This window comes from Pseudoalteromonas sp. 2CM28B, assembly GCF_023161935.1.
The window spans coordinates 57,672-115,342 of sequence record NZ_JALNTH010000015.1; the positions used below are offsets into that span (position 1 = coordinate 57,672).

The following is a 57,671-nucleotide window of genomic DNA, read 5'->3' on the forward strand; positions in this document are numbered from 1 at the left end:
GTAAAAATTCCCGTACCTGACAACATCGATTTAGAGCACGCCATACTGATGCGTAACTTGGATGAAAACCAAGACACCCGCAACCCTTTCAAACAAGCTGTTTCATAATAGAGAGTTAAATTATGGCTTTATTAATAAACAGCAAATGCATTAACTGTGATATGTGTGACCCCGAGTGCCCAAATGAAGCCATTTATATGGGCGCCAAAATCTACCAAATAGACCCTACAAAATGCACTGAATGTGTGGGCCACTACGACAAGCCGACCTGCGTGAGCGTATGCCCGATTGACTGCATAAAGCCCGACCCTAATCATCGTGAGAGCTTAGATGAACTGGCTGAGAAATATGTCAAATTGACGGGGTAGTTTGTTGATTGCTTTTTTATGTTTCATCGGGTTACGAAGCTAAAGTTGCGACACTGTCGCAACAATTAAACTGCTCGCATATTGCGTATTGTTATCGATAAAAACCTCCTCAGATATTTTATAATTAAAACTCAAAAACCCACGACCTTTGCTGTATGATAAGCCAATAATTTATATTGATATTCTTGCAAAGAGAGACCACATGGACGCTGCATCAAAAAAGCCTGCTACAAAAAAAGCTGCAAAAAAAACACAAGTCGGGTTTGAAGAATCCCTTTGGGATGCCGCCAATAAACTGCGTGGCAGTGTTGAATCAGCCGAATATAAGCACATTGTTTTAAGCTTAATCTTTCTTAAATTTATTAGTGATAAGTTTGAAGGGCGTAAAAAAGCCATTATTGCCGAGTACGGCGACGAATACATCGACATGGTCGACTTTTACGCGATGGATAACGTGTTTTATCTCCCAGAAGATGCACGCTGGTCGTACATTCAAGCCAACGCCAAGCAAGGCGATATTGCTGTTAAAATAGATACCGCACTACACGCGGTTGAAAAAAACAATAAATCACTCGCCGGCGCATTGCCCGATAACTACTTTTCACGCTTAGGCCTTGATGCCAGTAAGCTTTCAGCGCTTATCGATACCATTAATAATATCGACACCATTGCCAACCAAAACGAAAAAACAGAAGAAGACTTAGTTGGCCGTGTTTACGAATACTTTTTAGGTAAATTTGCCGCATCTGAAGGCAAAGGCGGGGGCGAGTTCTATACGCCTAAGTCAATTGTTACCCTAATAGCCGATATGATAGAGCCATTCGAAGGCAAAATTTACGACCCCTGTTGTGGCTCGGGCGGTATGTTTGTGCAATCGCTTAAATTTATTAATAGCCATAACGGCAACCAAAAAAATGTGTCTATTTACGGGCAAGAGTACACTAACACCACTTATAAACTGGCTAAAATGAACCTTGCCGTGCGTGGTATTTCGGGCAACTTAGGCGATATAGCGGGCGATACCTTTTTTAAAGACCAACATCCTGACCTAAAAGCCGATTACATAATGGCAAACCCACCGTTTAACCAAAAACAGTGGCGCGCCGATAACGAACTCGTTGACGATGCCCGTTGGGCAGGTTATCCAACACCGCCTACTGGTAATGCCAACTATGCGTGGATCATGCATATGATCTCAAAGCTGAGCGAGCACGGCACCGCAGGCTTTGTACTGGCTAATGGCTCAATGAGCTCTAACACCAGTGGCGAGGGCGATATTCGCCAAAAAATAATCGAAAACGATTTAATCGATTGTATGATAGCTCTACCAGGGCAACTGTTTTACACCACGCAAATCCCGGTGTGTTTATGGTTTATAAGTAAAGACAAACGCGGTAATAACGAAAAAGGCCTACTAAAACGCCGCGACCGCCAAGGCGAAACGCTATTTATAGACGCCCGCGAAATGGGCTCTATGGTTAACCGTACACTAAAAGAGCTAACCAACGACGACATAGCAAAAATAACCGAAACCTACCACCTTTGGCGCGGCGAAGAGCTAACTACTGATACAGAGCAAGAGTATGTAGATGTTGCCGGTTACTGTAAATCAGCCACCCTTGCTGATATTAAAGCTAACGACTTCGTACTGACCCCAGGGCGCTATGTCGGTGCTGCCGATATTGCAGACGACGGCATTCCGTTTGAGACTAAAATGACTGAGCTTAGCCAAACGCTTTACAGCCAAATGAGCCAAAGTGATGAGCTTGATAAAGCCATTCGTAGAAATTTGGAGGCGTTGGGTTATGGGGAGTAAAGTTAAATTAGGGAGTCTACTTTCTCTATTGACGGATTATCATGCGAACGGTGCATACAAAAAACTTAAAGAAAATGTAGAGTTGTTCGATGAACCCGATTATGCCGTAATGATAAGGACTACAAATTTCGAACAGAATAACTTTGACTCTAATCTAAAATATATTTCTGAACATGCTTATAACTTTCTAGAAAAATCAAAAGTTGAGGCGGGCGATATTATAATGAATAAAATAGCTAACGCAGGTAGTAGCTATTTGATGCCTGATCTTAATTGTCCTGTCTCACTTGCGATGAATCTATTTTTGCTAAGAATTGACGATGATAAAGCTAATTCTACTTTTGTATATTTGTATTTAAAACTCAATGAAGACTATGTGAAAAGTTTTGCAAATGGCTCAGTAACTAAAACCATTACAAAAGAAGCTGTAAGAAATCTAGAGATAGAGCTACCCGAAAGGTCAATGCAAGATTATATTGTTAAAGTGTATATGGATTATGTTAATAAATTGACCCTGAACCAAAAAACCAACCAAACCCTTGAACAGATGGCGCAGGCGTTATTCAAAAGCTGGTTTGTTGATTTTGATCCGGTATTCGACAACCTGCTTGCCAGTGTTGATTTTAACTTAGAAAACCTTGAAACTAGTCTGCCTGACGAGTTAAAACAAAAAGCACAGCGCCGCTTAGCGGCACTGGACAGTTTAAAAAATGCGGCCGAAATAAAAACCTCACTCATTGCGCTCGCTCACGAGTTACAAGCACAGTTACCTACAAAAGAAGCAACAAAAGACGCAACACAATCAGCAGTGCAAGTATCAGAAAAAGCCGCTGAAACACCCGTTAAAGCAAACTTTAACGCCAACCCTACAATATTAGCGCAACACGCAAACACCCACGCCCACTTCCCCAATGAGTTCGAGCACAACGAACAACTAGGCTGGATACCAAAGGGTTGGGAAGTGGAGTCAATTTATGAATCAATTGATATAGTATACGGTGCTCCGTTCAAATCTAAGCAATTCAACAATGATGCTATAGGGTATCCTATTATTCGTATTCGAGATTTAAAAACAGGGTCTCCACAAAATTGGAGTGATGAACTACATCCAAAGCGGACGCTAATAAAAGCAGGGGACATTGTTGTTGGAATGGATGCAGAATTTAGAGCGACAGTCTGGTCAGGAGAAGATGGTTTTTTAAACCAGCGCTTATTTTTAGCTAAAGGAAGAAAAAAATATATTAGTAATTTATTCATTAAATACTCATTAGCTCCACTTTTAGCATTTCAAGAACATACTCAAGTTGGTACAACTGTTGCGCACTTGGGTAAAAAAGAAATTGATCGTTTCGAAATTCTAATGCCTTCAAATTCGATTCTTAAGCAATCTTCTGATTTTTTTGAAGATATTAAAGATAAAATTGTTCAGAATTATAAGTCTACGACTCAGCTAACAAAACTCCGTGACACGCTACTACCCAAGCTCATCTCTGGCGAATTACAAATACCCGATGTAATCACAGATGAAGAAGTAGTCGATTAATAACCTTAGCTGAGCGTTTAAAGGCAAAATAACAAGAATAAGGATGTTTGATGAAATTTACTGAAGCCAAATTAGAACAAGCGGTGGTTGAGCTATTAGCCGAGCAAGGCTACCCACATTTATTAGGTGGTGAGCTCACTCGCAATAATAGCGAGGTATTAATTAAAGACGACCTCCGTGCTTTTTTAACCAAGCGCTACGCTAAAAATAACATTACCACGGGTGAAGTAGACTCAATAATTGCAAAGCTCGAAAAGCTGCCTGCCAGTGATTTATACGAGAGCAATAAAACCTTTTGTAAGTGGCTAAGTGATGGCTTTTTGCTTACACGCGAGCGAGGCAGGGTTGCAGGTAGCGCAGCGCAAAAAGATTTATATGTTCAGCTGCTAGATTACGATAACGTTGAGCAAGGCATTAAAAGTAGCCTAATAGCAGGTAGTGCTATGGCTACTTTAGATAAAGTAAGTGAAGCCAGCGTTACTTATCTGCAAGACGACAATATTTACCGGTTTGTTACCCAGTTAGAAATAGAAAGCCCCACCAGTTACGACAACATTGAACTGCGTATTCCCGATGGCATTTTATATGTAAATGGCTTGCCATTGGTGGTGTTTGAATTTAAAAGCGCAATACGCGAGCAAGCCCCTATTTTTGAAGCGTATGAGCAGTTAACGGTACGCTACAGGCGCGCTATTCCGCAGTTATTTGTGTTTAATACCTTGTGCGTTATAAGCGATGGCGTAAACAATAAAATGGGTAACTTATTTGCGCCGTATCAGTTTTTTTACTCGTGGGGAAAAGTAACGGGGCAAGAGCTAACCGCGCAAGAGGGAATTAACTCGTTACATACCTTATTGCAGGGCTTGTTTGATAAAGCGCGTTTGCGCGATGTAATGCGCAACTTTGTGTTTTTCCCGGATTCTGATAATAAAAACGCAGGCAAAAAAGAGATAAAAATTGTGCCGCGTTACCCGCAATATTATGCGGCTAATAAACTGTTCGAAAATATAAAACGCCACTTAAAGCCACAAGGCGATGGTAAAGGCGGTACGTATTTTGGCGCAACGGGTTGCGGTAAAAGTTACACCATGCAATTTTTAACACGCTTGTTGATGAAAAGCGTTGAGCTTAAAAGCCCCACCATTATTTTAATTACCGACCGAACCGATTTAGACGACCAGCTTTCGCAGCAGTTTGGTAATGCAAAAACTTACATTGGCGACGATACGGTAAAAACAGTGACCAGCCGTACTCACTTACGTGAGTTACTAGAAGGCCGTAATAGTGGCGGGGTATTTTTAACCACCATTCATAAATTTACCGAAGACACCCAGTTATTAACCGACCGCACTAACGTTATTTGTATTTCTGATGAGGCGCATCGTAGCCAAGTAAATCTAGATCAAAAAATTACCATTACCGAAAAGGGTGTAAAAAAGACCTTTGGTTTTGCTAAATACCTGCACGATTCACTGCCAAACGCTACCTATGTTGGTTTTACCGGCACCCCAGTAGACGCCACGCTTGATGTGTTTGGTGAAGTGGTTGACTCGTACACCATGACTGAGTCGGTTAAAGATGAAATAACCGTACGCATTGTGTACGAAGGCCGCGCCGCCAAGGTGTGTTTAAACAATAGCAAGCTGGCAGAAATTGAGGCTTACTACAAAGAATGCGCCGATGCAGGCAGTAACGAGCTGCAAATAGAAGACAGTAAAAAAGCCACCGCTAACATGAATAGCATTTTAGGCGATCCTGACCGCATACGTGTATTAGCAAGGGACTTTGTTGAACATTACGAAAAACGCGTTGAGGAAGGTTCTACCATTGCAGGAAAGGCGATGTTTGTGTGTAGCTCGCGTGGCATTGCCTATCAGCTGTATCAAGAGTTAGAAGAATTACGCCCACAGTGGTTTGATGTAGTAGATACCGAAGACGCGCAAAAACTATCAGATACCGAGCGAAAGCGCGCTATTAGCGAGGGCCGTATTGCAGCCCCGTCTGAAAAAGTAAAAATGGTAATGACCCGTGGTAAAGATGACGTTGAACGCTTATATAATTTACTTGGCAGTAAAGACGAACGTAAAGAGCTTGATAAGCTATTTAAAAACAAAAACTCAAACTTTAAAATAGCCATAGTGGTCGATATGTGGCTAACCGGTTTTGATGTGCCATTTTTAGATACCATGTACATAGATAAGCCATTGCAAAAGCACAGCTTAATACAAACTATTTCGCGGGTTAACCGCCAGTTTGAAGGCAAAGATAAAGGCTTAGTGGTTGACTACATTGGTATTAAGTCTGAAATGAATAAAGCGTTAGCGCAGTATTCAAAAACTGACGAAACCAACTTTGAAGACATTACCGCCTCGGTTATTGAGGTAAAAAACCACTTGGCGTTACTTGCCGAGTTATTTCATAAATTTGACAGCAGCCCCTACTTTACAGGCGAAGCTGTTGCCCAGCTAAACTGTTTAAACCACGCCGCCGAGTTTGCAATGATCACCGAAAAACGCCAAAAGCGTTTTATGGATTTAGTTAAGCGTTTAAAAGCCGCTTACGATGTATGTTGCGGCAGTGAAAAAATAAACGAAAACGAGCGTAACCACATTCACTTTTATCTCGCTATCCGCTCTATTATTTACAAGCTTACCAAAGGCGAAGCGCCCGATACCGCGCAAATGAACGCCAAAGTACGTGAAATGATAAGCGAGGCCCTACAAAGCGACGGCGTAAAAGAAGTATTTAAACTCGGTAATGAAGACGGCGGCGAAATTGATATTTTTAATGACGACTACATCGCTAAAATAGAAAAAATAAAACTCCCCAACACCAAAATAAAAATACTGCAACAAATGCTAGCCAAAGCCATAGGCGAGCTTAAAAAAGTAAACCAAACCCAAGGTATCGACTTTACTAAACGCTTTGAATCGCTGGTACAGCGCTACAACGAACGAAAAGACGAATCGATTTATTTTAGTGATGTACTTGATGAGTTTTCTGACAGTATGGTTGATATGATTTACAGCGTACGCGACGAAATGAACGCCGGCGACGAGCTAGGCATTGATATTGAAGAAAAAGGCTTTTACGACGCCTTAAAAATGCTCGCCATTAAATACGACTTTGACTACCCCGAAGATAAGCTAATAGAGCTTGCTCAAGCAGTAAAAGTAATCGTAGATGACAAAGTAAAATTTGTTGATTGGAACCACCGCGAAGACATTAAATCATCGCTCAAAGTCGAGCTGATTTTAATACTCGCTAAATTTAAATACCCACCAATCAGCCGCGATGAAGTATACAAAGAAATATTTGAACAAGCGCAAAATGTAAAAGCGAATAAAGAGGTGTAAAACAGTCGATGATTAGTTTGTTTTGCTGATGATTGTTGAACATTAGTAACGTTTTTGTTGCGAGTATAAGTTTTAGAATTGAAAGGATGATGACAGGTTGGATAAGGTTATTTTTTATCTGGCAATTTTTTAACTACAAGGAGATGACATGGCGGTTGAAGTTGCAAGTTGTACTTTAGCTCAGTTGTACAGTAAGAAAAGTATTGTCAGTGCTAATGGAACTGAAATTCATGGTAAGTTAGCCATACCTGAATATCAGCGACCTTATCGCTGGGGGGAAGTGCAAATAAAAAAACTGCTTAGTGATTATCAGCTGTTTTTAAGTGATTTGGCACAAAGTGACACTGCTTATGGGTATTACTTAGGCAGCGTGATTTTGCATCAGTCAGCAGAGAATGGACAGTTAAATATTATTGATGGTCAGCAACGCTTAACCACTTTAGCATTGATTGCCTATGTGAAAAGTTTGGCTAATCAGCAAAATGAACTAGATGTATTTGAACTTAACCTAAGCTACGACTCACCAGAATCGCAACAACAAATCATTAAAAACCTTGCTTGGTTACAGCAATTCCTGAAAAGCAGTAATGCTAGCCAAATAGCTACATTTGATGCAAATAAAATCAATTTGACGCTTGTTGTTACGCGCTCAGAAGATGATGCTTATCGTTTTTTTGAAACTCAGAATACCGGTGGGGTAAGGTTAAGTGGTCCAGACATAATTAAAGCGCATCATCTTAGGGCTATTGCACGGAAAAATCAAAATGAGTTTGCCGCTAAGTGGGAAGCGTTGGGCGATTTAAACCCAGTTGTTGCCTTACTAATTAAAGGTCGCTACTGGCAAAAATTGTTTAACCGAAGTGTTCCTTCTCACCGTCAACCACATTTAGTTAGAAGCGCTGTAGTACATGAACTTGGCGAAAGCACCGGTAAAGGTGATGATATTGCTTTTGGTCGATTTGAACGAATTTACTTAGCTGATGGTGGCCAAATAGACAAACAAGCGCAACAAGGTTATGAGCTAAGGCAGCCGTTAAATATCGGTATAAATACCATTCATTATTTAAGCTATTTTGAGCAATTAAGAAGCAAGTACTTAACCAGTGTTATTAAGAATAATCAGGTAACTGCAAATAATACCGTGCAAGTAGGGAGCCCCCTTGCACGCTTTTTCCATTTTTATCAAAACCTGATCTGCCAACTCGACGGTTGTAGTTACGTTAAAGGATTATACGACACCGCATTGCTTATTTACATTAGCCAATTTGGCGAACAGCAACTGGATGTAGCCGCGAAAAAACTGTTTCGAGTTATCTACTCACTAAGAGTAAGCAACCAAAAAGCAGTGAGAGAAAACTCCATATCAGCGTTTGTTCGCGATAATCCAGTTCTTGACTGGATTACAGCTAGTTACACACCAAACATGTGTTTTGATTATTTAGATCGTTTTAGTTTTAAAACTGATCCTGCCAATTTAGCGGTTGATAAAAACAGCGTTAAAAAACGCTTTATATTTAAGGTATGTGAATATTTTGGAATAAAAGTTATTACTAGCCTTGCTGCACAAGAGCTTGCTGATACTTATACCGCAAAGATAGATGATTATATTTTAGTATTAAGCAATGACACGCTTAACCAAGAAACTGTGGCTATGAATTGGGTAAGCAAGCGTAAAATGGATGGTGTGCTACATGGATAACTCATTTAGTAATGTTGTTAATAAAGAATACACTAAAGACAAGGTATGCCAAATGACACAAGATCGCGTTGAAACGCAGGTGCTGACATTAAATTACATTCAAACGAATGAATATCAATTTAGTATACCGAGTTATCAACGCCCTTATGTTTGGCCTGATGAGGCTGTATTAAAACTCTTTAAAGATATTAATGATGCACGAGTGGCTAAAGAAGCTAATTACTTTATTGGTACAGTGCTTACTGCAATTGAGCAAGATGAAGATGGTAATAGCTTTTATGAGCTAATTGATGGTCAGCAACGCACCACCACGTTAATACTTATTGCGCTTGCTTTTAAAATGGCAAAAGTTGATTCCGCCATTGCAGGTATTGCGGCATTTAAAAAGCAGCCGAGACTGCAATTTACTATTCGTGATCAAGTTCAACAATTGTTAGGTAGTTTGGCTGGTCTTGATGATTACGTATTCCCTGGGCTAGAAGCCATCGGTGAAAACCCATATTTAAAGCGCATATATGCAGCGTTACAAGTATTAGAACAACAAGTAAAAGCCCTTAAGCACGAAGATCGCATTTTATTAGGCGATTACATATTTAATCATGTGCAATGGGTAAATAATATTGTGCCTCAGCAAATGGACTTGAATCGCTTATTCGCCACCATGAATACTGCCGGGATACAGCTTGAGCAGGCTGATATATTAAAATCAAAACTGCTTAAACAAGTTTCTACAGATAAGCCTTTATTCGATGCCATGTGGTTAGCATGCGAACATATGGAAAATTACTTTGAACGTAATGTACGTAAAGTTTTTCCTAACGCAAAGTGGAATGATATTAAAGCAGAGCATTTAGCTTTCTTTGACGAAATGTTATTTGTAAAAAATGCTAGCAGCACTACGCAAAAACAGGGCTTAACTATTATGCAACTAGCAGAGCAATTAAAAGCAAGTACAGAGACTAGTTGCAAAGAAGATGAAGGCTGCAAACCTGACAATGAGCAGGACGCTGGCACCTACGATTTAGAAAAAGAAACCGTATATTGTCGTCCCATTATTAGTTTCCCATTATTACTTATCCACGCTTACCGCATTTATTTGGCTAACCGTGCTGTAGAGTTAGGTGAAGACACTAATGATGTTATTCCTCGTGTACATGCTGATAAGCTACTAGAAACCTTTGAGCCATTAACAAACGCCAGTGAAGACAAAGTTAAAGAGTTTATTAAAACGTTGTGGCAAGTGCGTTATCAATTTGATCGTTGGGTAGTTAAATGGGTTGAACGTGATGATAATGATGACGAACAATTACGTTTAACCTACCTGACACGAAGCGAATCAAGTGGCAAGTGGTACATTAATCGTAGCCAAAAAGAGTTAAACGAACTAGTTATGCTGCAAAGCGTACGTAACTTTACCGGTGAACGCAGTGCACAGTATTGGATCACACCATTTATTGCAGGCTTGATAAAAGGTAATATTACTGAAGATGCGCAAGCTATAGCGCTGCTTGAAAAAATTGATAACGATTTATCAATGGCTAGTGAGTCTGAAACTCAAAAAATAGCCAGTTTCAAGCAAGCTAAACAACAGCAACCAGAAGTAGATTCTTGGCAAGCAAAAGTTGGTTATTTTGCCCAAGCGAGAGGAACCAGTTTTGAACATTATTGGTTTCAAAAACTAGAATATGTTTTGTGGAAAAAAGAGCCAGATAGGCAGCTAGAGCAGTTTAAAAAGTATCGTATAACAGCTAAAAATTCTGTTGAGCACGTATATCCACAGCGTGAAGAGCATCAAAATGTGTTGGAGCGAGACTTTTTAGATGCATTTGGTAATTTAGTTTTATTAAGCCCTGGTGAAAATTCGTCATACAGCAACCAGGCGGTTAAGAAAAAATGGGTTGATTTTGAAGCCAAACCGCAATATGACTCTTTAAAGTTAAAAGCCATGTTTAAACTGTTGAAAGAGCAAAATGATTGGCAAAAGGAGCAAATAAAACAACACCAGAAAGAAATGTTAACAGCGTTAGCAGAGCATTATGGTTACACGGAATAATTATGCGATTAAAGCTTGTAGAGCAAGTGAATTTGACCACTGCCATGAGAGTTAAGCGTTAAGTGCTTTGCCAAAGCAAATAGAAGCCCCGATTTGGGTAATAAATCTTTTTTAAGCAGCTATTTTAGGCTAACTGCGTGGAATTCTAATGGGTGTAATTTGTTAGGTTGAATCAGCATCTTAATTTTTTGTGGAAGATAAAAAGCCATGATGTTCTATCTCACCTTTATATATTGAGTAAGGCATAATGAATTCACACCGCCATTTATTAATTTTAGAGCTTGTGCCAATAGCACCAAGCTCTATCTCGACTCAACAGCTACAGCGAAAACTGCTTGAACGCGGCTTTGATATTTCAACTCGTATGCTCCAACGTGACCTGCAATCACTTTACGACCAGGGTTGCTTTGGCCTTGAAAAAGATACCCGCAGTAAACCGTATGGTTGGTCTATTAATGCACAGTGGCGAGGTGGTAGCGCTAAAATTATGAGCTGCGAAGTAGCTGAGCATTATTTGTTACTAGAGCAGTTACTACCGCAATCTATACCGAGCGATGTTAAACGCTCAGTTCATATTAGAGCAGAACAAGCGCTTAAACGGTTTAATGGCCATGTGCCTGACTGGCTTTCAACTCTGCCTAAACCGTCGTTAAAAGTGAATATTGATAGCAAATTAGTTGCGCAAATTGAGCATGCGATTAAGCATAAACGTGCTGTGAGCGCTGAGCTTTATAGAGTGCTGTACAATGAGGCGCACTGGTTAAAGTTTGCTGAATTAAGCTTTTATAACTTAGTTGAGCAAGGTGGCGTGTTGATGGCGCAGTTTTTGGTGGGGTCGCTTCACGATAAATGCTATCAAATGCCGGTTTATCGCATTCGCAATGTTCATATCCTGCAAAAAACACGACGTGAGCCAAGTGCTGAGCAGTTAAAGTCGTTACGCAGTGCGATTAATAAAGGTATGAAGCAAGAAGCGATTGAGTTAATTGTAAAAGTACCCAGCCACTCTGCTGTTAATCAAGGGTTTATTGAGCTTGGTGAGCTGACTGATAAGCAACATATTGATGAAAAAAATGTATTATTTACCTATCAAACTATTGATACCGAGCAATTAACCGATGAGCTATTTAAATGTGCTCATTGGCTGGAAGTTATTAAACCTGAGCGCATTAGAAAAAGAATTACCACAAAGCTTAAAGCGGCTGCTGGTAACTATCAATAACGCTAATTAATTTGAGTGCGTCAATTTTTGACGCACCTATTTGTTATGCTCCTTTAAAAGTTAAGGAGTGGTTATGTTTCAATTAATTCAGCAAAATGATGGCTTATCGATTGGTGTATTTGGCATTGGTGGGTGTGGCTGTAATACGCTTAACAGTATTTTTGAACAACGCGAGTCTGAGCAGGCGCACTTGTACAGCGTTAATACCGACAAAGTAGTGCTTGAGCATACACAGAGTGATGAAGCAGTACTGATAGGTGCAGAGCTCACTCATGGGTATGGTGCAGGGGCAGATCCCAAAGTTGGGCTGCAAGCGGCAGAAGAGAGTAAAGAGCAGCTTTTAACGCTTATTAATGGCTGCGATATAATTCTGTGTGCAACAGGGTTGGGTGGCGGTACTGGGACTGGCGCTAGCCCGTATATTGCAGAGCTTGCTAGTGAGCAAGGTAAGCCCATTATATTTGTTGCTACACTGCCATTTAGTAGTGAAGGACAGTTTAGAAATAATATAGCGCAAGCAGGTTTAAATGAGCTTAAAGAGCATGCTAATGCGGTTATTACGCTCCCTAACGATCAACTTATTGAAGTGCTTGGTAACGATATAGGATTATTTGATGCGTTTAAACACTCAAACCAAATACTCCACTCACTGATAAAATCACTCATCGATATGCTTTGTTTTCAAGGGCTTATAAATGTTGATTTAAACGATTTTGCGAAAATTATGGATTGCCAGGGTGATGCTGTACTTGGCGTGGGCAAGTGTAATGAAGAAAACGAGCTTACTACTGCATTGGATAGTGCACTCAATAACCCGTTAGTTAATCAAGTTGATATGTCATCAAGTACGGGTGTAATAATACAAGTAAATTGCAAAGATGAAATTTCACTCGGTAGTTATAACCTCATTACCGATACAGTGCGCCAGCGGGTCAGCCCAAACGCGTTAGTTATTTGTGGTGTTTCTAAAATTGAAAATTTAGCAATGAATTATGAACTGTTGATCATCGCAACCGGTGCAAGCGCTAAGATAATTGTTGAACCTTTCGATAATGCGCCTAGTAGCGAAACCGAACAATCGCCAGCTGCAAGAGCTAAACCTCAAGCTTCTGATATTTTTGACATACCAGCGTTTATACGTAATCAAGCTCCAGCTCCTTGTGGAAAATAACTATGTTAGGGCCTGTTGACCTTTCAGGATTAAAATTTGTTCAATCTAGGGGCCATTTAATCGCGGCGCGAGGTTTGTAACCTAGTGGGCTCGATAACTGCTCCTGCGTTATTCTACTGGCTTACATCCATGTAAGAATAAGTAAAAACCGAGCAAAGCTTTCGCGTCCTGCTCACGTCCCTTACCTACATCCATGTAGGCAACAAAGAGTAAACGACCCCTAGGCAGAAACCCTTCGGGCAGCGCCTGTTTGGCATTTATGCTACGTTATCGCCTATTTATGGGGAACAACCACACTACATAGGCTCTGTCTTGCCTAATTACCAAACAGACTGCTGCAAATTCAACCTCGAAAGATAAACAGGCCCTAGTTACTGCTTTGAGAGTCTGAATACATTTTTCAGTGAGATAACCCTATGAATGTATATTTAGATGACGAGAGGGAAACACCAACCGGTTGGTTAAGAGCCTATTGGCCTAGTGAAGTGATTAAACTTTTGAAGACTGGTAAAGTAAAGCTGCTTAGCCTTGACCATGATTTAGGGAATGATAATAAAGGCACTGGCTATGACGTTTTACTTTGGATTGAGCAGGCAGTGTTTATTGATGGCTTTGTACCGCCAACAATAGCCGTTCACTCAGCCAATAGCTCAGCACGAATTAAAATGGAACGCGCAATTACACAAATTAATTTACTGGCTAAAAATCAAAAGGGTTCTAAACGCTGTGATGGCGAGTGGTGAGCTTTGCAAGTAAACAGGAATATTTTTATGAATACGTTATACATTACAGGAGCTGGTGTGAGTGCTGCTAGTGGTATTCCCACCTTTCGTGGTGAGGATGGCTTTTGGACCATTGGCAGTAAAAATTATACACCCATGCAAATGGCAACCCGTGCCATGTATAAAAATAATCCGCGAGAATTTTTAGCTTGGTATTATCATCGCTTTGCTACCTATCGTAATCATGGCCCTAACGAGGTGCATCATTGGCTTAGCGACAAAAACCTAATTACCCAAAATATTGACGGGCTAGACGGCAAATCCGGTAATAAAAATTATATTGCTATTCATGGGCGGCTTGATCAAATGACCTTATTTCATAAAAATGGTCTGGTAAAACCGCAAACAGCACCTTGGGATAAGGTCGATGAAAATCGTTTAAATGACTCATTACTTGAGCTGTTTAACATTGAAAATAATAATCCTAAGGTCAATCGCTCGTTTAAACCCTATGTGCTGCTATTTGATGAATATTACACGGAACTTTACCGTATTACTGAAGCACAACAGCGAATGATTAATGCCGATAAAATGGTGTTTATGGGTACTTCGTTTAGCGTGAACATTACTCAAATGGCGCTGGATATTGCGCGTAATTATGCTATTCCAATTGAAATTGTTGACCCTGATCCAGTTCACGTTATGCATACAAACGTAAGCTATAAAAAAATGACTGCATTGGAGTACATACAGCAACAAGGTTAGTTAGGTAAATAACCTGAACTCTGGATAATAAATCTATCTCAAGCAGCTATTTACAGCGCTAACTACGTTGAATTTACTTGCAATAGGCGAGCTATTGACGCGTAATTTCGCCTTGTTTTCACTGGAAATCTCTGGCTAGAGAAAATAAATATAAATATCAATTTTGATTCAATACGTTAGTAAATCTCTTAACCAAAGTTCAGGTTAAATAGGTTATGTATTGCTGCTGGTATACATAACCTATTATGCGTTATTAATAATCAGTACAACTTACATTATGTTATTGTTGGTATTTAATTCACGCTGGTACTCGTTATTTTAGGTACTTAAATACATTATTAAGAAGACGGTAGCAATGTTAAGTATTTCTCTTGGGCCTTTGGTTATTTCCATTTCTCAGTTAATTATTTTTTTAGGGTTAGGCATTTTTTGGGGGCTTACCTATTTATTAACGCGTCAACATCCATTACAAAAAGCGATTTTAGATACGGTTTTTAAAGCAATTGTGGTGGGCTTTTTAGTCTCGCGTTTAGCGTTTGTGTTTACTATGTGGGATGCTTATCAAGGTAATTGGTGGCAGCTTTTTAATATTAGCGACGGTGGTTTTATTGGTTATTATGGTTGGCTCAGCGGCATAGTGGTTTTAGCGTTTTATGCCCGTGGTAAAAAAGCGGTAATGAAACACTACGCTATTGCTGGGTTTGTTGGTTTTTGTTCAATGATCATTCCTAACTTTGCGCTGTCTATTTACCAAACGGGTGTGCAGTTACCGCAGTCGGTTGTGCATAATATGCAAGGGCAGCAAGTTAACTTACAAAACTTTAAAGGTAAGCCGGTGGTGATTAACTTTTGGGCGTCGTGGTGTCCGCCGTGTCGAAAAGAAATGCCGGTGCTACAAGCGGCTCAAAAAAATAATCCAAATATTACGGTGGCATTTGTAAACCAAGGTGAAGACTTACACACGGTAAAAGCGTTCCTTGATGAACAGCAACTCGACCTAAATCATGTGTTTTTTGATCAAAGTAGTAATGTGAGTCGCGAATCAGGTGCTGCGGGCTTACCAACTACTTTGTTTTATAATAGCCAAGGTGAGTTAGTCACCAGTCATATGGGAGAGCTTTCTCATGCGAGTTTAGGCTATTATATTCAAGCTATTAGTGATAATAAATAACGGTGTATTGCTGTTTAATCGCGTCATTCCTTTTTATGCCCTTTTAAAAAGCAGCTAAATAGCAATTTTGCTGCTTAACTTCCTACCTTTATTTGAGTTGATTATTTTTTGATAAGGTATTCAGTTACTTATCAGTTTGCATTAACAAACTATTAAGCTTGGTTATGTAAAATACAGCTACTTTTTTCGTACCATCTTTAGCTAGTACGATCATCTTTAAGTATTAACTGTATTTTAAATGGAACTGTTAAAACTATGACCGCTCATCGGATAACCCACGCTGTACATCACTCTCTTCCACTTTTTATTAAATCAACGCTGTGCATCTCTATTTTATCTGTGATTAATCATGCATATGCTGATGAAGCAGAAGATAAAACATTAAAAAGCAAAGATATGGAAGTCATTGAGGTGCGTGGTATTCGTTCCAGTATGGCGGCTAATTTAGATATAAAGCGTTTATCGAGCTCTGTGGTTGATGCCATAACAGCAGAAGATATTGGTAAGTTTCCTGATAAAAATGTCGCAGATTCATTACAACGCGTACCAGGGGTAGTGATTGACCGTGACGGAGGCGAGGGCTCATCGGTAAGTATTAGGGGGTTATCATCTGAGCTAACCTTTTCTCAGCTAAATGGTAATTTTATTGCGTCATCACCAGGTGAGCCATCTCGTTCGTTTGATTATGCATTACTGCCCTCAGCCATGATTGAAAGCGTGGAAGTGTATAAATCACCAGAGGCACGTTTAGATGAAGGTGGCGTGGGCGGCACGGTATTAATGCATAGTCGTAAGCCGCTAAGTATGGATGCAAACTCAGGGGTGATTAATATTGAAAGCACTTATGCCGATGTGACTGAAGAGTCTGAGCCCCAAGTAACCGCACTTTATTCTTGGAAGAATGAGGCTGATACTTTTGGTGTGTTGTTTGGTTACACCTCACAAAAACGCACTAACCGAACTCTCTCAGGAGGCACAGATGCAAACGTATGGCGCTTTGCCGGTGATAACCCGATAGATACCAATGGCGAGCTGGTTGATAATAATAATCAGTGGGGCTCAATAAGTGATGCTCAGGGTAATAGTTATGACGATGTTTGGTTTCCTCAAGTGGTTCGTGGCTCAATTGTAAACGAATTACGTGAGCGAGAAGGGGTGCAATTTAGCACGCAGTGGCGCCCAACCAGCCGTGTTGAAATTGGCTTTAACTATTTTGGATTTTCACTTGATAAAAATAGAACTGAGTCGGTGATTGATATACCTGAATGGTCTTTAAATCCTGACTTTTTAACCGATGTAAGTTTGGATGAGTCGGGCACTATTATCAATGGGATGCAATTTGATGCAGCTGCGAGTGGTGCAGAGAATGATATGCAACTGCCGTGGATGCGAGGCTCTTATGTGCGTGAAGAGTCGACCTCAGACACCTTTGATTTTAATTTAACCTATGAAGGCGATTATTTTAAAGCCCGTTTTGTGGCGGGCAATACGCGCTCTGAAGGCGGGCCAAAGGAGAGTTGGGAAGCGGCGTATAAAAGTTCAAACGCCGGTGAAAATGAAAGCCGTATAGAAAATGCATCGCAAACAGCGGGTTGGCAAATTAATGAAAACGATATTAGTTTAAATATAGACCCTAATACGCTAGCTAACTTACTAAATGGTGTGGGCGGTGGGCGCGATCCAGGCTCGTCAAATTCAAGCTTTGTGCGCAGTGAACTCGAAGAAGATTACTATCAAGCTGACTTTGATATTTATACCGATTGGGGAATTTTAAGAACAATTAAAACAGGGGTTAAGTATCGAGAAGCTACACTGCATCGCGAAACCGGTAATACCTTCTTTTTAGATCCTAACTTTGATATTGCTGCAGCAGAAGCCAGCGAGGGGGGGATCACACGTTTTGACAGTTATCAGTGGAACAACGGTATGCCACTAGCACAAGACGTGTTTATTAACGAAGGTAACATTGCGGGTGGTTTTAATATAAACCAAATGCCTGGTATTGATTGGCAAAAATACCGCGATATTGTGACCAGTCATTATGTGCCGTATACACGCAAAGAAGATAACTTTATTTATGATATTGAAGAGCAAATAGCGGCGTTTTATCTGCAAGGTGACTTTGAGTTTAATAGCGTGCGAGGTAATTTAGGGGTGCGGGTGGTGCGCACTAAAACCATGACATCATCAACCGACCTATATACTTATTTATTAGATCATACCAATGATGACAGCGGCGAGCCGGTAACCGGAGATGATCGATTTGTTGAAGACTATCAACTTATTACTCAAGAGAGTACCGATACTCAAATTCTTCCTAGCTTTAATATTGCATGGGATATAAGTGATGATGTAGTGGTACGAGGCGCGGTTGCTAAAGTGATGTCACGACCTGATTATGCCGATTTAGGCGCACAACAACGCATTACGTTTGTCTCAGATGAGTGGGCAGACGATAGAGCTGAGTTTAATGAAATCCCGGGTTTTAGTGGCAGTGGCGGTAATAAAAACTTAAAGCCATTTGAGTCGGTGCAAGCTGATTTATCTATTGAATATTATTACAGCGAAGGCTCTGCCATTGGTTTAGCATTGTTTCATAAAACTGTTGATAATTTTGTTGTTCCCTTAGTTATTGACGTACAACAAGATTTTGCTGGTAAAGAGGGCATAGTTGAGGCAGGAAATATTACTGTATCGCCATATAGCACAGTAGGTAATGGCACTGATGCCGTATCTAAAGGGGCGGAAGTATTTATACAGCATGCCTTTGATAGTGGTTTTGGTTTTTATGCAAACTACACTTATAACAAAACCAATAAAGCCGATGTAAGTGTTAATGGTAAAGAGTTTGGCCAATCACCATTAATAGGCAGTGCTAAGTATCAATACAATACCTCGATATATTATGAGGGAGATGCCTTTAATGTTCGTGCTTCTTATAATAAACGCGGTGAAACCGTGTTGGGTTTAAACAGCGGCTTAAATGTATACCAAGACCCATACGAGCAAGTTGATGTAAATGCTTCGATTAATTTATTAGAGGATTTGAGTTTGACCGCTGCAGTTATTAATTTAACTAAATCTGAGTCGGTAAAGCGCCTAGGTAATGATACAGAGTCTCGGTTATTAAACTCAAGCTATTCGGGAAGACGTTATTATGCGGGCATAAACTACCGTTTTTAAGCTGAGTGTGTTGAGTTTGGGTAAACAAGCTGCTTTGTTGCTGTTTTAGCTTTTTCTTGTAAGTTATTACTTTATAATGAGCGTTATAAAAATTATAGAATTAATAATAACAGAATTGAAATGAGTGATTTAACGGCAATAGCCAACTTATCTATTTTATTAGTTGAGCCTTCTGAAGTTCAGTAAAAGCTAATAAAAAATCACTGGCTCAGTGCGGTGTTACACAAATTGAAACGGCCAGCACTCAAGAAAACGCGCTGGCTGCTTTATCAAATTATCACCCTGATTTAGTCATTAGCAGCCTGTATTTAAGTGATGGCACAGCTGATTCTTTATTACAGGCAATACGCAGTAATAGTAATACCGAGCAACAAGTGGAACTAGAGCACTTTGATGTGACGCTTCTTAGAGTGCTTGTGGTTGATGACAGCCGTTTTGCGCGAAAACATATAATACGTGTCTTGGCGGGGATGGGAATTCTAGCACCGGTAGAGGCCGAAGACGCTAAACAAGCGATTGAAATGTTAAACAGCCAATCATTTGATTTAATTGTTACAGACTACAATATGCCAGAAATGGATGGTAAAGAATTAGCTGAAACGGTAAGGCAATCGAATGCATACTCGCCTATTCCAATTCTGATGGTGAGCTTAGAAGCTAACGATACCCATTTAGCTAATATTGCTCAAGCGGGTGTGGATACAATATGTGACAAACCGTTTGAGCCTGCTACGGTGCGCGATTTACTCTTTAAAATCATGAGCTAAAACATAACTATAAAAGCACTTTTTAACTAAAGTGCTTTTAAGTAACGCAATGAAAAATTGAGCAGCTTGGCGGCCGGCAAGGGCTTACTTAAATAAAATCCCTGAGCAATATCGCAGTTTAGCTCGTTGAGTAAATCTAGCTGCTCTTTGGTTTCTACCCCCTCAGCCACTACTTTTATTTCTAGGCTGTGTGACATAGCTATGGCCGCTTTCACTAAATTACAGTCTGCCTTGTTATCTGTTATGCCAGTAATAAAGCTGCGGTCAATTTTTAGCACATCAAAAGGGTATTCTCGTAAGTAACTTAATGATGAATAGCCTGTGCCAAAGTCGTCCATTGACAGCTTTATGCCCAGCTCATCAATTTGCAATAAGGCATCATGAATTGACGCTTGGCTATTCATCAGCACCCCTTCGGTAATTTCCAGCTCTAAACATTCATTATTAATACTATTTTTATGCAGAGTGTGTTTAATTATATTGACCAGTTCCGGGTCTCTGAATTGGCGCGGTGATAAATTAATCGCCATGGTATAGTTTTGCTTGTTAATTGATTGCCATTCATTTAAAAAGCGTAAGGCTTGTTGAAGAACAAATACACCAATAGGCGCAATTAAGCCGGTTTGCTCTGCAATTGGGATAAACTCATCTGGGGTGATTTCCCCTAACACTATATTATGCCAACGAAGCAAAGCTTCAGCGCCAACGATAGTGTTTGTTTTTACATCTATTTGTGGTTGGTAATAAAGCTCAAATTCATTACGCTCTAGTGCACCATGCATTTGCTCTTCTATTTCAAAGCGGCGACGCATGGCGACGTTCATTTGTGGGGTGAAAAAAGAGAACGTGTTTCGCCCCATGGTTTTTGCTTGGTACATAGCGGTGTCGGCATTTCGTAACAACACCGAGGCGCAGGTGCCATCCTTAGGGGAAATAGCAATACCAATACTTAATGTCAGTATTAAGTCTCTACCTACAAGTTTAAATGGTTTCTTAAATGCTTGAAGTAACCGCTCAGCAATCGCTAAAGCATCGCTTTCATCATTTAAATTGGATATTAAAACAATAAACTCATCGCCGCCCAATCGGCCTATTGTGTCATTTTTTTTAAGTGTTTGCTGTAATCTTGCTGCTGCCGCAATTAATAATTTATCCCCCACTTCATGGCCTAAAGAGTCATTTACTTTTTTAAAGTCATCAAGATCTAAAAAGAACACGGCGGCTTTTTCGTGGCTCTTTTGTGCTTCCAGTAATATTTGTGATAAGCGGTCTAGAGATAAAAAGCGATTAGGCAAATCGGTTAAACTATCAAAGTGGGCCTGATGGCGAATTAGTTCAGCGGAGCGGTGTAGTTCGCTAATATCACGAATAATCACCATAATTTGGTTTGTTTTGGGCAATAAACGCAATCTCGCTTCGTAATAAATTACGCCTTCAGGCATGCTTAATTCGTATTCAAAACTGACCATACTGTCTTGTGCTATCGTTTTTTCTATATGAACCTGAAACTTTTGCGCTATTTTTTCAGGTAATACATCCACCATTTTTTTACCAATAAACTGGTTAGGTGAAATATATAAATCGTTTTCATTGTTTGCATGGTAGTCAGTAATAGTGCTATTTTGCTCTAGTACAAAAAATAAATCAGGAATTGCCTCAAATAAAGTTTTGAGCATGGTGGCATTAAATACGGCTTCTGCTTGTGCTTTGTGAACCTCAGACAGATCAATATCAATACAGTACATTTGTTTGGTATTGTACTGATTGGTAAACATAACATGGCTTGAAAATACGGCTACCTCATTGCCATTTTTATGTCTGAGTATGAGTTCTGATGCGGGAATTTCAATATCATACTTAATCCAATTACTATGCGCTTTAATAACGGGCTCTCGCATTGGTGCGGGTATAATTAAATTTTCGAGTTTTTTGCCAATGGCTTCTTGGTGTGTATACCCATAAAGCAATTCACTGCCTTTGTTCCAATAAATAACACGTCTTTGCTCATCGTAACCTTGTACTGAGATAGAATCGACAGCATCAAAAAGCTGGTGCAATGGGTCATTTGTAACATATTGATGAGTCGGTATATTATTAGTTTTATTGGGAGCCATTAAATAGGTTCCAGTTATTGAATTACTTTATTTATATAATAGACATAAAATTGTGATTTAGCATGGTAAGCGGCGTTTCAATAAGTGATTTTTTATTGATTGAATAGATAGTGATTTGAATAAAACACAGGTAAGCACTTTTATAGTAAAGGCCAATAAACATTGGCCTTTACATTTTATTATTAGTTGGTGGGCATTAAATAGATTTCGCGTACGCTATTACGCTGATTAGCTTCAATGGCAAACAATACGGCGTCGGCCACGTCTTGAGGGTCGAGCTTATCTGGTTTTGCTTCATCAAAAAATGGGGTGTTTACCATTCCAGGGGCTATGGTGGTACATCGGCCATGCCAAGGTTTCATTTCTTCTGCAAGGTTTTGACCAAAGCCATGGGCAAACCATTTAGTGGCACCATAAATAGAGCCGTCAATGGGTCTTCGCCCTGCTGCAGAGCTGGTTAAAATAAAATGTCCTTGGTTTTCACGTAAATGAGGCAAAGTGAGTTTAGCAGTCCAAAGCAATGCTTTAATATTAAGGTCAACCATGGCTGACCACTCATTGGGGTCGCCATTCTCTGTACCTGGTGATGATACACCCATGCCTGCGTTAGCGAATGCTACGTCTAATCGGCCAAATTTTTCAACGCCTTTACTCACTACATTCTCAAGCTCGCTAAACTGAGTGGCATCGGCTGAAACGCTAAATGCATTTTCATGGCCTAACTCGTCAACTAGTTTATTGAGTTTATCTTCGCTGCGCGCGGTTAAGATCACTTTGTGGCCATTATTAACTAATGTTTTTGCACTCGCTTCACCTATGCCACTAGAGGCACCTGTAATTAGAACTACTTTTTCTTTCGCCATGATTATTTCTCCTATGTTTACATATTCAAAATGATAAGAACGGTTTAACTAATACGTGCTATTAACTGTACCAGTTCTGGTTTAACTGTACTTGAATGCAGGTCACTTTTCGAATGAATTATTTGGATGATGTTAGATGAGTGGCTTTAATGGGTTTTTGCAAAGGTGGAGTGTTCGTTTTTGTTATACTTTTTATAAAAAAGCGCACCTAAAAGTGCGCTATACGTTTATTGTGTTATGTCAAAGCTAACTGAAAGGTCCTCAGTTTGCGGTACACTAATTTGCTTAAGTTGATAAACAGTGAAATCAGTATCTTCTAGCTCTGCATCGTCTATATGTGCGGTGCACGTATAGCCAAGTTGGTAGTCTCCCGGTGTAATGAAAGCAAGCTCAAACTCATATTGGTTATCGTCTTGGTCAAATACAACATTTGCGGTCGCAAGTGGAGCATCTTCTGGGGTTTGCTCATCTATTTCGTATATATCTTTAGGTACTTGAGCATCTGATGAATATAAATATACGGCGTGTCCAAACGTTGAATCTGCAGCAGCAGTGGCGATATTGTCTGTTTCACAGTTATTAATAAGCGCTTGGCTTACTGTGCCTTCAATTTCTTGTGATTCAGAAAGATTTTGTAATCGTACGCCTCTAGGTTTTAAAAAGATCTCCTCATTATTTTGGGGATCGACCAGCGATTTTTTTAGGTCAAATTCTAAAACAAAGTCGTTATCAGTTTGGTTAAGTGTAAAGCCATCGAGTTGTATTTCGCCTACACCATCATTCCCTTTTCTTTTTACCACGAGCGGAGCAATGCTGTCGTCTTCGTATACTACGTGAGATGTAAAGCTAAGGTTATTAGTATCGCCATTTATAACCTGAGCGCGGATCCACGAGTATTCGCCTGCTGGCACTTCTTGATCGTCAAGCAGTTCAAAAACATCGTCCCCGGTGTAATCGAGCAAATTAACCATTTGTGGTTGAGATGCGTCAGCTTCACTTCGGGTTTCAAAACTAAATTCTTCATCGCCTTGCGTTTTAATCGTGATTGAATCAAACACGACGTTAACCGCTTTTAAACCACTAACCGGCGCATCTGACACACCAAGGCTAAAGGTTGACTTGTCGCTAGATTGTGGCGGTGTTGTGTCATTGTCATCACTTGAAGAGCCACACCCGGCTAATGCAAAAAGAACGGCGCTGCTGACTAATGTTGATTTAAAATTCATGATTTACTCCTTTAGTTTATAAAGCGGATCGTAGAAGATCTAAGCTGAATTTAGATTGAACAGGTTTTTAGAATAGTTACTTGAAATTAATCTTTATTTTACTTTGCGTATTTTTGAACAAAAGTATGTACGCCATAGGTTAACTAGTTTGTGAGCACTAAGGTTTTAAGTGTGAAAATTTAAGCGAAAAAAAGAAAAACCTTGCCCAATTAATTTGCTGATATAGGCACACCTTCTACTTATTTTAATGCTATCGCTTTAAAATTTTTACTATATACTCCTGCCACTTCTTTTGAAGTGTATAGATTTAATTCTTGCTGATAATCAGCCCATTTTTTTGGAATACGTATGAAAGATAAACTTATTGTGTTTTGGCAAAGCCATTCAGAAACCATCATCACTTTGGGTTACAAAGTGGTGTTAGCCTTGGCTATTTTAGTTACGAGTGCACTTATTGCGCGCTCGGTTAAAAAAGCGATTAAAAACTCTAAGTCGCCATTAAAAAAGGTAGACGAAACACTTATGCCGCTGTTATCGAGCATTGCGGGGTATTTAGTTTACATAATTGCAGGGCTGTTTATTTTAGATATTTTTGGTGTTAATACGGCAAGCTTAATAGCGCTAATGGGCGCGGCGGGTTTAGCCATAGGTTTGGCGCTTAAAAACACCTTAAGTAATATTGCCGCTGGCATTATGCTATTAATACTTAGGCCATTTAAAATAGGCGATTTTGTAGATGCAAGCGGCACGCTTGGCACAGTAAAAGAAATAAACTTATTTACGACCATTTTTAAAACCACCGACGGCCTTTATATCGCATCGCCTAACGGTAAAGTATGGGGCGGCAACATTAAAAACTTTACCCGTAACGGTAAAAGGCGTATGGATATAGTGGTGGGAATTTCGTACGCCGACTCTATTGATGTAGGCTTAAATGTACTTAAAGAACTCGCCGAATCAGAAAGCCGACTACTCGCAGAGCCTGCACCTAAAGTAATGGTTACCTCAATAGGCGAAAGCGCAGTAAATATACAATTACGTGCTTGGGCTGTAAATGGCGATTACTGGCAAACCGTGTGGGATTTAAATAAACGCGTTAAAGAGGCCATAGAAGGCGCGGGGCTGAGTATTCCGTTTCCGCAGCGAACGCTGCATATATCTGAGTCGATGGCATCGGCACTAACGGTTAATACCAATCCGCAATAATACTTAATCATTTTGCGGGGCTAAACGTGTCGCTACCTGCGTTAAAAAATTCTCATTTAGAATAACTAAATAACGAATTTTTTGCCTAGTTATCAACACGTTTTTCCAGCCTCAAAATAGATCACTTAATTAAGCGAATTGGTATAAAAAACGTTTAAACTCTATTAGCATAAGCATAAATAAAAATAGCGAGCCTTGGCTCGCTATTTTTGTATTAACCTTTGTGTTGGTTGATGTATTAACCTTCTAATTGAAAGTCGTACACTGAGCCTAAATTAAGCAGTTGGGTTAACTCATCAAGCGCTTGATAACTTTCGGTTAATAACGCTGGATCGGCAAAGTCGTTAGCACCGAGTTTATCGCGGTAATGGCGCGTAGCCCAATCACATAATTGGGTGTACTTTTGCTCATTTAAAATAACCTCTGGATTTACCGCTGCTAATTCTTGACTATTAAGCGCCACACGTAAACGCAAACAAGCAGGTCCGCCGCCATTTTGCATGCTTTGGCGTAAATCAAAAAACTGTACTTGATTTATGGGGTTATCGGCAATAATCATTTCTTCAATATACGCTTTTACAGCAGGATTACGCTGGCATTCTTGTGGCGCTACTAATAGCATTGAGCCATCATCTAGGCTTACTAATTGGCTATTAAATAAGTAACTGCTTACTGCATCGCTAATACTTACTTTATCGGTAGGTACTTCAATTATGTATAGCTGTTTGTTACCTACATAAGCTTCGCGAATATCGTCTAATGCTTGCGTTTGATTTAAAAACGCCTGCTGATGGCATAATAAAACATTGGCGTTACCCACCGCGATTACATCATTATGGAACACCCCTTGGTCAATCACATCAGGGTTTTGTTGTAATAGTATTTGGCTCGATTCTTTTAAATTATGTAATCGGCAAATGGCTTCTGAGGCCTCTAATGTTTGCCTTGCAGGAAACTTAACCGGTTTTGGTAGTTGGCTGTTAAAGGCACTTGCGCCAAATACAAACATTTCTAGGCCTTGCTCGCCGTGGCTGTCGCAAAGTCGGGTGTGGTTAGCGGCCCCTTCGTCGCCAAAAAAGCCCTGATCGGGTAAATGTGTATGGTGTGCAAAGTAGCTATCGTTATTAAACATGGCTTTTAGTAAGCGGGTAGTGGTAGCTGGCTCTAGCGAGCGATGGAACTTATTGTTTAAATTAGCTGAAGTAAAATGCACTTTGCCATCGAGGGTATCTGGCGAAGGTGACACAGTGGCGGCATTGGCAGTCCACATTGCAGAGGCCGAATAACACGCGCGCAATAAAATAGGGTCGGCTTTAAATGCTTTTTGAATAACTTGCGAGTCGTTGCCAGTAAAACCTAGGCGACGTAGTACGTTTAAATCGGGGCGTGCGTGGGGTGCAAACACACCTTGTGTTAAGCCTTTGTCGTGCATGGCTTTCATTTTTTCAAGGCCCTGTAACACAGCTTCTTGTGGGTTTGAAATACTCGCCGCATTGTTTAACGAGGCAACGTTACCATACGATAAACCCGCATAGTTGTGAGTAGGGCCAACTAAGCCATCAAAACTTACTTCTAAGGCGTGCATACACGTTCCAATTATATTGTTTTTAGTTACTTAACAATACAACGCAATGGCTGTGCTTGCAAAGTATATAAATACCAAATCTATTGGCTGTAAACTCGCTCTTTGTCGCACGTAGTATGGGTATTACTCGGATCGTTTACCTGCCATACGCTAATGTCTAAACGCCAGAGTAGGTAGAGGGTGTGGTATAGGTTAGCCATGGTATTTTCCTTGAAAGTTTCACTGAACACATTGTTACTGTGGAAGAATTATGCCAACTGTTAAGTAAATATTTTATGAATATAAATCAGGTATTTATTAAACAACTAAAAAATAACTTTTAAACGCTTAGCACCACTTTGGGGCTAAAAGGCCTAAAAGTTGCACCAAAATGCCACGCAGCAGGTGCGTGGCTTGGGTTTTTACGCTGTAATTAGCGACCTACCTTACCTTTTACTAGCGGGTCGAACGACAGCACACTAAATTTTCCTTGGCTGGCATTTTTACCGTTATTTAATACTGGCGAGCGATGTAGCTCATTTACGGTAAAGTATATTTTATGATCAGCGCCATAACTAAAGCCATCTGGCCAGCTTAAGCGCTCGTCTTTAAATAATACTTGGTAGTTACCACTTGGCTTTACTACGCCAATTGCGCCATTGGTTATGTCGGTAACATACACATTGCCGCCGCCATCAACAATAATGCCATCTGACATGGGTTTAGAGCCGTAACGCGTTACTTTACTCTCAAGGGCGCTTGCGCTCAGGCTTTTATTGTTAATATCGCTTGTGGCAATACGGTAAACCGACGTGCCAGACATAGAGCCAAAGTAAAGCCACTGTTCGCTTGGGTCGAGTGTGATTGGGTTTACGCCTAAACGAGCTGGTTGACCGCCTAGTTTCATGGTGCGCCCTTCAATGACCATGTCGATGTTTTCGGCTGTGGTGTATGAGCTATTTTGTAATACTCTGCGCGCCTCACCAGTTTTTAAATTTACGATAATAATAGCGGCTTGGCTGCCTTGTGCGGTGTCGGCAATGTATACAACACCGTGTTTATTATCGATGACTAAATCGTTTAAAAACGAGGTGTCGGTAATGGTGGGTTTAGCTAAGTAAATTATTTTATATAGTTGCTCTTTATTGGTATCCCAACCGACTAAACGCCCAGCATGATCAGGGCCTGATGTATCAAGCATCCATAATACGCCATCGGCTGATACATTTATGCCAAGTACATCGTAAAACCCTTTGCCGTTTTTATACGCGTATGCCCATTCTTCATTAGGGTAGGGTTTGGTGGTGCCATCACTTAATAGCTCCATAATTTTTTGTTTTTGGCCGTAAAAACCATGTACCGATAAAAACTTACGACCCGATGGCGTAATAGCAATGTTACCCGGTGGGTGTTGCGTGCCAAATGTGGCGACTGTTTTTAAATCAGCATTTTGATTAGCGGTATTAGCAAACACACTGCTGGTTAAAAACGCTGCACTGCAGGCTGCAATTAAAAGTAATTTTTTAATCTTGATCATGTTTAAAAGCCTTCTAAAACAAGTTTACCGCGTGAGGTGTGCGATTCTAAAATTTGATGCGCTTTATATAAATTAGCGGCGTTTATTGGGCCTAAATTTTGCCCAAGTGTGGTTTTAAGCGTACCTGAGTCTATCAGCTCACTAATTTCATTAAGTAAGGTGTGCTGCGCTGTTATATCGGGTGTAGTAAATAGCGAGCGGGTAAACATAAATTCCCAATGAACCGATATAGATTTAGGTTTAAATTTTAAAATATCGAACGATGTAGGGTCATCTATTAGCGCAAATTTACCTTGGGGCTTAATGCACTCCACTATTTGGTCTTGGTATTGGTCGGTATGAGTTAATCCAATAACGTAATCAAACTCAGCTAAACCGAGCTCTTTGCGCTGCTCGTTTAAGTTTTTAGAATGATCGAGCACGTGATCGGCGCCTAACTCTTTAAGCCAGGTTACGCTTTGCTCGCGTGATGCAGTACCAACCACATTTAGCCCAGTAAGTTGCTTGGCAAGCTGTACTAAAATAGAACCAACGCCACCTGCGGCGCCAATAACTAAAATAGATTGCTGAGTATTTTGCTTATTTTTAGGCACTTGCAGGCGGTCAAACAGCATTTCGTAGGCGGTAATACTGGTTAGCGGCAGTGCTGCGGCTTGTGCGTCGGTTAATGTTTTAGGCGCACGCCCTACAATGCGCTCGTCAACTAATTGAAATTGCGCATTACTGCCTTGGCGCGATAAATCGCCGGCGTAAAATACACGATCCCCCACATTAAATAACGATACTGACTCGCCAACGGCTTTTACAATGCCTACGCCGTCCCAACCTAATACTTTGTAGCCTTGTTCCGGCGCTACATTTGCACGTATTTTTGTATCTACTGGGTTTATTGAAATAGCATTTACTTCAATAAGTAGGTCGTGCCCGGTAGCGGTTGGGGTATCAAGCTCAATTTCTTGTATAGAGCTTGTTGTAAGCGTTTTAGTGTTTTTGCTGTATCCAAATGCTTTCATGTGCGTTCCTGATGATTTTAACTAAGTACTTTTAACTTAATAAGTACTATAGCTCAGTTGAAAAATAGAAAAAGACATGAAAAACTAAAGCACTTTCAAATTTTAATTGAAAATATGCGATCATTTAACGATATTCAAACTTTTATAGATGTAGCTAGTTGCGCCAGTATTTCTGAAGCCGCACGGCAAAACGCGCAAACCCCAGCGGCGGTAAGTGCAGCTATTAAGCGCCTAGAAAAAGATTTAGGAAACGTACTGTTTATTCGCTCAACCCGCAGCTTACGCTTAAGTGTGGCAGGAGAGCAGTTTTTAACTTATGCCAAAGATTCACTGTCGCTTATTCAACAAGGGGTAGCCGCAGTGCAAACTGCAGTAGGCGAAGTAACAGGGACACTACAGGTATCGGCCCCGTGTGATTTAGGGCGAAATAAACTAAGTGAATGGCTTAATGAGTTTTTAGCGCAATACCCGAATGTAAAACTTAAACTGCACTTAAGTGACGAAGTAAGCGACATTTATAGCCAATCAATTGATATTGCACTGCGCTTTGGTGTACCAAAAGATTCGCAGTTAATTGCAGCGCCACTATTTTTAAATAATGCGCGTATTTTAGTGGCCTCTGCTGAATATGTAGCAAAAAATGGATTGCTTACACACCCCCTTAACTTAACGCAGCACACTACCATTACCTTTATGCGTTTTGGTGAAGTGTTTAAAGAGTGGCGTTTTTATAAAAATGGCGCAGTACAAAAAGTACATCTAAATTGCCAACATATAGTAAACGATGGTGAAATGGTGAGGCGCTGGGCGCTAGAGGGCAAAGGCATTGCGTATAAATCGTACTTGGATGTCATTGATAATTTAGCAAGCGGGGAGCTCGTTCATTTATGCCCACAGTGGCAAAGCGATCCGCTACCGCTTTATATGATGTACGCCGACCGACGCCAAATGACCCCGGTGATCACCGCATTTAGGGCGTTTATTCAACAAAAAATAACCGCGTTAGTTGGCTAACTCATCGTCGCTTTTAGTATTTAAATCGTTTACTACTAAATCAAGCAGCTGCATAAGCTGTTTGGCTTGCGTAGGGTCTACACTTTCAAACTTACATAATATATTTTTTGGAATATCAGCGGCTTCGTTTTTAAGGGCTTGCCCACGATGGGTAAGCTGAATTAGGCGCTTGCGCTTGTCGTGCTCGTCTTTAATAACGGCTAACAGAGACTTTTCGGTCATTTTTTTGAGTATTTGGGTCATAGCGCCGCCATCAATAGCGGTTTTATCTATTAGCTGCGCTATGGTTATTTTGTCTTGCTCCCACAGCGCCATCATTACTACATATTGCGGATACGTTAAGTTAAGTGCAGCCAAAGGTTCACGGTAAGCGCGTGCAATGCTATTTGATGCCATATATAACCTATGACACAGCTGATTTTTTAACTTTAATTGCTCAAACGACATACCTAACTCCTAAATACCTTAAATTCAAAAAACATTTTAATTTGCATGCAAAGTATTTGCAATCTCTAATTACTTGCTCTATTATTTTGTATGCAAATTAAATTGATTGATAAACTTTGGAGTTCACTATGAATGTATTACAAAACGTTGCCTACACGGCAAAAGCAACTGCAACCGGTGGCCGTGAAGGTGTAGCTAAATCTGACGATGGCCGTTTAGATGTAAAACTATCAACCCCAAAAGGGCTAGGTGGTGACGACGGACAAGGCACAAACCCAGAGCAATTATTTGCAGCAGGTTATGCTGCCTGTTTTATTGGTGCACTTAAGTTTGTAGCGGGTAGCGAAAAAATTGCCCTGCCAAGTGATACTTACATTAACTCTGAAGTGTCTATTGGTGCGATTGATGCCGGTTTTGGTATTGCTGTAAAATTGGCTGTATCATTAGGTGATATGGACAAAGCAGCGGCACAAGCCTTGGTAGAGAAAGCACATCAAGTATGTCCATATTCAAATGCAACTCGCGGCAATATTGAAGTAGAGTTGTCGGTTATTTAATTAACCCCTTTATATTGTTTATAAAAACACGCCATGAGTGATCATTGCGTGTTTTTTATTGGGCACATCTCTAAAAAGCCAAACTTGAGTTGACGCGGAAAATAGATAACTTTACCTGTATATATGAAATTTCATATTTTCACTACTCCATATGTCTTTCTTTTCATATATTGTTGTATGCAAAACAAGACTACACTGTATGAATAAACTAAATCCTCTGCATTTTTTTAAATGTATCGCTGATGACACCCGCTTAAAGACAATACTGCTTATTGCGCATGAAGATGAGTTATGTGTATGTGAATTAGTGGCGGCACTTGATGTAAGCCAGCCTAAATTTCACGGCATTTAGCTGTATTACGTCAATGCGGTTTGCTTGCTGATCGTAAGCAAAATCAATGGGTGTTCTATAGCTTAAATAAATCACTACCTGATTGGGCGAAAGATGTAATTACAAAAACATTACATGCCACCCCTACATTTTATGAGTATCAATTACAGCGTTTAAATGTGATGGGCAAGCGTCCCTGAACTCTGATTAAGAGATTTACTAACACATTGAATCAATAAAAGATATTTGTGTTTATTTATCTCTAGCTAGAGATTTTTAGTGAAAACAAGGCGAAATTACGTGTCAATAGTCGCCTATTGCAAGTAAATTCAACGCAGTTAGCGCTGAAAGTAGCTGCTTGAGATGGATTTATTATCCGGAGTTCAGGTTAGCTAGCATAACAACGACAACAAGAATGAGTTCAATAGACATCTTCAACGCTGGCGAGAGTGTTTTATCTTCTTGTAACTGAATTTTAGTTTGCTCAACTATTTTAGTGATATTTATGCTGTTTAAATTCATTAAAGCTAGAGCGATAGGGTAATCGCTCTAGCTTGGCATACTGGCAGGATCAGCAAATAGCTAAAAATGATCCTTAGAAAATAGTTTGTCTTAATGAAGAGTTACATTTTTTGTAGCTTTAATATAGTCTTTGAGGGCTGAAAATACGACTGGTGATTTAATTAACGCCTCAATTTATACCTATATTACTGCAGAGTAAGCGCTACATAATAAAATAATACGACTAAGTGCCATGCTAGAATGGCGAGCGTATTGCGAGTATTATGCAAAGAAGCAATGTTTAGCATTATTTATTCCACATAAGGGGAAATTAATGGCAGCAGTAATATTTTTTGGAACTAAAAATGACCAGTAATAATCAAGCTACAAATAAGCGTAAAAAAAATAATCCGCTTATCGAAATAGTCTTTAATATCATCATCCCTTCAGTCATTTTAATGAAGTTTTCTGGCCCTGAATATTTAGGCAGTGTGGCTGGTTTAATTGTCGCGCTTATATTCCCCATTAGCTATGGGATTTATGATTTTATAAAAGCGGGCTCATTAAACTTCATCTCGCTTTTAGGCTTTTTAAGTACTTTGCTTACCGGTGGTATTGCCTTGTTTGAGCTAAACGTTGAGTGGTTAGCTATAAAAGAAGCAGCTATTCCGGCAATCATTGGTTTTACCGTGTTGATGTCGGGTTTTTTTGGTAAACCCCTGCTAGCCAAACTTTTATTAAACTCACTTTTATTTAAGCTAGATACTATTTACGATGCCTTAGATGCACGAGGCAATACACAAAGCTTTAAACAAAAGATTACTAATGCTAATTACTTATTAGCGCTTACCTTTGTGTTTTCATCTACGATGAATTACATCCTTGCTAAATGGATTGTTACCAGCCCTGCAGGCTCCGTTGAATTTAACGAACAGCTTGGCGAAATGACGTTACTGAGTTATCCGGTAATTGCTATTCCGTCTATGCTCATGCTCATTGGTATTTTTGTTTATGTAATTAAAGTACTAACTAAATTAACCGGTATGAAGTTTGAAGACATGGTTAATGCTGAATAGGGTTATCCATAATCTATAATAAAAAGCCGTTGTTAAATAATAACACCACTCGTTTAAGAACGAGTGGTGTTTTTTCATTTATATCTAACCGGATATTTTTGTGTCTTTGCCAGCACCGCTCGCGGATAAGCTTTTCGCTTTCTTTTCTCCGGTAATATTAGCCGTTTACCGTTTTCACGTAGTTCTTTTAGCTTTTTAGGGATTGTCCCTGGGCTTCGACCTGAACACCATAGAAACTCGTCTTGTATGAGGTATAATGCGTTAAAAACTGATGCGTAATGGCTCAACTTTATGGGCTTTAGCCATCTCTGCCATTTCAAGTGCGCGTGTTGATTGGCAAAGTGCCTGTAAACAGTATGAGCAAATAGCACCCCTTAATAAGACTCAATTAAGAGACTTTGTTGATGCGCATTTTATAACAACGCTTTTATTAACCATGAAAGGGACTGCAAATACCACCAGTGTAAAAGGCTACATAAACTCACTGTGGAGCGGCCTGAGCAGCGTTTTTTTGTTGATTATAATTATAAGGTATCTAAGCCGTCTGCTATTTTAAGTGCAGCGGCAAGTACCCCGCTTTTTGTTAATTTAGCCTCGCAACAGCAAGCTGAACTGGTTGCAAACGTATTGAGCGAGCAGTTTTTAAAAGTAGGTGGTATTGTAACAACGGTTGTTGATACTCCACAGCAATGGGACAGCCCGAATGGCTGGGCTCCATTACAATGGTTTGCGGTAAAAGGCTTGCGTAATTATGGTATTGATCAATTAGCTACACGCATAATGAAAAATTGGCTAACAATGGTAGAACAAGATTTTATTGAAAATAAATGCTTGTTGGAGAAATATAACGTATGCACACCGCAACAAAAAGCCAGCGAGCGGGGGTGAATATCAAGTACAACAAGGATTTGGTTGGACTAACGGTGTTACATCACGCTTTTATACCCTTTTATAGGGTAACTAAACTCATTGGCTCATACCAAAGAAGCATTGTGTTTTGTAGTTAATTTAGGTAATGTGGCGATTGTTGTAAATTTAATGTTTCAAGGGTTGGTTATATGTTTAAAAAAAGCTCGGCTTTTATTAAGACAACGCTTCAATCGTCTTTCCATTCTCAAAACTACACAGTTATTTTAAGAACACTTCAAGCCATTTTTGGTGATATAAAAATGGACAGTACTATCCCACATATTGATCAGCGTGGTGCTTATGACATTTTTCTAATTGATGGGTCTAAAAATGATTGGCAGGACTTGATCCCAGCAGATTTAATTTGTTTGGCTAAACAGCATAAAGTTGTGCTTTTTAATGTAGAACTAGAGCAAGTATGTGAAAAAAACTTATTAATCAATCATTTTAATGGGGTATTTTATAAATCGGCAGCAGCAGAAGATATATTTAAAGGCTTAGTAAGAATTTCTACTGGTGAGCTTTGGTTTACTCGTAAAGTAATCTCTAAGGCCTTTAATGATATTCTAAGTGTCGCCTCTTCGTTTAGCTCCTTAAGCGAAGACATCACATTAAATGAAGCTGACTATAAACATTTAACTAAACGAGAAAAGTCGGTTATTCATTTAATAGCACAAGGAGCGAGTAATAATAAAATAGCGGACAAACTAAACATTAGCGACCACACTGTTAAAACTCACCTTTATAGCGCATTTAAAAAAACTAATTCGCGTAATAGAGTTGAATTGGCCAATTGGGCGCAAAGATATATTTCAGTATTATTACCCGTTGAGAGCTAATCGTTATTTGTGTTTGGGTAGTGTTTAGAAATCTGTGTCATTTCAGTAATATTAAGAAAACAGGAGTGACACATGACTCAATCTTTCGACTTCAACAAAGCATTAGCTGAACTTCAATCTGGTAAAGGGTTAACTGGTGAAGATGGTGTTTTAACACCGCTAATTAAACAATTAACTGAAGCTGCACTCAGAGCAGAGCTAGAGCAGCATCTAGAAGCTGAACTGCAACCAAACCGTAAGAACGGCACTAGCAAAAAAACCGTTAAATCATCTGTAGGTCAATTTGAACTTGAAACACCAAGAGACCGCGCTGGCTCCTTTGAACCGCAACTCGTTAAGAAAAACCAAACTAAGTTAACGCCAGAAATTGACCAAAAAGTCCTATCTATGTTTGCGTTAGGCATGAGCTATCGTGATATTCGCAGTCACATTCAAGAAATGTATGGCATTGAAGTATCAGAAGCCACAATAACCGCTGTGACTGACCAGCTAATACCAGAGCTTAAAGCGTGGCAATCTCGCAGTCTTGATGCGTTGTATCCATTTATCTGGCTTGACGCTATTCACTATAAAATCAAGGAAAATGGTCGCTACGTTAGCAAAGCGGTTTATACTGTGCTGGGTATTAATATTGAAGGCCGTAAAGAATTACTTGGCCTCTACGTATCAGAAAGCGAAGGTGCTAACTACTGGTTATCAGTGCTGACCGATTTACATAATCGTGGCGTATCCGATATTTTAATCGCCTGTGTTGATGGACTAAAAGGTTTCTCTGAAGCCATTGGCACTATCTATCCTGAAACAGAGGTTCAACAGTGCGTTATTCATCAAATTCGTAACTCGATGAAGTACGTAGCCTCTAAGCACCAAAAAGCCTTTATGGCTGACTTAAAACCCGTTTATCGTGCAGCAACTAAAGATGCCGCAGAAGCAGCACTGGATGAGCTAGACGATAAATGGGGCAAGCTATATCCCATTGTTATCGACTCTTGGCGTCGTAAATGGACGAACCTGTCGGTTTACTTCAAGTACCCAGATTACGTGCGAAAAGCCATTTACACCACCAATGCTATCGAGGCGGTTCACCGCCAGTTTAGGAAATTGACCAAGACTAAAGGCGCATTCCCGAATGAAAATAGCTTGATGAAATTATTGTATGCAGGCATATTGAACGCCTCGAAGAAATGGACAATGCCAATCCACAGTTGGAACCTGACATTGTCGCAATTAGCCATTCACTTCGAAGGTAGGTTAGATGGCGTGCTAGATATTTAGCAATTTAGGCTGACACAGAATTCTGAACGCCCTCTGTTCGGCCACATCAATGACGTTGTGGCCATCTACAAGAGTACGTTAAGTTGCCTGTTTAGCCCATAAGCCTTTATCAATACCTTTGGTGATAAGATCTGTAAGCGCTTTTTCTATTGCTTGCGTTACGCAAATGCTCATTGGTTCATTATCACTAAAGCCCGCCTCAGCTTCCGCCAGACGTTTATAGCTAACATACCTAAAAAAACCTGCTCGCATTTCTTGGCTCAATACTTTTTTGCTGGTGGCTACTGATAACAATACCTGGCCAGTTCTTACATCTACGGCACGTAAATAGATTGATATTGCATCTTCACGATATAGCTCTGATGCGCCAATACCAAAATATTCCATTCCTAAGCCACCCGTTTTTACATTAGTGTCGTAACTAATTATACCGCCTTCTAAAATGATTTTCGCAGTGGTTAACGGCGGTAGCTCGCCTTGATTAGGGTTAGTCGCTTGTGCCGCTCTAATAATTTTTCGCTCAGTCAAAATATTTTGCAAACCCTCACGTTCAACCGGCGTAAACCAGTCAGACTCATGTAATGCTTGCACTAGAATAGAGTTTGCACCTTGAGTGACTGCCGTTGAAAAAGAGCTAACATTAGTCTGTGGTTTATATTGACCGGTTTGATCGCGAAATGAATAAACCGAGACTGGAATGCTGCCCGCAGGTTTAGGTAAGCTTTTTAAATCAGAAAAAACATCTGTTGGCTCTAACGTTACCGCACTTTGTTTTGACGGAGGGATTAAATTACCCATAGTAGAGCAACCACTAAGAGAAAGAGCGATTGTTATTATTATTAATTTATACATTATCCAAACCTCGGTACTTCGATAACCACAACCGAGTCATCAATTACATTTGTTATTCTAACCGTGATAGTGTCGGTTGTACTGGTGATCACTTCTATTTGATAATCACCGCTCATAAAAATGGAGTCTTGATTAAAAATACTGTCTTCAATATTTTCCCCAAAAGCCATGTCGGTGATTTCTCTCACCATTCGATTTAAGTATGTCCGCTCTAATGAATCTTTAAACTGGTCTGCATACCCTTTTTCGACAACCGGCGCTTTATGTTTATTTTGTGCTTGTGCCTTACTAAGCAACATATTGGCATTGAGAGGGTTGCCACCAAAACTCGGGTTAATAGGGGTATAAATAATTTCAGTTGCGCAGACTGAAAAGCTTAAAGTTGTTATTATTGTTAATGCTATTTTTTTCATTGTTACCATCCATTTAATGCCATATCAGGACTCGCTGTTTGCATATTCGATCGCGCCATGGCGTCCATTACAGAGTGCACTGCTTGCTCTACTCGCTCGTCCAAAGGCTCTAACTTTCGTCCCAAATGGGTTGCATAAATAATCTTATGATTCATTATCAAAACTAATTTAGTACCAGCACGGGGTATAACTGTTTCTTTTATTTCTACATTAAAGCCAGCTGTTGAAGGCAGTTCACGCCAATAATTTGAAAATTCACTGTAAAATTGATACCCAAAGCGACTAATACTTTTGTTTAGTAATAATCCATCGATTTCTAAATCAGCACTGGCATTACTCAAAGGAGTAAAAAAAGTTAAAAGTATAAAAAGATAGATATATTGTTTATTTTCCATAGTTAAAATAAGGGAGAGGGTTACTCTCCCCATCTCATCAATTACATTTGTGTAACTGTTGCTGTATTACCATCACCAAGTTGAGTGACAGAGAATGTACTGTTAAAGCCAATTGCGCTACCTATAACAGTGTTGTAGTTACCGGTTTGAGTAACAGAGAATGAAACGTTTTCACCGCCTAATAAAAACGGTGAATCTCCAGTTCCACCTACCCAGTTACCTTCGCCTTGCTGTGCAATATCAATAGAGTGATTACTGCCTTCTACCATTAAGTCAATAACGTTAATATCACCATTTTGAGCAATATCAATTTGGTTTGCGTTACTATCAAGGATACCCGCTAGTGTAACAATCGCCTCGTTTTGATTACCGACTTGATTAACATCAATATCGTTATCGTTTGAAGTGAGAGAAACATCAGGGTATGAAGACTGCACTAAAATTGTGTTTTCATCGCCACCTGTTTGGCTAAGATCAACATCGTTACCGCTACCATTAAAGTTAGCTAAATGAGCCGAGTTAAAATCACTAACCTGGGTTACTGTAAATTCATTATTTGAACCAATGACACCCATGTATGCTTCATTAGTGTTACCAACTTGCATTGCTGTAAGCTCATTGTTATCGCCCATTAGCTCAGTAGTCGCAAGGTTCTCATCACCATTTTGATTAACTGTTACTTCATTGAATGAACCCTCAAAAAGACCAGACTCAATAGCATTATTCGAACCTTCTTGGTCTAGTTTTATTTCATTATCATTACCAGTAACGGCTGCAAAAGTAATGGTATTGTTATTACCGCTGCTTTGTTCAGTAGCTATTTCGTTGTCATCACCAGCAATATCAGTGAATTTAATGATGTTACGTGATCCATCTTGGCTAACGTCAATCTCATTTTCGTTACCGCGTAATGAGCCTATTTTAAATTCATTCCAGGTGTCTGTTTGTTCAATTTCAATAGTGTTTTCATCGCCTGATAAGCTAAGTACTTCAAATTCTTGCCACATACCAAACTGAGATGAAGTAATTACGTTACCATTACCTCTCATGTCCATGTTGTAAAACCAGTGACCGCCATTTCCTTGTTCAACGTCAATATTATTGTCGCTACCAGTGATAATATTGATTGATTCATTGTTTTGAAATAATCCTTGGCCGGTTTGAGAAACATTAACGCCGTTGTTATCACCCGTTATGCGCGTAATGAAACCATTAGCAACACCATCTTGAGCATAAGTTTGTTGGTTGTTATCACCTGTTGTTTCAACTTCGGCGTAATTACCATTTTGTAATTGAGCTATTTTAACATCGTTGTTGTTACCGATTTCAGTAGCTAGTGCAGTGTTGCCATCGCCATCTTGAAATACTAATGCCGTGTTGTCAGAAAATGTTTGGTTAACTGTTACAGCATTCTCAATACTTCTTACAGATACTTTAGCTGCAAGCTCAGAAGTTGAACCCGCTTTTGTTTCTGTGTTTGCGTTTGCTGTAAAGCTGGCGCCCATTGCAATTGCAATTGCACAGCTTAAAAGTGATTTATTCAATTTCATTATTATTCTCCTTGAAAGATAAAATAAAATACCTTGATTATTTATTAAGTTTTAAAAAGGTATTTTCGTTGCAGCATGCCGTGCTGCCATAATGTGTGATTAGCTTTTTATTCTTAAACGTAAAATGCTGTTTTAAATATGAATTAGGGTTTGGTCATTAGTACTTGTTAAGGTGGTTTGCCATTCACTAATTCATAACTGCTCAGTCACTATATTCTTCGATGAGTTCATTTTGAATCATCTTTTTTAATGGTAATTTAAATTCATAAACTTCAATTACTTACTCGTTTAATTTGTGTTTTCTATCTATTTACATAAAAAAACCAGTAAAAAATAATTAGTTAATTACATGTTAAAAATAAGTTATTTAATTCATTAAAATGGCTGTTATTAGTGTTTTTTTACTGTATTTCTAGTTAAAAATAATGGTTTTGTTCCTGATTTTGTTTTTTTTACTTGAGTTAGTGACTGATTACCCGTTTTCTTAATGCTTGCCACGTGATTACTTAAATTCATAAACGTAAATATTTCGCTTAGTAAAGCTAAGTTAACTTAATTACGGATAAAACAATGAAAACAAAATTATCTATTATTACACTTGCACTTTTACCTTGTTTAGCTGCGGCTAAATTGCCTGATGTTAACAGTACAACTCAAAAAGTAACTGCGAGCAGTGACTCGATTATTGTTAAATATAAAAAGAATGCTTCGCCGGAAATGCGTAAGCAAGCTCGTTCGTTAGTAAAAGCAAAAATATCAGATCTAAATAACGATGAAATTGATGATAACTTCACCTCGTTATTTTCAGGCCGCCTTGCTAAATTTAAAGTATCAGGAATGAGCGCTAAAGAAGCAATTGAGCGCTTAAAATCGCATCAAGCTATTGAGTATGTTGAGCCTGATTACCGAGTGAGCATAGCAAGTGCAACGAATGATCCTCGTTTTGATGATTTATGGGGCTTAAACAACGAAGGCCAAACTGGTGGCACGGCTGATGCCGATATTGACGCACCAGAAGCATGGTCAATCTCTACAGGTAGTCGTGATGTTGTAGTAGGTGTTATTGATACCGGTGTTGATTATAGTCACCCTGATTTAGCTGCGAACGCGTGGGTAAACAGTGGTGAAATTGCTGGTGATGGTATCGATAATGACGGTAACGGTTATATTGATGACGTTCACGGTATTAATGCAATTACTGATGTTGGTGACCCGATGGATGACCAAGGCCATGGTACACACGTATCAGGTACAATTGGTGCCAGTGGTAACAATGGTGTCGGTGTTGTTGGTGTAAACCATGATGTTTCTATTGTTGGTTGTAAGTTTTTAGCCGCAGATGGTACAGGTTCTACCTCTGGTGCTATTAAGTGTATCGATTACATGGTTAGCCTTAAAAATGCGGGTGTTAATCTGCGTGTGTTAAATAATAGCTGGGGCGGCGGTGGTTTTAGCCAAGCGTTAGCTGATGCGATTACGGCTAGTGAGCAAGCTGATATTTTATTTGTTGCTGCTGCGGGTAACGATGCGGTTGATAACGATCAAAATCCACACTACCCATCTAACTATGAAAACGACAACGTATTATCGATAGCAAGTACTGATAGCAGAGATAATATGTCTAGTTTTTCTCAATGGGGCCTAACAAGTGTTGATATGGGCGCACCTGGCTCAGGTATTTTGTCGACCGTTCCTGGTAATAGCTATGCTACTTATTCAGGTACATCTATGGCAACACCGCATGTAGCTGGTGCTGCTGCACTTGTACTTTCAGTTAATCCTGATTTAACAACACTAGAGCTTAAAGAATTACTTATGTCTAGTGGTGATGCTAATGCAGCATTAAATGGTAAAACGGTTGCAGGTACACGCCTAAATGTTAATCAAGCGCTAATAGATGCTGATCCAACTCCAGGCTTTAAATTATCTGTATCGCCGGTTTCTCAGCAAGCGACTGTAGGTGATACGGTTACTTATACCTTTACGATTGGTTCAATTTCACAATGGGATGGTGACGTTTCACTGGCTTTAGCTTCAGATCTTTCAGGTGCATCACTAAGCGCAACTACTGCTCGTCCGGGCGATGAAGTTGTTCTAACAGTTGCAACTAACAGCGATACTCAGTGGGGAAATTACGACTTTACTGTAACTGCGACATCAGACGAGCAAGTTAAAGAACAAACTGTTAGCTTAATGCTTCAACCTGCTGGTTTAAATGACTTTACTTACAGCAGTGATGAAAACATCGCTATTCCGGATAATTCTCCAGAGGGCGCAAGCTCGGTTATTACGGTTGCTGATGGTTTAACTATTTTTGGCACCACTGCTGATGTAGATATTACGCATACTTGGTCTGGTGACTTAGTACTTACGCTTATTTCAGCGCAAGGTACAGAAGTAACTTTACAAAGCAATGAAGGTGGCAGTGCAGACGATATTGTTAAGTCATTTACATCAAGCGTATTTAATTCTGAAGTGGCAACTGGAGATTGGACACTTCATGTTGAAGATACAGCTGGTGCAGATACGGGTAATATCAATGGTTGGTCACTTACATTTAGCGCTATCGGTGAGGTAAGCCCACAACCACCACAAGCTGGCTTTAGTGTTTCAGCACAAGGTTTAACTGCTACATTTGTAGATACAAGTCGTGATGTAAATGATGACATTTCACAGTGGAGCTGGAACTTTGGTGATGGTTCAACATCAACAAACCCAAATCCTACACATGTTTACGCTCAGTCAGGAAGTTATGAGGTTGAATTAACCGTAACGGATAGTGAAAATAACTCAGATACATTCACTCAAACAGTGGTTGTTAGTGATGTTGAAATTGAATTGAGCTTAAAACGCGCTAACAAGTCACGTCTTGATACTATGCGTGTTGAGTTAAACTGGGCAGAAGTAGGGGCTGAGTCACTTAGCTTATACCGAAATGGCGAACTAGTAGATACCGTATCGGATAATGGCCGTTACCGTGATTACGTACGTAAAGCAACATTACCGGCATACGACTACCAGTTATGTATATCTGAAAACGTATGTTCGAATATTATTACGGTTTCATTTTCTGAATAAAACGTTTACCCCTTAGACATCCAAAGCCCAGCAATGCTGGGCTTTTTTATGGAATATCCCTTCTTAACTTTATAGTTATAAATAATTAGTTAATTTTATAATGTAACTATTTTGTATGTGTTTTTGTGCATTGTTTTCTTGGTATTTACGATATCCATGTTAAGTTTGTACCTGAAAGGTAAAAAATAATGAGTATAAACATTGTTAATGGAGGAGCCAATGAGCTCACGTAAAATAATAACAAATGCCTTTAATCTAAGTGCTTTATTGTTAAGTTTTCTTAGTTTAAATGTACACGCGTCTATTGATTGCAGTGCGTTAGAACAGTGGCAAACAGGCTAGACGAGATCAAGTGCAAGCGTATGAAGCTAGCTGGTGGACACAAGCCAATCCAGTGGAGAATGCTGGTGATTATAAAGATTGGAAAATTCTGGGTGCATTTGACAACGCTGTCATTAAAATGAAATTCCCTTAATTATCGAGTTAATGCCAGCAGACGGTTTTCAACTAACCGATAAAGACAGCGTTGTCGTATCGACGCAAGCAATTGATAACGATGGAGAGGTAACCACCGTTGAGTTTATTGAAAAATATGAATTTGACGGCGTTGATATTGATTACGAATACCGATCTTCAATGAACGACTCAGGTCACCCCGATGATTTTCCTATTTCCAACGCGCGCCGTGCAGAATTGAATGCCTCATACCAAGTGCTAATGAAAAAAGTACGTGAAGAGCTATATCGTGCAGGTGAAGCCGCAGGTAAGCACTATTTACTCACTTTTGCGTCTCCATCTTCTGGTTATTTATTACGAGGTATGGAAACCTTTCAAGCGGTTAAATATCTGGATTATGTAAACATTATGTCTTACGACTTACATGGCGCATGGAACTCACATGTAGGCACAATGCTGCCTTATTTGACACCGGTTTAGACTCATAATTAACACAATGGAACGTATACGGCACTAAAGAGTTTGAAGGGATTGGTTATTTAAATACCACGAGCCAGGCGTAACCGATGTATGGTTAGCACTTTAATGTAAAACCTTAATGTTAGATTTTATATAAAGCAGCTTTCGAGCTGCTTTTTTTATCGCGAACAGTCACTTTTATTGTTCAAAACAAGGCTTTATTACTAATAATTAATCCATTGACATCAGCATACACCCAATCACCGGTATTAATTGTGGTGTTTAACATATTAACCGGGTGATCTTTGGCACCTAAACCGCGCTTAGTGGTGCAGCGCGGCGTAGCGCCTAGTGCCATCACGGGTAAATCAAGCGTGGCAAGAATTTCAATATCGCGGCAGCAACCATTAATAATAATGCCTTGCCAGCCATTTTTTAGGGCTCGCTCTGCAATCATATCGCCAATGAAGGCAAAACGTTTACTAGCAAAGCCATTCACAACCAACACTTTGCCTTCACCATTTTCATGTAATATATTGCCAGCAAATGAGTTATCGTCTGGGCAGGTGACAGTCACTACTTGACCATAAAAGAGAGTTTTATTACCAAAGTGTTGCAAGCCACTGTCAGCGACTTGCACATGGTCGCGATGTTCATCGTATAAATCGGGCGTAGTAAACTGTGTCATTGAGGGCATCCTTGTTTTTTGTAAAGCCACGTAGGCCAACGGCAGTACATTTAAAGTAGTAATAATGTTTATCGTAGGCTAATTAATCATTCAGGTGTAGCTATTGTTGCAAATTGGCGTATAGATTTTAGTCGCAATATAAGTACTTTTAACGTTTTTTAACGCTTTTTTATAAGTAACTTATGCTGTTACTTAGTTTTATTTTTTGAATAAATTTGATTTTGCCAGAGCATTAGCCAAACGTCTCATTGTTGCGTGCTTTTTCATATGCTACGTTCAATTGTTATTTTAAAATTTGAGCTGTAATACTTGGCCCTATACACACATACAAAAAGAGAAGCGTGCTTTATGATCATCTTTTTTATTTGCCTAACTATTTTAATATTAGGCTATAAGTTTTACAGCCCGTTTGTTGAAAAGCAAGCGGGCATGGATTCAACGGTCGACACACCACAAAAACGCTTTAGCGAAGGTGTTGATTACGTTGCAATTCACCCTGTTCGTGCATTTTTGATTCAATTTTTAAATATAGCAGGCGTAGGCCCCATATTTGGCCCAATATTGGGTGCATTATATGGTCCGGTTGCGCTTGTATGGATTGTGCTTGGTAATGTTTTGGGTGGCGCTGTACACGACTTCTTCTCAGGAGTAATGAGTATAAAAGAAGACGGTAAAAGCTTACCGGAAATAGCTGGGCACTACTACAACGTTGTATTTAAAGGCTTTATGCTTATTTTTACTGCGATGCTACTATTTTTTGTTGGTGTTGTATTTATTATGAGCCCGGCAGGATTATTAAGTAACCTTGATATATTTAAGGATACAATATTTGCAAATAATACCTTTTGGGTTTTGGCCATTTTAGCTTACTACTTTTTAGCCACGTTATTACCCATTGATAAAATCATCACTAAGTTTTACCCTATTTTTGGTTTGTTAATGATCGTAATGACAGTAGCTATTGCGGTATCACTGCTAATAAACGCACCGCATTTACCAGTAGCGGGCGACTTTTTAGCATACTTTGAGGCTGATCACGCTCATGACTTCTTAGCACCAAATCCTGATGGACTGCCCACTTGGCCGCTGCTATTTATAACCATTACCTGTGGTGCTATTAGTGGTTTTCACTCAACGCAAGCCCCTATTATTGCCCGTTGTTTAACCAACGAAAAATACGTACGCCCAGTTTATTATGGTGCGATGATGTGTGAAGGCATTGTAGGTTGTGTTTGGGCATTAGCGGGTATTGCTGCATTCCCTGAAGGCTATGCGGGTTTAAAAGCTATGCTTGATCTTGGTGGCCCAGGTTTGGTGGTTAACCATATTGCAAACAGCTACTTAGGTGTATTTGGCGGTATTATGGCAATTATTGCTGTTGCTGTTTTCCCTATTACCTCAGGCGATACGGCGTTTCGTTCACTGCGCTTGACTGTGGTTGATGCGTTTAGTATTCCGCAAAGTTTACGTAATCGTTTATTGCTAGCAATCCCTATTTTAACCATTGCCTACTTTATGACTAAGCTCGATTTCTCTGTGATTTGGCGCTACTTCGCATTCTCAAATATGCTGCTTTCTACCAGTGTGTTGTGGCTTGCGACCAAGTACTTATTTGACCGTGGTACATTCCACTGGATCACTAGTATACCAGCAGTAATCGCTACAGCAGTGACCTTGTCATACATAATGACCGCGGCAATAGGGTTAAACTTATCAAGTGATTTAGGTAAACCGATTGGTGCAGCGGTGGCTGTTATAGGGTTTATTGTATTAGCTGTTGTGCATTCAAAGCATAAAGTGCGTACGGCTTAATAAATCGTAATCTTAAAAATGTAAAAGCGAGCCTTATTAAGGCTCGCTTTTTTTATACTTGATCGCCAATCGCTAAAAAGTGGCTTGTTCGAAGTAGCTGATATCATCTAGGGTTTTACTAATCATCATCGCACCCTCTAATAAGCTCACTGTTTGTATTGCCGCGCGAGCAGGGTTTTCTTCACCATTCGCAGCGTGTGCTTGGGTTAACCAGGCTAAATTTTTATTAAAAAACCGCTGAACTTCAACCCGCACTTTATCAGGTAGGCTGTCGCTTTCTGCGCCGAGCAAGCCACATAAACACATTTTTTTATCAATCACGAGTGCATTTCTAAATAACTGAGTGTAAATATCAATAGGGTTTTTACCGTTTGCTTTGTGTGTCTGCGGTTCACCAAGTACAGCGATAAAGGCATCGGTATATTGATGCGCAAGCTCTGCACCTAAATCAGCTTTAGTTGGAAAGTGATAATGCACACTGGCACTTTTAATACCAACTTCACTGGCCAACTCTCTAAAGCTAAAATTGCTATAGCCACCAAGTCTAACTTTATTTTCTGCTGCTTTTAACAGGGCCGCTTTTTTTGTCATTTTAAACTTCCTTCATATCGCTGCAAAAATTATCAACCAGTAGGTAGTTATTTTCAAGCTCTTTTATTTTTAGTTTGCAAAGGTCGAGATCTTAATATAAACTACCTATCAGAAGGTAGGTAATTTATTCTTGCCAGTATGAGTTCAAACTGTGGTAAAAAATATAAAGAGATAATTATGAAAATTTTTGACGTAGAAAACTTTCCTAATCCATTACGTGTACGTATTGCGCTTGCTGAAAAAAGGCGACTGATAAAGTAGAGTTTGTTGCTGTCGATTTATTAAATGGTGAGCACCGTACTGAGGCTTTTTTAACTAAAAACCCTTAGCAGGCGTACCTGCTTTAGAGCTAGATGATGGAACGTTCATTGCAGAATGCACCGCGATTACTGAATATATTGATACCGCTTTTGCAGGCTCTTCATTAACCGGTGTTGAGGCAAAAGAACGCGTGGTGATTAATATGATGCAAAAGCGTGCGGAGTCTATGGTGCTTGATGCTGTAGCCACTTACTTTCATCATGCAACGGATGGTTTAGGCCCAGCGCTTGAAACCTATCAAAATGTTGCTTGTGGAGAAAAGCAAGGTGAAAAAGCGCGCCAAGGCTTTGTTTATTTTAATACAGTGTTAGCCAACTCTGCTTATGTTGCCGGTGAGAATTTTAGTGTTGCAGATATTACTTTGTACGCCGGTCTGGTGTTTGCAGGCTTTGCAAAAATAGCTATTCCTAGGAGCTATCACATTTAATAGTATGGCAAGAAAAGGTCGCTCAACGTCCAAGCATTGCTGTTTAGATATGGAGTCAAATATGAAAATTGCAGCTGATTTTAGCGAACGTGTTGTTGTACATAGCGCATCGTTAGAATGGATAGCCTCACCGATGGCGGGTGTTGATAGGCGTCCACTTGATAGAGTGGGCGATGAAGTTGCACGCGCAACCAGCATTGTACGTTATGCGCCAAACAGCCATTTTTCTGCTCATACACATACCGGCGGTGAAGAATTTATTGTGCTTGAAGGTGTTTTTCAAGATGAACATGGTGATTTCCCCAAGGGTTCTTATATTCGTAATCCGCCTGAGTCAAAACATACACCAAGCTCTGAAAACGGGTGCGTTATATTTGTAAAATTATGGCAGTTTCAGCCAGAGGACACAGAGCATGTTCGCTTGCAAACTAATACCATGCACGGTGTTCCTCACCCTGAGTTTAGTAATGTAAATGTAGCTCCTCTTTATAAAGACGCCTTTGAAGAGGTGAGTATTTTAGCATTTGCACCTAACAGTGAAATATCGTTAAACGCCTTGGGTGGGGGCGAGCTTTTAGTTCTTGAAGGCTCGCTTGAAGAGCAGGGCGATACATTAGTAAAGCACAGCTGGTTAAGAGTGCCGCCTAACAGCGAAATTAAAGCAACAGCAGGCAGTGAAGGAGCCAGAGTGTGGCTTAAAATCGGTCATTTAACAGATGTTGAAAACCAAATAGCACGGCTTGAAAATGCATAATTAAGCATTTAATTAAAATAGGCACAATAAAAGTATATGTGCCTGTTTTTTGATCTACTTCACTATTGGTTACTAAGCTATCACCTATACTTGATGCTTATATTATTGTGGAGTTCGGGTTATGGTAAATTTAACACACGGCTTATCTATTGGTATTGAGCGCTCTGGTTGCGAGTTTTTTTTAACCTTAAAAGCCATAGGCACACTCACTCACAAAGATTATGAAGTGATCACGCCGATGATAGACTCTGCGCTTGGCGAAGTTAAACATCCTATTGTTAATGTACTCATAGATGGTACTGAGCTTGATGGCTGGGAACTTAGAGCCGCATGGGATGATTTAAAACTTGGCTTAAAACACAACAAAGAATTTAAAAAAATAGCCATATACGGCAACAAAGACTGGCAATCAACCATCGCTAAATTAGGCAGTTGGTTTGTATCAGGTGAAATTCAATATTTTGAGAACGCCACTGCGGCTTTAGAATGGTTAAAAAGTAATGATGAAGAAGCGGATGCTTAAATAAAGGCCATAATCGGCCTTTATTTTTAAAGTATTTATACCAATTCGCTTAATTAAGTGATCTATTTTGAGGCAGGAAAAACGTGTTGATAGCTAGGCAAAAAGTTTGCTATTTAGTTGTTCAAAATGAGAATTTTTTAACGCAGATAGCGACACGTTTAGCCCCATAAAATGATTAAGTATTATTGCGGATTAGTATTATACCTCTTGAAGTGTAGGTAATGCGGGAAATGCCCCCTTGGCTAAGCAGGCTTTAGAGCCACAGCGCAAACCAAAATTTAAAGCGTGTTTTACTAGATGCTCATTATTAATTTTTTCGATGAGCGGGCTATTTTCATCGGTGTGATTTAAATAATATAACACGCCTGCAATAAACGCATCACCGGCACTGGTAGTATCCACAGCATTAATGATTGGCGCCGATTCGTTTAATATAAACGCCTTATGATAAACCGTTGCCGGTGCAGGGCCATCGGTTAAAAATACCAATTTAACACCTATATTTAAAATAGATTGTAAGTAATCATCAGGTGCATGCTGTGTTTGCTCAGCTAAAAAGTTCAGCTCATCACGCGATAGCTTAACAATATCGCAATAGGCATAACACGCGTGTACATTGTGTTCAATGTTATTGCTATTTTGCCACAAGCTATAGCGTAAATTTACATCAAAGCTAACGAGTTTATGGTTGTTTTTAGCCAGCTTTAAAGCACACACGGTGGTGTTTGCAATGGCTGGATTGGTTAACGTGTTGGAACAAAAGTGTAGGGTACTCAATTCATCCCATTTGATATGGTTTAAGTGATCACTCGTTAACAGTAAATCGGCGGTATTGTGGCGATAAAAATTAAAGCTGCGTTCACCGGTTTCATCTAAACTCACAATAACTACGGCCGTTTGAGAGTCTTTAATCGTAAATAAGTACTCTGTACTTACTTTATATTGCTCAAGCGATTTACTTAATTGCTTAGCAAAGTAGTCATCACCCATACCGCCACAAAAAGCAGCCTTGCCGCCTAACTTTGCATAACCTACCGCTACATTGGCAGGGGCACCTCCTGCAATGGGCAAATAAGCACTGTTTTGAGAATCTTGTGGCAGCATATCAATAAGTAGCTCGCCGAGGCTAAGTAATTTGGTCATAGTGTAAATCCTAAAAAACCCAGCAGAGCTAGGTCAAAATTCAAGGGAGAATTATTAAAACTAATTAAAGTTAGTGTAACAATCGCTGAAAAACATAGCTTCAGCGTTTGTTACACTAAAGATGGTTAGTTAAACGCGTATTTAAGCGTTATTGATGTTGTGCGGCCATTAATAGTACGGGCGCGAATAATGTTATTATCTGGAATTGAGCCTTCTTCAGCTTCTGTAATACCTACCGTATCGAATAAGTTATTTACATTGAGTGCGATATTAAGGTTTTCAGATAAATCGTAACTTACAAAGCCATTTACTTGAGTGTAACCGTCAAATTTAAGGTCGTTATTGTCTTGAGCGTAAGCATCAGTAGTACCAATAAAGTTGACACCGGCAGCACCTTTATCAAAGCTATAACGAGCCATTAAAGAGTAGATTAAATCAGCTTGGCGGCGTGGCGTATTACCTACCACTTCAGGGGTAAGTGCATCCTTAGCAATTTCTGCATCAGTCCATGTTAAGTTACCACGAAAATCCCATGCATCGATGAAGTAAGTTGATTCAATTTCAATCCCTTTTGCTTCGTACTCACGGTCAAAAAAGGTTTGCGATGTTGCTTCAAAGTTTTGCTCTTCTGTTTCTGCATAAAACGCTGTTGCAAAAACTGAGAGTGAATCAAAACGTTTTTTAACCCCAAATTCATACTGGTTTACTTCATCAACGGCATCTTCATCAGCAACCGAACCATCAGCGCGTACTTTACCAAATAAAAGTCGGTCAGCATTTGCACGGCCACCTTTACTCAATCGTGCAAATGTCGCAAGGCTTGAGTCTATTTGGTAGTTAGCCCCAATTGAATAGGATGCATAATCCCAATCGTAATTTACTGGGCTAGCATTTGCGGTATCAATGCCTGCTACATTTTGTTCAGGAACTGAAATCACTCCATCGCGATTCATATCGACCGTTGAGGTAACGGCACCTGCATAGTTGCCGCGTGCTTCACCACTATCGTAACGAGCACTGGCGTCAATACTTACATCCCCCACTTTTGTTGAAAATGAAACGTACGGGGCGCGGGTATCGTATTCTGTATCGTAATCACGCTGACAACAGTTACCCCAAAAAGGCGTTCCGTATGCATATAAACCATTTTCAGAAAACTCTGTACCATCAGCAGCTGTTACATTTAGTAGCGCCGCATTATCGCCTTTAAGCTCCATTAGGTAAGAGTTCCATAACCATGACATAGCAATATTTTGCGTTGAAGCATAGTAACCAAACGTAACGCTTGTATCATCGTTTAGTGATTTAGTTAGTTTGAAGTCGTTCACAATAGAGTCAAAGTCGTTCATTGTGACGTCAAACGTATGAATACGCATGGCTAAATCGTCATTAAATGCAGCCCCGGTATTTGCATTACTAAGCGTTGCACCTGCGCCGCCAATACTTTGTGCAATAGCAGTCGCGCTGCCTACTTCAGCAGGAATAAGTGAATTAAAGTTACCGCTCACAGAGGATTTACGAAAACGGTTTTCAATACGCCAATCGTTATCTAAGTCAAACACGGCTTCAAAACCCACTGAGTCAACTTGCGGGTTCATACCATCGCGAATATCGCCGCTACTAATTTGATTTTCGCCATTTAAACGTACTGTTTTAGTAAATAATGCCGAATGCGGGGTATCCGATTGTGCGTCAAACCCTGGGATTGAGTCACCATTTGCATACATTGGCATTGGTAAGTAACCCACGCTTTTGTCATCTAAATGTTTGTAATAAAGACGCACGTAACCGTTTTCAAAGTCTTTTGTAAGGTTGGCTTTAATTTGCCCACCTTTATTTGATGTGTAACCCGTTTCACGCGGGCCTTCACCTTGGCGCACAAAACCACCTACATGAAAACGTACGCTATCACTAAGGTAAGTGCCGTATTCAAAGTCTGTACGAATAGTGTCGTAATCAAGGCCCAGTGTTGTAGAAATACTGCCTGATTCGTTTTCACCATTTTTAGAAATAAAGTTAATTATGCCGCCCGGTGCATTACTTGCTGCAGTCGAGGCCGAACCACCACGAATTGATTCGATAGTTTGTACGGTATTATCTAGGCGCATAAATATATCAGCGTTACCAAAAGCAATATCACCGTATTGCATAACGGGTAAACCGTCTTCTTGTAATTGTAAAAACTTAGCACCACCAGAGGCCACAGGTAAGCCGCGTACAGCAATGTTTGCGTTACCTTCACCGCCGGTTGATTCTGAGCGTACGCCCGGAATAATTCTAAACGCTTCAGCAGTTGAACGGGGTGTAGATACTTCAACTTGAGCAAGCGATAGGCTGCTCACTGATGAGCTTGATGCCATAATGGTTGTACGACGTGGTACACCGGTTACAACGATAGTCTCAAGACCTTTGTTAGCTTGCGCTTGTGTGTTTTGCTCTTCTTGTTGTGCATAAACGCCTTGGCTTACAGCCAGCGCTAAAGCACTCATTAAATATAAAGGTGTGTTGTGTGTTGTCATGTGAACGCCTCGTTTTGTGAGCCCGAAGGGGTTGTTATTTTTACTTAATCGATTAAGTAAAAATAACAAATCTTTTACAATAAGCAAATTATTTTATTCTTTATTTGCTGTTTTTTTACTCATCTATTGATTTATATAGTGTTTTTTTAGCACCCAATTTTTTGATTTACTCAGTTATTAGGTTGCTCTCTTGTAAAGCGCTGGCTGATGGGTCACGGAAATAGTTAAAAAGCATCGCTAAAAATAAAATAATGGCAAAGCCGGTTGCAAGATAAAAACCATAACGTACATGACCAAAGTAATCGCTGATCATACCCATAAATAAAGGTGCTAATGCGGCTGAAAGTGCAGTGAAAAATAATATAACCCCAGCAACTGCGCCATGTTGTTGTACCGGGAAGCACGATATTCCTTTGGAGTTTAAGGTCGGGTAAACCATCGACATAAATAACCCTGAAAGCGGCAATAAACCAACAGCCCAATCAACGCCACCGACTAAAGTACCCACATAACATAATGCGATACCTAAACTTAAGTAAGCCATAACACCTTGCCAGCTATAGCGGTTTAATAACCACACCGCAATAAAACGACCTGCGGCACGCAGTATAAAAAATATGGTGAGTGCATAGGTTGCCAAAAGGGGCCAAGAGCCCGTGTAGTCTTTTAACAGCGTCGGCATCCATACATAAATGGCAACCTCGGTTGCAACATAAAGCGCAATGGCGAGCGAAAAGCCAAGCGCGTAGGGGTTTTTTATCATTTTCATGGTGGTAGCAAGTGAAGCGGGCTTTTCAGTGCTTTTAACAACGCTCGGATACTCTGCACGCCACGCTAAAAACGCTAAAATTAAGCACATAATACCGGCAATAATATATAAATAAGTCCAACTTACATTTTGTACCAGTAATACACCAACAAGTGCAGGCCCAACAATGGCACCAATACCAAAAAAGCCTTCTACTTTGTTCATGGTTTTAGTGTGCTCTGCGTTGCTATGAGAAATATCACCTAATAACGCTAAAGCGCCGGTTTTAAATAAGCCAATAGCTAAGCCAATACAGCAAAGCAAAAAAATAAAAAATATAAAGCTGCTACTAATGGCGAATAAAAAGCAACTCGCAGAAAATAGTAATAACCCAAGCATAATCGTTTTTTTACGCCCGAGGCTATCGGCTAAAAAGCCTAAAAATAATCCGCTAAAGGCAATGAGTGCCATAGGCGCATAGTGAAATGCGCTGGCTTGGGTCATGCTTAAACCAAATTCAGTTATGAGCTCGGGAATGATCATGCCTACGGCATCGGAGGTCATGGCAAACATAAAAAACATCATATATGTGAGCCAGCGAATTTGTTGCAACGGATCGCTGCTTACGTGTGTGTGTGATTTTGTCATGTGCTTTTCCTCGTTAAATGCGTTCTTAACACCCAGTAAGTCAGTCAGTTACTGATTATAGTATTAATGTCGCCACGATATTTGTATGTAAAATTTATAAAAATAACTTGTAAATTCGTACGTGCTAGTTAAAGATATATCTTAATCGATTAAGTTTCAACATGGTAATCACACAATGATGAAGAATAAAGTTCAATTGATCACATACGCTGATCGAATTACTGGCCAAGATATAAATGCACTTACCACTCTTTTACATGGCCCATTAGAGGGCGTTTTTGGTGGTGTGCACTTATTGCCATTTTATAACCCAATTGATGGCAGCGATGCAGGCTTTGACCCGATTGATCATAGTGAAGTTGATTCTCGAATCGGTACTTGGGACGACATAAAGGCACTCGGTAAAGACCATGATTTAATGGCTGATCTCATAGTGAACCATGTGTCGGCGCAATCTTTTCAGTTTCAAGATGTACTGGCTAAAGGTAAAGCGTCAGAATTTTGGGATTTATTTTTAACCAAAGAGGACGTGTTCCCCAATGGCATGAGCGAGGCTGAGCAGCAAGCTATTTACCGTCCACGCCCAGGCAGTTGTTTTACGCCAATGAAATGCGGTGATGGTCAAACGTATGATTTTTGGACCACTTTTACCGATAATCAAATTGATATAAACGTAAAAGTAGAGGCAGGAATTGCGTATTTAAATAATGTACTTACTAAGTTCTCTGCTAACAACGTTAATATTATTCGTTTAGATGCAGCGGGTTATGCCATTAAGCAGGCGGGTACTAATTGTTTTATGCTAGATGAAACGTTTGGCTACTTAGATAACTTATCAAAGCAAGCCAACGATTTAGGCATGGAAACCATTGCAGAAATTCATAGCCATTATCAAACACAAGTAGATGTAGCTAAGCGCGTTAATATGGTTTATGACTTTGCGTTGCCACCACTTATTCTACATAGCTTGTTTAATAACAATGCGGATGCATTACTCAAATGGCTAAAAATATCGCCGCGTAATTGTTTAACGGTACTAGACACCCATGATGGCATAGGCATAATTGATGCAGGCCCAATGGGCGAAAAACCAGGCTTATTAAATGCAGAGCAAATTGATAACCTAGTAGAAACCATGCATGCAAATAGTAACAATCAAAGCCGCCAAGCAACAGGCGCGGCTGCCAGTAATGTCGACTTATATCAAGTAAACTGTACTTATTACAATGCATTAGGCGCTAATGATTTTGACTATTTGCTGTCGCGCGCAATTCAATTTTTTGCGCCAGGTGTACCGCAAGTTTATTACGGCGGCTTATTTGCCTGTGAAAACGATATGGAACTGTTAGCAAAAACCAATGTTGGCCGTGATATAAATCGCCCATATTTGAACGCGGCTAAAATAGAGCAAGCCCTTAATAAACCGGTAGTAAAAGGGCTCATAGAGCTAATTAAAATGCGTAATGAACATCCCGCATTTGCAGGTGAATTTTCGGCTCAAGGCGGCGCCAGTGTTTGCTGTTTAATGTGGAAGCTTGAACAACAATCAATTTCTTTGAGGATTGACTTTGCAAGCCGTACTGCACTTATTACGCAGCTTAATGGCACTCAAGAAAGCACTCTAAACTTACAAAGTTTATTGGCTTAATAGCTTTATTTGTTGAAAACCAAAAGCCAAGCAGTTTCTGCTTGGCTTTTTTATTTGCTTTATTCACAGTGCTTAGCTACTTGCACCAATATCGAGTGCGTAACCTACTTCATATTGTTTTTCTTCTTTAGAAATAAATAAGTTAGCAGCCATAACGCCCTTTTCTTGGCTATTTTGATGAATTGTGGTGAGGCGAGGTACAAAACGAGCGGCTTCTTCTATGCCATCAAACCCCACAATACGCAGCTCACTGCCTATTTTTATCCCTTGTTTTATGGCTTCTCGCATGGTGGCAAGGGCAATTAAATCGCTCATGCATATAATCACGTTAGGGCGAGGGGAGGCTGTTAATACCTCTTTTGCGGCAATATTTGCAAAGCGCTCACTGCTTTCAGGAATATTCCAAATGCGGTCGTCGGCAACCGTTATATTAGCCTCACTTAAGGCGCGTTGATAGCCACGCAAACGTTGATGCGAAATAGATTGGCCAGTTTCAAATTCGTGATGTTCGTATACCCGGCACAATACATTTTCATCAAGTAATCTTAAACCTAATATAGCCACTTTATCATCTTGATTATGCAAAACATGTTTGGCTATTTCATAACTGGCTTGCTCGTTATTAACATTAATTGAGGCGTTACGGGCAATGTCAAAATCAACCGTCACCACATGTTTAGAGACTGTTTTTAGTTGCTCTACTAGTGCTTTATTGCGCGGGCGACCATAACAAATAAAACCATCGACAAAATCAACAACGCTGTTGAGGTTGTCACTGTTGCCTGAAAACAATAAAACATTAATATTATTTTTTTCAAGTACCGAGGTTACTCCCCGCATAAAACTGCTCGCAACAGGGTCTGATACCATGTATTCCACGCTATCAGGAAGGACTAATGCAACAATATTAAACGTGCCACTTCGCAAAGATTGCGCCGCTTTATTAGGGCCATAATAGCCCAGCTCTTTGCACGCTTTAAGTATGGCTTCGCGGCGTTTAGTAGAGAGTTGATCCGGGCGATTAAATGCATTTGATACCGTAGCATTAGACACACCTAATTCTTTGGCAATACTCTTTAATGTCCAGCGGGTGGGTTTACTCATCGGTGACTCATTACTACTTACAACATTGCAAACAATCTAGCATATTAGGCTGTTTAATATAACAAAAACTGTTGTGTTAGGTTAGTGGCGACACGCTTTTGGTGCAATACCAAAAGTTTGCTTAAATAAACGACTAAAATGACTGGCGCTATTAAAACCCAGATCGTAGCACACCTTGCTTATAGCGTGGCCTTCTAATAAAAGCGTGCGGGCTTTTTTAAGCCTAAGTTGTTGCTGCCAAAGTGCAGGGCTAGTACCAAAAGCAAGTTTAAATTGCTGGTAAAACTTACTACGACTCATACAGGTTATTTTGCAAAGGGTGTTTATGTCGAGGTTTTCGCTTAAATGCTCCTCAATATAATGCAGTGCATCACTCACGTTACTTTTTAGGCGCAGCTTATCGCAGTTTGCCAGCAATAAATCACGGCTCTGTTGTTGTAATAAACGGGTGATCAATTCGTTTAACGATAAATCAATTAAGTAGTGTCGCTCGGCGCCTTGCTCACTAAATAAATGCACCATGCGCTCTAATAATTGCTGCGTTTGAGTATTATGTTGGGTATGCACTAAATTAGGGTTGTATTCAAACAAGGCATCGTTTGCAAAACTTTGCTGCATATTAAGCGCATTAGCCACATTGGTTATTTTATCGGTGCTTATTTCAATGGCTAAACAGGTGGTGGGTGCGTTTAAGGATGCATGCGGAAAATCAATTAGTACGCCTTGCTCAGGTGCTAATACAAACGATTCATGTGGTAAAAACGCTTTGTGGTATTGACTGCTCTCAACATGCATTATTTTTTTACCACTGAGCATGGCACAAAACAGTAATTCGTTTGAGTGCAACGCCACTTTTTGCGCACTTTTATAGGTATCGTAAATACTTAGCTCAGAGTTATCGGCAGCAAAGGTTACTTTGTTTTCAATCAGTACATCAAGTTGTTGGCGTTTTTTATTTAACTGAGATGTGTGCATGTTCAGCCTTTTTTAATCGTTATAGAGCGTTTTTAATGTGGACTCACAGACAACTTTTTTGGACAGCTAAGCAAGTTTTTAAGCGCTTATTGGTCTAATGTCAATCAATACCGATTAAATATAAAGCAAGTTGCTACATTACTCTAACAAATTTCGGCTTAGACTTTTAGCTAACAACAACAAGAGAACACACATATGATTTACGCAAACCCAGGTTCAGCAGACGCACTCGTCACATTTAAACAGCAGTATGGTAATT

The 57,671-nt window shown here is 39.8% G+C and carries 45 protein-coding genes and 4 pseudogenes (2 of these 49 cut by a window edge); 31 read left to right on the forward strand and 18 right to left on the reverse strand.

Features of this window, described 5'->3' with window-relative positions; genetic code table 11:
- The 14 genes and pseudogenes from yegQ to MTN96_RS19095 all read left to right on the forward strand — a co-directional run.
- Nucleotides 1–108, forward strand: the 3' end of a protein-coding gene (gene yegQ, locus MTN96_RS19030) for a tRNA 5-hydroxyuridine modification protein YegQ (protein WP_036983710.1). 1,281 nt of this gene lie to the left of the window's left edge; 108 of the gene's 1,389 nt are visible here — the last part of the coding sequence; its start codon lies off the left edge, out of view; it ends in the stop codon at nucleotides 106–108.
- A 14-nt stretch (nucleotides 109–122) separates the two neighbouring features.
- Nucleotides 123–368: a YfhL family 4Fe-4S dicluster ferredoxin gene (locus MTN96_RS19035; RefSeq protein WP_083238652.1), complete on the forward strand. Its 246-nt coding sequence runs from the start codon at nucleotides 123–125 to the stop codon at nucleotides 366–368.
- 202 nt (nucleotides 369–570) lie between these two features.
- Nucleotides 571–2,184, forward strand: a complete 1,614-nt coding sequence (locus MTN96_RS19040) for a class I SAM-dependent DNA methyltransferase (protein ID WP_248532518.1) — start codon at nucleotides 571–573, stop codon at nucleotides 2,182–2,184.
- A complete protein-coding gene (locus MTN96_RS19045; RefSeq protein ID WP_248532519.1) occupies nucleotides 2,174–3,727 on the forward strand; it encodes a restriction endonuclease subunit S in 1,554 nt (517 codons plus the stop codon). The genes MTN96_RS19040 and MTN96_RS19045 overlap by 11 nt, the downstream gene beginning before the upstream one ends.
- A gap of 50 nt (nucleotides 3,728–3,777) precedes the next feature.
- Nucleotides 3,778–7,083 (forward strand): type I restriction endonuclease subunit R, encoded by a 3,306-nt coding sequence (locus MTN96_RS19050; protein WP_248532520.1) that lies wholly within the window; start codon nucleotides 3,778–3,780, stop codon nucleotides 7,081–7,083.
- 148 nt (nucleotides 7,084–7,231) lie between these two features.
- Entirely contained in the window at nucleotides 7,232–8,782 is a 1,551-nt protein-coding gene (locus MTN96_RS19055) for a DUF262 domain-containing protein (RefSeq protein ID WP_248532521.1), read from the forward strand.
- On the forward strand, nucleotides 8,775–10,835 hold the full coding sequence (locus MTN96_RS19060) for a DUF262 domain-containing protein (RefSeq protein ID WP_248532522.1): 2,061 nt from the start codon (nucleotides 8,775–8,777) through the stop codon (nucleotides 10,833–10,835). Before MTN96_RS19055 ends, MTN96_RS19060 begins: the two co-directional genes overlap by 8 nt.
- A gap of 247 nt (nucleotides 10,836–11,082) precedes the next feature.
- Nucleotides 11,083–12,057 carry a WYL domain-containing protein gene (locus MTN96_RS19065; RefSeq protein WP_248532523.1) on the forward strand — a complete coding sequence of 325 codons (975 nt, stop codon included), beginning with the start codon at nucleotides 11,083–11,085 and terminating at the stop codon, nucleotides 12,055–12,057.
- Nucleotides 12,058–12,130: 73 nt separating this feature from the next.
- Complete coding sequence (locus MTN96_RS19070; RefSeq protein WP_248532524.1) at nucleotides 12,131–13,228, forward strand: cell division protein FtsZ; 1,098 nt, start codon at nucleotides 12,131–12,133, stop codon at nucleotides 13,226–13,228.
- Between the two features lie 416 nt (nucleotides 13,229–13,644).
- On the forward strand, nucleotides 13,645–13,971 hold the full coding sequence (locus MTN96_RS19075; RefSeq protein WP_214552388.1) for a cyclic-phosphate processing receiver domain-containing protein: 327 nt from the start codon (nucleotides 13,645–13,647) through the stop codon (nucleotides 13,969–13,971).
- 27 nt (nucleotides 13,972–13,998) lie between these two features.
- Nucleotides 13,999–14,715: a Sir2 family NAD-dependent protein deacetylase gene (locus MTN96_RS19080; protein ID WP_248532525.1), complete on the forward strand. Its 717-nt coding sequence runs from the start codon at nucleotides 13,999–14,001 to the stop codon at nucleotides 14,713–14,715.
- Nucleotides 14,716–15,070: 355 nt separating this feature from the next.
- Nucleotides 15,071–15,886 carry a TlpA disulfide reductase family protein gene (locus MTN96_RS19085; protein ID WP_214552389.1) on the forward strand — a complete coding sequence of 272 codons (816 nt, stop codon included), beginning with the start codon at nucleotides 15,071–15,073 and terminating at the stop codon, nucleotides 15,884–15,886.
- Between the two features lie 255 nt (nucleotides 15,887–16,141).
- Nucleotides 16,142–19,069, forward strand: coding sequence for a TonB-dependent receptor (locus tag MTN96_RS19090; protein WP_248532526.1), 2,928 nt, complete (start codon nucleotides 16,142–16,144; stop codon nucleotides 19,067–19,069).
- Between the two features lie 120 nt (nucleotides 19,070–19,189).
- Nucleotides 19,190–19,836 (forward strand): annotated as a pseudogene (locus MTN96_RS19095) (response regulator).
- Between the two features lie 26 nt (nucleotides 19,837–19,862).
- Here MTN96_RS19095 and MTN96_RS19100 read toward each other — a convergent pair.
- From MTN96_RS19100 to MTN96_RS19110, 3 genes are all read right to left on the reverse strand, one after another.
- Nucleotides 19,863–21,950 carry a bifunctional diguanylate cyclase/phosphodiesterase gene (locus MTN96_RS19100; protein WP_248532527.1) on the reverse strand — a complete coding sequence of 696 codons (2,088 nt, stop codon included), beginning with the start codon at nucleotides 21,948–21,950 and terminating at the stop codon, nucleotides 19,863–19,865.
- 182 nt (nucleotides 21,951–22,132) lie between these two features.
- Complete coding sequence (locus MTN96_RS19105; RefSeq protein WP_248532528.1) at nucleotides 22,133–22,813, reverse strand: SDR family oxidoreductase; 681 nt, start codon at nucleotides 22,811–22,813, stop codon at nucleotides 22,133–22,135.
- Between the two features lie 227 nt (nucleotides 22,814–23,040).
- Nucleotides 23,041–24,039 carry a DUF4382 domain-containing protein gene (locus MTN96_RS19110; RefSeq protein ID WP_248532529.1) on the reverse strand — a complete coding sequence of 333 codons (999 nt, stop codon included), beginning with the start codon at nucleotides 24,037–24,039 and terminating at the stop codon, nucleotides 23,041–23,043.
- 348 nt (nucleotides 24,040–24,387) lie between these two features.
- Here MTN96_RS19110 and MTN96_RS19115 point away from each other — a divergent pair, with 348 nt between their 5' ends.
- Nucleotides 24,388–25,245 carry a mechanosensitive ion channel family protein gene (locus tag MTN96_RS19115; RefSeq protein WP_036983755.1) on the forward strand — a complete coding sequence of 286 codons (858 nt, stop codon included), beginning with the start codon at nucleotides 24,388–24,390 and terminating at the stop codon, nucleotides 25,243–25,245.
- Nucleotides 25,246–25,483: 238 nt separating this feature from the next.
- Here MTN96_RS19115 and astB read toward each other — a convergent pair whose 3' ends face one another.
- From astB to MTN96_RS19130, 3 genes are all read right to left on the reverse strand, one after another.
- Nucleotides 25,484–26,830, reverse strand: a complete 1,347-nt coding sequence (astB, locus tag MTN96_RS19120; RefSeq protein WP_248532530.1) for an N-succinylarginine dihydrolase — start codon at nucleotides 26,828–26,830, stop codon at nucleotides 25,484–25,486.
- A gap of 412 nt (nucleotides 26,831–27,242) precedes the next feature.
- A complete protein-coding gene (locus tag MTN96_RS19125; protein ID WP_248532531.1) occupies nucleotides 27,243–28,346 on the reverse strand; it encodes a major royal jelly family protein in 1,104 nt (367 codons plus the stop codon).
- A 2-nt stretch (nucleotides 28,347–28,348) separates the two neighbouring features.
- Nucleotides 28,349–29,359 (reverse strand): zinc-binding alcohol dehydrogenase family protein, encoded by a 1,011-nt coding sequence (locus MTN96_RS19130; RefSeq protein ID WP_036983760.1) that lies wholly within the window; start codon nucleotides 29,357–29,359, stop codon nucleotides 28,349–28,351.
- Between the two features lie 114 nt (nucleotides 29,360–29,473).
- Between MTN96_RS19130 and MTN96_RS19135 the strand changes: the two genes are divergently transcribed.
- Nucleotides 29,474–30,373, forward strand: coding sequence for a LysR family transcriptional regulator (locus MTN96_RS19135; protein WP_248532532.1), 900 nt, complete (start codon nucleotides 29,474–29,476; stop codon nucleotides 30,371–30,373).
- Here the strand turns inward: MTN96_RS19135 and MTN96_RS19140 are convergent.
- Entirely contained in the window at nucleotides 30,362–30,820 is a 459-nt protein-coding gene (locus MTN96_RS19140) for a MarR family winged helix-turn-helix transcriptional regulator (RefSeq protein ID WP_036983764.1), read from the reverse strand. The two genes, MTN96_RS19135 and MTN96_RS19140, sit on opposite strands and share 12 nt — an antisense overlap.
- Nucleotides 30,821–30,948: 128 nt before the next feature.
- On the opposite strand from MTN96_RS19140, the gene MTN96_RS19145 reads away from it, so the two are divergent.
- The 7 genes and pseudogenes from MTN96_RS19145 to MTN96_RS19170 all read left to right on the forward strand — a co-directional run bounded on the left by MTN96_RS19145 (nucleotide 30,949) and on the right by MTN96_RS19170 (nucleotide 36,308).
- Entirely contained in the window at nucleotides 30,949–31,377 is a 429-nt protein-coding gene (locus MTN96_RS19145) for an organic hydroperoxide resistance protein (protein WP_036983765.1), read from the forward strand.
- 199 nt (nucleotides 31,378–31,576) lie between these two features.
- Nucleotides 31,577–31,908 (forward strand): annotated as a pseudogene (locus MTN96_RS19150) (metalloregulator ArsR/SmtB family transcription factor).
- Between the two features lie 666 nt (nucleotides 31,909–32,574).
- Nucleotides 32,575–33,285, forward strand: coding sequence for a VC0807 family protein (locus tag MTN96_RS19155; RefSeq protein ID WP_016900505.1), 711 nt, complete (start codon nucleotides 32,575–32,577; stop codon nucleotides 33,283–33,285).
- Nucleotides 33,286–33,771: 486 nt separating this feature from the next.
- Entirely contained in the window at nucleotides 33,772–34,173 is a 402-nt protein-coding gene (locus tag MTN96_RS37145) for a trehalase family glycosidase (RefSeq protein WP_308200673.1), read from the forward strand.
- Nucleotides 34,130–34,240 (forward strand): trehalase family glycosidase, encoded by a 111-nt coding sequence (locus MTN96_RS37055; RefSeq protein ID WP_250654183.1) that lies wholly within the window; start codon nucleotides 34,130–34,132, stop codon nucleotides 34,238–34,240. The genes MTN96_RS37145 and MTN96_RS37055 overlap by 44 nt, the downstream gene beginning before the upstream one ends.
- 103 nt (nucleotides 34,241–34,343) lie before the next feature.
- Nucleotides 34,344–35,033, forward strand: a complete 690-nt coding sequence (locus MTN96_RS19165) for a helix-turn-helix transcriptional regulator (RefSeq protein WP_248532533.1) — start codon at nucleotides 34,344–34,346, stop codon at nucleotides 35,031–35,033.
- A gap of 72 nt (nucleotides 35,034–35,105) precedes the next feature.
- Nucleotides 35,106–36,308 carry an IS256 family transposase gene (locus MTN96_RS19170; protein ID WP_248532534.1) on the forward strand — a complete coding sequence of 401 codons (1,203 nt, stop codon included), beginning with the start codon at nucleotides 35,106–35,108 and terminating at the stop codon, nucleotides 36,306–36,308.
- Between the two features lie 78 nt (nucleotides 36,309–36,386).
- Here the strand turns inward: MTN96_RS19170 and MTN96_RS19175 are convergent, their stop codons facing one another.
- Genes MTN96_RS19175 through MTN96_RS19190 form a run of 4 tightly spaced genes read right to left on the reverse strand, consistent with a single transcriptional unit; the run spans nucleotide 36,387 to nucleotide 39,518 of the window.
- Nucleotides 36,387–37,160: a CsgG/HfaB family protein gene (locus MTN96_RS19175; RefSeq protein WP_024602690.1), complete on the reverse strand. Its 774-nt coding sequence runs from the start codon at nucleotides 37,158–37,160 to the stop codon at nucleotides 36,387–36,389.
- Nucleotides 37,160–37,582 carry a curli assembly protein CsgF gene (locus MTN96_RS19180; protein ID WP_036983769.1) on the reverse strand — a complete coding sequence of 141 codons (423 nt, stop codon included), beginning with the start codon at nucleotides 37,580–37,582 and terminating at the stop codon, nucleotides 37,160–37,162. The genes MTN96_RS19175 and MTN96_RS19180 overlap by 1 nt, the downstream gene beginning before the upstream one ends.
- A complete protein-coding gene (locus MTN96_RS19185) occupies nucleotides 37,576–37,968 on the reverse strand; it encodes a curli production assembly/transport protein CsgE (RefSeq protein ID WP_036983770.1) in 393 nt (130 codons plus the stop codon). The genes MTN96_RS19180 and MTN96_RS19185 overlap by 7 nt, the downstream gene beginning before the upstream one ends.
- A 41-nt stretch (nucleotides 37,969–38,009) precedes the next feature.
- Nucleotides 38,010–39,518: a curlin gene (locus MTN96_RS19190; RefSeq protein WP_248532535.1), complete on the reverse strand. Its 1,509-nt coding sequence runs from the start codon at nucleotides 39,516–39,518 to the stop codon at nucleotides 38,010–38,012.
- 570 nt (nucleotides 39,519–40,088) lie between these two features.
- On the opposite strand from MTN96_RS19190, the gene MTN96_RS19195 reads away from it, so the two are divergent.
- Entirely contained in the window at nucleotides 40,089–42,596 is a 2,508-nt protein-coding gene (locus MTN96_RS19195; protein ID WP_248532536.1) for a S8 family serine peptidase, read from the forward strand.
- A 567-nt stretch (nucleotides 42,597–43,163) separates the two neighbouring features.
- Nucleotides 43,164–43,600, forward strand: a pseudogene (locus tag MTN96_RS37320) (glycosyl hydrolase family 18 protein); the annotation flags it as partial.
- A gap of 116 nt (nucleotides 43,601–43,716) precedes the next feature.
- Here the strand turns inward: MTN96_RS37320 and MTN96_RS19205 are convergent.
- A complete protein-coding gene (locus MTN96_RS19205) occupies nucleotides 43,717–44,199 on the reverse strand; it encodes a putative 4-hydroxy-4-methyl-2-oxoglutarate aldolase (protein WP_036983776.1) in 483 nt (160 codons plus the stop codon).
- A gap of 348 nt (nucleotides 44,200–44,547) precedes the next feature.
- Between MTN96_RS19205 and MTN96_RS19210 the strand changes: the two genes are divergently transcribed.
- A complete protein-coding gene (locus MTN96_RS19210) occupies nucleotides 44,548–46,011 on the forward strand; it encodes a carbon starvation protein A (RefSeq protein ID WP_013463008.1) in 1,464 nt (487 codons plus the stop codon).
- A 72-nt stretch (nucleotides 46,012–46,083) separates the two neighbouring features.
- Here the strand turns inward: MTN96_RS19210 and MTN96_RS19215 are convergent, their stop codons facing one another.
- Nucleotides 46,084–46,602 carry a TetR/AcrR family transcriptional regulator gene (locus MTN96_RS19215; protein WP_069439125.1) on the reverse strand — a complete coding sequence of 173 codons (519 nt, stop codon included), beginning with the start codon at nucleotides 46,600–46,602 and terminating at the stop codon, nucleotides 46,084–46,086.
- 177 nt (nucleotides 46,603–46,779) lie between these two features.
- On the opposite strand from MTN96_RS19215, the pseudogene MTN96_RS19220 reads away from it, so the two are divergent.
- The 3 genes and pseudogenes from MTN96_RS19220 (at nucleotide 46,780) to MTN96_RS19230 (ending at nucleotide 48,627) form a co-directional block, all read left to right on the forward strand.
- Nucleotides 46,780–47,397 (forward strand): annotated as a pseudogene (locus MTN96_RS19220) (glutathione S-transferase).
- A gap of 14 nt (nucleotides 47,398–47,411) precedes the next feature.
- On the forward strand, nucleotides 47,412–48,104 hold the full coding sequence (locus tag MTN96_RS19225) for a cupin domain-containing protein (RefSeq protein ID WP_248532537.1): 693 nt from the start codon (nucleotides 47,412–47,414) through the stop codon (nucleotides 48,102–48,104).
- Between the two features lie 121 nt (nucleotides 48,105–48,225).
- Entirely contained in the window at nucleotides 48,226–48,627 is a 402-nt protein-coding gene (locus MTN96_RS19230) for an STAS/SEC14 domain-containing protein (protein WP_013463012.1), read from the forward strand.
- Nucleotides 48,628–48,825: 198 nt separating this feature from the next.
- On the opposite strand, the gene MTN96_RS19235 is transcribed toward MTN96_RS19230, so the two are convergent.
- The 3 genes from MTN96_RS19235 to MTN96_RS19245 all read right to left on the reverse strand — a co-directional run bounded on the left by MTN96_RS19235 (nucleotide 48,826) and on the right by MTN96_RS19245 (nucleotide 53,685).
- Nucleotides 48,826–49,770 carry a carbohydrate kinase gene (locus tag MTN96_RS19235; protein WP_248532538.1) on the reverse strand — a complete coding sequence of 315 codons (945 nt, stop codon included), beginning with the start codon at nucleotides 49,768–49,770 and terminating at the stop codon, nucleotides 48,826–48,828.
- A gap of 125 nt (nucleotides 49,771–49,895) precedes the next feature.
- The gene (locus tag MTN96_RS19240) at nucleotides 49,896–52,289 is read right to left on the reverse strand and encodes a TonB-dependent siderophore receptor (protein ID WP_036983783.1); all 2,394 of its coding nucleotides are present in this window, start codon (nucleotides 52,287–52,289) and stop codon (nucleotides 49,896–49,898) included.
- Between the two features lie 166 nt (nucleotides 52,290–52,455).
- Nucleotides 52,456–53,685: a sugar MFS transporter gene (locus MTN96_RS19245; protein ID WP_036983784.1), complete on the reverse strand. Its 1,230-nt coding sequence runs from the start codon at nucleotides 53,683–53,685 to the stop codon at nucleotides 52,456–52,458.
- 175 nt (nucleotides 53,686–53,860) lie between these two features.
- Here MTN96_RS19245 and gtfA point away from each other — a divergent pair, with 175 nt between their 5' ends.
- Nucleotides 53,861–55,333, forward strand: a complete 1,473-nt coding sequence (gtfA, locus tag MTN96_RS19250) for a sucrose phosphorylase (RefSeq protein WP_076921972.1) — start codon at nucleotides 53,861–53,863, stop codon at nucleotides 55,331–55,333.
- 72 nt (nucleotides 55,334–55,405) lie between these two features.
- On the opposite strand, the gene MTN96_RS19255 is transcribed toward gtfA, so the two are convergent.
- Complete coding sequence (locus MTN96_RS19255; protein WP_248532539.1) at nucleotides 55,406–56,437, reverse strand: LacI family DNA-binding transcriptional regulator; 1,032 nt, start codon at nucleotides 56,435–56,437, stop codon at nucleotides 55,406–55,408.
- Nucleotides 56,438–56,518: 81 nt separating this feature from the next.
- Nucleotides 56,519–57,412, reverse strand: a complete 894-nt coding sequence (locus MTN96_RS19260) for an AraC family transcriptional regulator (protein ID WP_069439129.1) — start codon at nucleotides 57,410–57,412, stop codon at nucleotides 56,519–56,521.
- Between the two features lie 195 nt (nucleotides 57,413–57,607).
- On the opposite strand from MTN96_RS19260, the gene MTN96_RS19265 reads away from it, so the two are divergent.
- Nucleotides 57,608–57,671 carry the 5' end (the start) of an aldehyde dehydrogenase family protein gene (locus MTN96_RS19265; protein ID WP_064663761.1) on the forward strand. 1,457 nt of this gene lie beyond the right edge of the window, so the window shows 64 of its 1,521 coding nt (coding positions 1–64); the start codon lies at nucleotides 57,608–57,610; the stop codon falls past the right edge of the window.

What these genes read in the sequence shown, in the direction of transcription:
- MTN96_RS19035 (WP_083238652.1), top strand. Translation starts at nt 123, where the DNA reads ATGGCTTTATTAATAAACAGCAAATGCATTAACTGTGATATGTGTGAC.
- MTN96_RS19040 (WP_248532518.1), top strand. Translation starts at nt 571, where the DNA reads ATGGACGCTGCATCAAAAAAGCCTGCTACAAAAAAAGCTGCAAAAAAA.
- MTN96_RS19045 (WP_248532519.1), top strand. Translation starts at nt 2,174, where the DNA reads ATGGGGAGTAAAGTTAAATTAGGGAGTCTACTTTCTCTATTGACGGAT.
- MTN96_RS19050 (WP_248532520.1), top strand. Translation starts at nt 3,778, where the DNA reads ATGAAATTTACTGAAGCCAAATTAGAACAAGCGGTGGTTGAGCTATTA.
- MTN96_RS19055 (WP_248532521.1), top strand. Translation starts at nt 7,232, where the DNA reads ATGGCGGTTGAAGTTGCAAGTTGTACTTTAGCTCAGTTGTACAGTAAG.
- MTN96_RS19060 (WP_248532522.1), top strand. Translation starts at nt 8,775, where the DNA reads ATGGATAACTCATTTAGTAATGTTGTTAATAAAGAATACACTAAAGAC.
- MTN96_RS19065 (WP_248532523.1), top strand. Translation starts at nt 11,083, where the DNA reads ATGAATTCACACCGCCATTTATTAATTTTAGAGCTTGTGCCAATAGCA.
- MTN96_RS19070 (WP_248532524.1), top strand. Translation starts at nt 12,131, where the DNA reads ATGTTTCAATTAATTCAGCAAAATGATGGCTTATCGATTGGTGTATTT.
- MTN96_RS19075 (WP_214552388.1), top strand. Translation starts at nt 13,645, where the DNA reads ATGAATGTATATTTAGATGACGAGAGGGAAACACCAACCGGTTGGTTA.
- MTN96_RS19080 (WP_248532525.1), top strand. Translation starts at nt 13,999, where the DNA reads ATGAATACGTTATACATTACAGGAGCTGGTGTGAGTGCTGCTAGTGGT.
- MTN96_RS19085 (WP_214552389.1), top strand. Translation starts at nt 15,071, where the DNA reads ATGTTAAGTATTTCTCTTGGGCCTTTGGTTATTTCCATTTCTCAGTTA.
- MTN96_RS19090 (WP_248532526.1), top strand. Translation starts at nt 16,142, where the DNA reads ATGACCGCTCATCGGATAACCCACGCTGTACATCACTCTCTTCCACTT.
- MTN96_RS19100 (WP_248532527.1), bottom strand. Translation starts at nt 21,950, where the DNA reads ATGGCTCCCAATAAAACTAATAATATACCGACTCATCAATATGTTACA.
- MTN96_RS19105 (WP_248532528.1), bottom strand. Translation starts at nt 22,813, where the DNA reads ATGGCGAAAGAAAAAGTAGTTCTAATTACAGGTGCCTCTAGTGGCATA.
- MTN96_RS19110 (WP_248532529.1), bottom strand. Translation starts at nt 24,039, where the DNA reads ATGAATTTTAAATCAACATTAGTCAGCAGCGCCGTTCTTTTTGCATTA.
- MTN96_RS19115 (WP_036983755.1), top strand. Translation starts at nt 24,388, where the DNA reads ATGAAAGATAAACTTATTGTGTTTTGGCAAAGCCATTCAGAAACCATC.
- astB (WP_248532530.1), bottom strand. Translation starts at nt 26,830, where the DNA reads ATGCACGCCTTAGAAGTAAGTTTTGATGGCTTAGTTGGCCCTACTCAC.
- MTN96_RS19125 (WP_248532531.1), bottom strand. Translation starts at nt 28,346, where the DNA reads ATGATCAAGATTAAAAAATTACTTTTAATTGCAGCCTGCAGTGCAGCG.
- MTN96_RS19130 (WP_036983760.1), bottom strand. Translation starts at nt 29,359, where the DNA reads ATGAAAGCATTTGGATACAGCAAAAACACTAAAACGCTTACAACAAGC.
- MTN96_RS19135 (WP_248532532.1), top strand. Translation starts at nt 29,474, where the DNA reads ATGCGATCATTTAACGATATTCAAACTTTTATAGATGTAGCTAGTTGC.
- MTN96_RS19140 (WP_036983764.1), bottom strand. Translation starts at nt 30,820, where the DNA reads ATGTCGTTTGAGCAATTAAAGTTAAAAAATCAGCTGTGTCATAGGTTA.
- MTN96_RS19145 (WP_036983765.1), top strand. Translation starts at nt 30,949, where the DNA reads ATGAATGTATTACAAAACGTTGCCTACACGGCAAAAGCAACTGCAACC.
- MTN96_RS19155 (WP_016900505.1), top strand. Translation starts at nt 32,575, where the DNA reads ATGACCAGTAATAATCAAGCTACAAATAAGCGTAAAAAAAATAATCCG.
- MTN96_RS19165 (WP_248532533.1), top strand. Translation starts at nt 34,344, where the DNA reads ATGTTTAAAAAAAGCTCGGCTTTTATTAAGACAACGCTTCAATCGTCT.
- MTN96_RS19170 (WP_248532534.1), top strand. Translation starts at nt 35,106, where the DNA reads ATGACTCAATCTTTCGACTTCAACAAAGCATTAGCTGAACTTCAATCT.
- MTN96_RS19175 (WP_024602690.1), bottom strand. Translation starts at nt 37,160, where the DNA reads ATGTATAAATTAATAATAATAACAATCGCTCTTTCTCTTAGTGGTTGC.
- MTN96_RS19180 (WP_036983769.1), bottom strand. Translation starts at nt 37,582, where the DNA reads ATGGTAACAATGAAAAAAATAGCATTAACAATAATAACAACTTTAAGC.
- MTN96_RS19185 (WP_036983770.1), bottom strand. Translation starts at nt 37,968, where the DNA reads ATGGAAAATAAACAATATATCTATCTTTTTATACTTTTAACTTTTTTT.
- MTN96_RS19190 (WP_248532535.1), bottom strand. Translation starts at nt 39,518, where the DNA reads ATGAAATTGAATAAATCACTTTTAAGCTGTGCAATTGCAATTGCAATG.
- MTN96_RS19195 (WP_248532536.1), top strand. Translation starts at nt 40,089, where the DNA reads ATGAAAACAAAATTATCTATTATTACACTTGCACTTTTACCTTGTTTA.
- MTN96_RS19205 (WP_036983776.1), bottom strand. Translation starts at nt 44,199, where the DNA reads ATGACACAGTTTACTACGCCCGATTTATACGATGAACATCGCGACCAT.
- MTN96_RS19210 (WP_013463008.1), top strand. Translation starts at nt 44,548, where the DNA reads ATGATCATCTTTTTTATTTGCCTAACTATTTTAATATTAGGCTATAAG.
- MTN96_RS19215 (WP_069439125.1), bottom strand. Translation starts at nt 46,602, where the DNA reads ATGACAAAAAAAGCGGCCCTGTTAAAAGCAGCAGAAAATAAAGTTAGA.
- MTN96_RS19225 (WP_248532537.1), top strand. Translation starts at nt 47,412, where the DNA reads ATGAAAATTGCAGCTGATTTTAGCGAACGTGTTGTTGTACATAGCGCA.
- MTN96_RS19230 (WP_013463012.1), top strand. Translation starts at nt 48,226, where the DNA reads ATGGTAAATTTAACACACGGCTTATCTATTGGTATTGAGCGCTCTGGT.
- MTN96_RS19235 (WP_248532538.1), bottom strand. Translation starts at nt 49,770, where the DNA reads ATGACCAAATTACTTAGCCTCGGCGAGCTACTTATTGATATGCTGCCA.
- MTN96_RS19240 (WP_036983783.1), bottom strand. Translation starts at nt 52,289, where the DNA reads ATGACAACACACAACACACCTTTATATTTAATGAGTGCTTTAGCGCTG.
- MTN96_RS19245 (WP_036983784.1), bottom strand. Translation starts at nt 53,685, where the DNA reads ATGACAAAATCACACACACACGTAAGCAGCGATCCGTTGCAACAAATT.
- gtfA (WP_076921972.1), top strand. Translation starts at nt 53,861, where the DNA reads ATGATGAAGAATAAAGTTCAATTGATCACATACGCTGATCGAATTACT.
- MTN96_RS19255 (WP_248532539.1), bottom strand. Translation starts at nt 56,437, where the DNA reads ATGAGTAAACCCACCCGCTGGACATTAAAGAGTATTGCCAAAGAATTA.
- MTN96_RS19260 (WP_069439129.1), bottom strand. Translation starts at nt 57,412, where the DNA reads ATGCACACATCTCAGTTAAATAAAAAACGCCAACAACTTGATGTACTG.